At 72.1% G+C, this 57016-nt stretch carries 51 protein-coding genes (1 of these 51 only partly in view); 25 read left to right on the forward strand and 26 right to left on the reverse strand.

The window, feature by feature from the left end; genetic code table 11:
• The 3 genes from ACGFR7_RS02625 to ACGFR7_RS02635 all read right to left on the reverse strand — a co-directional run.
• A protein-coding gene (locus ACGFR7_RS02625; protein ID WP_393312141.1) for a non-ribosomal peptide synthetase crosses the window boundary here: on the reverse strand, window positions 1-780 show its 5' portion. The gene continues 516 nt to the left of window position 1, outside the view; only the first 780 of its 1296 coding nucleotides appear in the window; the start codon lies at window positions 778-780; its stop codon lies beyond the left edge, outside the window.
• Between the two features lie 107 nt (window positions 781-887).
• Window positions 888-2195, reverse strand: coding sequence for an MFS transporter (locus ACGFR7_RS02630; RefSeq protein WP_393312143.1), 1308 nt, complete (start codon window positions 2193-2195; stop codon window positions 888-890).
• Between the two features lie 353 nt (window positions 2196-2548).
• Complete coding sequence (locus ACGFR7_RS02635) at window positions 2549-3124, reverse strand: TetR/AcrR family transcriptional regulator (protein ID WP_393312145.1); 576 nt, start codon at window positions 3122-3124, stop codon at window positions 2549-2551.
• 92 nt (window positions 3125-3216) lie between these two features.
• On the opposite strand from ACGFR7_RS02635, the gene ACGFR7_RS02640 reads away from it, so the two are divergent.
• Window positions 3217-4356 (forward strand): agmatine deiminase family protein, encoded by a 1140-nt coding sequence (locus ACGFR7_RS02640; protein WP_393312147.1) that lies wholly within the window; start codon window positions 3217-3219, stop codon window positions 4354-4356.
• An 87-nt stretch (window positions 4357-4443) separates the two neighbouring features.
• Here the strand turns inward: ACGFR7_RS02640 and ACGFR7_RS02645 are convergent, their stop codons facing one another.
• From ACGFR7_RS02645 to ACGFR7_RS02665, 5 genes are read right to left on the reverse strand one after another with little or no spacing between them, the layout of a single operon-like run.
• On the reverse strand, window positions 4444-4944 hold the full coding sequence (locus ACGFR7_RS02645) for a nuclear transport factor 2 family protein (protein WP_393312149.1): 501 nt from the start codon (window positions 4942-4944) through the stop codon (window positions 4444-4446).
• The gene (locus tag ACGFR7_RS02650; RefSeq protein WP_393312151.1) at window positions 4928-5749 is read right to left on the reverse strand and encodes a class I SAM-dependent methyltransferase; all 822 of its coding nucleotides are present in this window, start codon (window positions 5747-5749) and stop codon (window positions 4928-4930) included. The genes ACGFR7_RS02645 and ACGFR7_RS02650 overlap by 17 nt, the downstream gene beginning before the upstream one ends.
• Before the next feature lie 22 nt (window positions 5750-5771).
• The gene (locus tag ACGFR7_RS02655; RefSeq protein WP_393312155.1) at window positions 5772-7043 is read right to left on the reverse strand and encodes an MFS transporter; all 1272 of its coding nucleotides are present in this window, start codon (window positions 7041-7043) and stop codon (window positions 5772-5774) included.
• 50 nt (window positions 7044-7093) lie between these two features.
• Window positions 7094-9106 (reverse strand): PEP/pyruvate-binding domain-containing protein, encoded by a 2013-nt coding sequence (locus tag ACGFR7_RS02660; RefSeq protein WP_393312157.1) that lies wholly within the window; start codon window positions 9104-9106, stop codon window positions 7094-7096.
• Complete coding sequence (locus tag ACGFR7_RS02665) at window positions 9103-10473, reverse strand: acetyl-CoA carboxylase biotin carboxylase subunit family protein (RefSeq protein ID WP_393312159.1); 1371 nt, start codon at window positions 10471-10473, stop codon at window positions 9103-9105. Before ACGFR7_RS02665 ends, ACGFR7_RS02660 begins: the two co-directional genes overlap by 4 nt.
• Window positions 10474-10809: 336 nt before the next feature.
• Here ACGFR7_RS02665 and ACGFR7_RS02670 point away from each other — a divergent pair, with 336 nt between their 5' ends.
• Together ACGFR7_RS02670 and ACGFR7_RS02675 are read left to right on the forward strand one after the other, a co-directional pair.
• Window positions 10810-12093, forward strand: a complete 1284-nt coding sequence (locus ACGFR7_RS02670; RefSeq protein ID WP_393312161.1) for a helix-turn-helix transcriptional regulator — start codon at window positions 10810-10812, stop codon at window positions 12091-12093.
• A 234-nt stretch (window positions 12094-12327) separates the two neighbouring features.
• Window positions 12328-12723: a hypothetical protein gene (locus ACGFR7_RS02675; RefSeq protein WP_393312642.1), complete on the forward strand. Its 396-nt coding sequence runs from the start codon at window positions 12328-12330 to the stop codon at window positions 12721-12723.
• A gap of 142 nt (window positions 12724-12865) precedes the next feature.
• Here ACGFR7_RS02675 and ACGFR7_RS02680 read toward each other — a convergent pair whose 3' ends face one another.
• The 4 genes from ACGFR7_RS02680 to ACGFR7_RS02695 all read right to left on the reverse strand — a co-directional run bounded on the left by ACGFR7_RS02680 (window position 12866) and on the right by ACGFR7_RS02695 (window position 16845).
• Window positions 12866-13231, reverse strand: coding sequence for a hypothetical protein (locus ACGFR7_RS02680; protein ID WP_393312163.1), 366 nt, complete (start codon window positions 13229-13231; stop codon window positions 12866-12868).
• A 162-nt stretch (window positions 13232-13393) separates the two neighbouring features.
• Window positions 13394-14269, reverse strand: a complete 876-nt coding sequence (locus ACGFR7_RS02685; RefSeq protein WP_393312165.1) for an HpcH/HpaI aldolase/citrate lyase family protein — start codon at window positions 14267-14269, stop codon at window positions 13394-13396.
• Between the two features lie 5 nt (window positions 14270-14274).
• The gene (locus ACGFR7_RS02690; protein WP_393312167.1) at window positions 14275-15336 is read right to left on the reverse strand and encodes an HpcH/HpaI aldolase/citrate lyase family protein; all 1062 of its coding nucleotides are present in this window, start codon (window positions 15334-15336) and stop codon (window positions 14275-14277) included.
• Between the two features lie 204 nt (window positions 15337-15540).
• On the reverse strand, window positions 15541-16845 hold the full coding sequence (locus ACGFR7_RS02695) for a glycosyl hydrolase family 28-related protein (protein ID WP_393312169.1): 1305 nt from the start codon (window positions 16843-16845) through the stop codon (window positions 15541-15543).
• 40 nt (window positions 16846-16885) lie between these two features.
• Here ACGFR7_RS02695 and ACGFR7_RS02700 point away from each other — a divergent pair, with 40 nt between their 5' ends.
• Window positions 16886-17617, forward strand: coding sequence for a CDP-alcohol phosphatidyltransferase family protein (locus ACGFR7_RS02700; RefSeq protein WP_393312171.1), 732 nt, complete (start codon window positions 16886-16888; stop codon window positions 17615-17617).
• A gap of 66 nt (window positions 17618-17683) precedes the next feature.
• On the opposite strand, the gene ACGFR7_RS02705 is transcribed toward ACGFR7_RS02700, so the two are convergent.
• The 5 genes from ACGFR7_RS02705 to ACGFR7_RS02725 all read right to left on the reverse strand — a co-directional run bounded on the left by ACGFR7_RS02705 (window position 17684) and on the right by ACGFR7_RS02725 (window position 24511).
• The gene (locus tag ACGFR7_RS02705; protein WP_393312173.1) at window positions 17684-18112 is read right to left on the reverse strand and encodes an adenylyltransferase/cytidyltransferase family protein; all 429 of its coding nucleotides are present in this window, start codon (window positions 18110-18112) and stop codon (window positions 17684-17686) included.
• Between the two features lie 22 nt (window positions 18113-18134).
• Window positions 18135-19643, reverse strand: a complete 1509-nt coding sequence (locus ACGFR7_RS02710; RefSeq protein WP_393312175.1) for a fibronectin type III domain-containing protein — start codon at window positions 19641-19643, stop codon at window positions 18135-18137.
• Window positions 19644-19761: 118 nt separating this feature from the next.
• Window positions 19762-21330: an oligosaccharide flippase family protein gene (locus ACGFR7_RS02715; protein WP_393312177.1), complete on the reverse strand. Its 1569-nt coding sequence runs from the start codon at window positions 21328-21330 to the stop codon at window positions 19762-19764.
• The gene (locus tag ACGFR7_RS02720; protein ID WP_393312179.1) at window positions 21327-23009 is read right to left on the reverse strand and encodes a lipopolysaccharide biosynthesis protein; all 1683 of its coding nucleotides are present in this window, start codon (window positions 23007-23009) and stop codon (window positions 21327-21329) included. The genes ACGFR7_RS02715 and ACGFR7_RS02720 overlap by 4 nt, the downstream gene beginning before the upstream one ends.
• A complete protein-coding gene (locus tag ACGFR7_RS02725; RefSeq protein WP_393312181.1) occupies window positions 23006-24511 on the reverse strand; it encodes a hypothetical protein in 1506 nt (501 codons plus the stop codon). Before ACGFR7_RS02725 ends, ACGFR7_RS02720 begins: the two co-directional genes overlap by 4 nt.
• Window positions 24512-24697: 186 nt before the next feature.
• Between ACGFR7_RS02725 and ACGFR7_RS02730 the strand changes: the two genes are divergently transcribed.
• Window positions 24698-25906 carry a glycosyltransferase gene (locus ACGFR7_RS02730; protein WP_393312644.1) on the forward strand — a complete coding sequence of 403 codons (1209 nt, stop codon included), beginning with the start codon at window positions 24698-24700 and terminating at the stop codon, window positions 25904-25906.
• Between the two features lie 41 nt (window positions 25907-25947).
• Here ACGFR7_RS02730 and ACGFR7_RS02735 read toward each other — a convergent pair whose 3' ends face one another.
• Genes ACGFR7_RS02735 through gmd form a run of 3 tightly spaced genes read right to left on the reverse strand, consistent with a single transcriptional unit; the run spans window position 25948 to window position 28645 of the window.
• Window positions 25948-27072, reverse strand: a complete 1125-nt coding sequence (locus ACGFR7_RS02735; RefSeq protein ID WP_393312183.1) for a glycosyltransferase — start codon at window positions 27070-27072, stop codon at window positions 25948-25950.
• On the reverse strand, window positions 27069-27635 hold the full coding sequence (locus ACGFR7_RS02740) for a putative colanic acid biosynthesis acetyltransferase (RefSeq protein WP_393312185.1): 567 nt from the start codon (window positions 27633-27635) through the stop codon (window positions 27069-27071). Before ACGFR7_RS02740 ends, ACGFR7_RS02735 begins: the two co-directional genes overlap by 4 nt.
• A complete protein-coding gene (gene gmd / locus ACGFR7_RS02745) occupies window positions 27632-28645 on the reverse strand; it encodes a GDP-mannose 4,6-dehydratase (RefSeq protein ID WP_392374677.1) in 1014 nt (337 codons plus the stop codon). The genes ACGFR7_RS02740 and gmd overlap by 4 nt, the downstream gene beginning before the upstream one ends.
• A gap of 176 nt (window positions 28646-28821) precedes the next feature.
• Between gmd and ACGFR7_RS02750 the strand changes: the two genes are divergently transcribed.
• Complete coding sequence (locus tag ACGFR7_RS02750) at window positions 28822-29766, forward strand: GDP-L-fucose synthase family protein (RefSeq protein WP_393312187.1); 945 nt, start codon at window positions 28822-28824, stop codon at window positions 29764-29766.
• Between the two features lie 76 nt (window positions 29767-29842).
• On the opposite strand, the gene ACGFR7_RS02755 is transcribed toward ACGFR7_RS02750, so the two are convergent.
• Together ACGFR7_RS02755 and ACGFR7_RS02760 are read right to left on the reverse strand one after the other, a co-directional pair.
• Entirely contained in the window at window positions 29843-31240 is a 1398-nt protein-coding gene (locus ACGFR7_RS02755; protein WP_393312189.1) for a sugar transferase, read from the reverse strand.
• Window positions 31241-31740: 500 nt separating this feature from the next.
• Complete coding sequence (locus ACGFR7_RS02760) at window positions 31741-31935, reverse strand: hypothetical protein (RefSeq protein ID WP_393312191.1); 195 nt, start codon at window positions 31933-31935, stop codon at window positions 31741-31743.
• Between the two features lie 183 nt (window positions 31936-32118).
• On the opposite strand from ACGFR7_RS02760, the gene ACGFR7_RS02765 reads away from it, so the two are divergent.
• The 3 genes from ACGFR7_RS02765 to ACGFR7_RS02775 all read left to right on the forward strand — a co-directional run bounded on the left by ACGFR7_RS02765 (window position 32119) and on the right by ACGFR7_RS02775 (window position 34071).
• Entirely contained in the window at window positions 32119-32796 is a 678-nt protein-coding gene (locus tag ACGFR7_RS02765) for an AIM24 family protein (RefSeq protein ID WP_393312193.1), read from the forward strand.
• A gap of 52 nt (window positions 32797-32848) precedes the next feature.
• A complete protein-coding gene (locus ACGFR7_RS02770) occupies window positions 32849-33577 on the forward strand; it encodes a ribonuclease H (protein WP_393312195.1) in 729 nt (242 codons plus the stop codon).
• An 89-nt stretch (window positions 33578-33666) separates the two neighbouring features.
• A complete protein-coding gene (locus tag ACGFR7_RS02775) occupies window positions 33667-34071 on the forward strand; it encodes a RidA family protein (RefSeq protein ID WP_393312197.1) in 405 nt (134 codons plus the stop codon).
• A gap of 57 nt (window positions 34072-34128) precedes the next feature.
• Here ACGFR7_RS02775 and ACGFR7_RS02780 read toward each other — a convergent pair whose 3' ends face one another.
• Window positions 34129-36438, reverse strand: a complete 2310-nt coding sequence (locus ACGFR7_RS02780; RefSeq protein WP_393312199.1) for an FUSC family protein — start codon at window positions 36436-36438, stop codon at window positions 34129-34131.
• A 452-nt stretch (window positions 36439-36890) separates the two neighbouring features.
• On the opposite strand from ACGFR7_RS02780, the gene ACGFR7_RS02785 reads away from it, so the two are divergent.
• Complete coding sequence (locus ACGFR7_RS02785; protein WP_393312201.1) at window positions 36891-37430, forward strand: DUF4232 domain-containing protein; 540 nt, start codon at window positions 36891-36893, stop codon at window positions 37428-37430.
• A gap of 63 nt (window positions 37431-37493) precedes the next feature.
• Here ACGFR7_RS02785 and ACGFR7_RS02790 read toward each other — a convergent pair whose 3' ends face one another.
• Window positions 37494-38450 carry an NAD-dependent epimerase/dehydratase family protein gene (locus tag ACGFR7_RS02790; RefSeq protein WP_393312203.1) on the reverse strand — a complete coding sequence of 319 codons (957 nt, stop codon included), beginning with the start codon at window positions 38448-38450 and terminating at the stop codon, window positions 37494-37496.
• 467 nt (window positions 38451-38917) lie between these two features.
• On the opposite strand from ACGFR7_RS02790, the gene ACGFR7_RS02795 reads away from it, so the two are divergent.
• The 7 genes from ACGFR7_RS02795 (at window position 38918) to ACGFR7_RS02825 (ending at window position 46907) form a co-directional block, all read left to right on the forward strand.
• A complete protein-coding gene (locus ACGFR7_RS02795) occupies window positions 38918-39733 on the forward strand; it encodes a thioesterase II family protein (RefSeq protein ID WP_393312205.1) in 816 nt (271 codons plus the stop codon).
• Window positions 39730-41343 (forward strand): MFS transporter, encoded by a 1614-nt coding sequence (locus tag ACGFR7_RS02800; RefSeq protein ID WP_393312207.1) that lies wholly within the window; start codon window positions 39730-39732, stop codon window positions 41341-41343. Before ACGFR7_RS02795 ends, ACGFR7_RS02800 begins: the two co-directional genes overlap by 4 nt.
• Window positions 41344-41629: 286 nt before the next feature.
• The gene (locus ACGFR7_RS02805) at window positions 41630-41893 is read left to right on the forward strand and encodes an acyl carrier protein (protein ID WP_393312209.1); all 264 of its coding nucleotides are present in this window, start codon (window positions 41630-41632) and stop codon (window positions 41891-41893) included.
• Window positions 41893-43125, forward strand: a complete 1233-nt coding sequence (locus ACGFR7_RS02810) for a beta-ketoacyl-[acyl-carrier-protein] synthase family protein (protein WP_393312211.1) — start codon at window positions 41893-41895, stop codon at window positions 43123-43125. The genes ACGFR7_RS02805 and ACGFR7_RS02810 overlap by 1 nt, the downstream gene beginning before the upstream one ends.
• Before the next feature lie 250 nt (window positions 43126-43375).
• Window positions 43376-44911 (forward strand): phytoene desaturase family protein, encoded by a 1536-nt coding sequence (gene crtI, locus ACGFR7_RS02815; RefSeq protein ID WP_393312213.1) that lies wholly within the window; start codon window positions 43376-43378, stop codon window positions 44909-44911.
• On the forward strand, window positions 44908-45897 hold the full coding sequence (locus ACGFR7_RS02820) for a phytoene/squalene synthase family protein (protein WP_393312215.1): 990 nt from the start codon (window positions 44908-44910) through the stop codon (window positions 45895-45897). Before crtI ends, ACGFR7_RS02820 begins: the two co-directional genes overlap by 4 nt.
• Entirely contained in the window at window positions 45894-46907 is a 1014-nt protein-coding gene (locus tag ACGFR7_RS02825; RefSeq protein ID WP_393312217.1) for a DUF5914 domain-containing protein, read from the forward strand. Before ACGFR7_RS02820 ends, ACGFR7_RS02825 begins: the two co-directional genes overlap by 4 nt.
• Window positions 46908-46962: 55 nt before the next feature.
• Here the strand turns inward: ACGFR7_RS02825 and ACGFR7_RS02830 are convergent, their stop codons facing one another.
• A complete protein-coding gene (locus tag ACGFR7_RS02830; protein WP_393312646.1) occupies window positions 46963-48519 on the reverse strand; it encodes an FAD-dependent oxidoreductase in 1557 nt (518 codons plus the stop codon).
• 102 nt (window positions 48520-48621) lie between these two features.
• A complete protein-coding gene (locus tag ACGFR7_RS02835) occupies window positions 48622-49812 on the reverse strand; it encodes a lycopene cyclase family protein (RefSeq protein ID WP_393312219.1) in 1191 nt (396 codons plus the stop codon).
• A 313-nt stretch (window positions 49813-50125) separates the two neighbouring features.
• Here ACGFR7_RS02835 and sigK point away from each other — a divergent pair, with 313 nt between their 5' ends.
• The 8 genes from sigK (at window position 50126) to tgmB (ending at window position 56893) form a co-directional block, all read left to right on the forward strand.
• Complete coding sequence (sigK, locus tag ACGFR7_RS02840; RefSeq protein ID WP_393312221.1) at window positions 50126-50713, forward strand: ECF RNA polymerase sigma factor SigK; 588 nt, start codon at window positions 50126-50128, stop codon at window positions 50711-50713.
• Window positions 50710-51456, forward strand: coding sequence for an anti-sigma factor domain-containing protein (locus ACGFR7_RS02845; RefSeq protein WP_393312223.1), 747 nt, complete (start codon window positions 50710-50712; stop codon window positions 51454-51456). The genes sigK and ACGFR7_RS02845 overlap by 4 nt, the downstream gene beginning before the upstream one ends.
• A 260-nt stretch (window positions 51457-51716) precedes the next feature.
• Window positions 51717-52982 carry an NAD(P)/FAD-dependent oxidoreductase gene (locus ACGFR7_RS02850; protein ID WP_393312225.1) on the forward strand — a complete coding sequence of 422 codons (1266 nt, stop codon included), beginning with the start codon at window positions 51717-51719 and terminating at the stop codon, window positions 52980-52982.
• Window positions 52979-53752, forward strand: a complete 774-nt coding sequence (locus ACGFR7_RS02855) for a DUF1365 domain-containing protein (protein WP_393312227.1) — start codon at window positions 52979-52981, stop codon at window positions 53750-53752. The genes ACGFR7_RS02850 and ACGFR7_RS02855 overlap by 4 nt, the downstream gene beginning before the upstream one ends.
• Window positions 53749-54522 (forward strand): class I SAM-dependent methyltransferase, encoded by a 774-nt coding sequence (locus ACGFR7_RS02860; RefSeq protein ID WP_393312229.1) that lies wholly within the window; start codon window positions 53749-53751, stop codon window positions 54520-54522. Before ACGFR7_RS02855 ends, ACGFR7_RS02860 begins: the two co-directional genes overlap by 4 nt.
• The gene (locus ACGFR7_RS02865; protein WP_393312231.1) at window positions 54519-55343 is read left to right on the forward strand and encodes an alpha/beta fold hydrolase; all 825 of its coding nucleotides are present in this window, start codon (window positions 54519-54521) and stop codon (window positions 55341-55343) included. Before ACGFR7_RS02860 ends, ACGFR7_RS02865 begins: the two co-directional genes overlap by 4 nt.
• 422 nt (window positions 55344-55765) lie before the next feature.
• On the forward strand, window positions 55766-55957 hold the full coding sequence (tgmA, locus tag ACGFR7_RS02870; RefSeq protein WP_030079154.1) for a putative ATP-grasp-modified RiPP: 192 nt from the start codon (window positions 55766-55768) through the stop codon (window positions 55955-55957).
• 6 nt (window positions 55958-55963) lie between these two features.
• On the forward strand, window positions 55964-56893 hold the full coding sequence (gene tgmB, locus ACGFR7_RS02875) for an ATP-grasp ribosomal peptide maturase (protein ID WP_393312234.1): 930 nt from the start codon (window positions 55964-55966) through the stop codon (window positions 56891-56893).
• The last annotated feature ends 123 nt before the right edge of the window (window positions 56894-57016 follow it).

Below are 57016 nucleotides of genomic sequence, written 5' to 3' on the forward strand. Positions count from 1 at the left end.
CAGTTCGGGGAAGGGCACCCCGGCCGGCGGCGCGGGAATCCGCAGCGCGGCCGCACCGCTCGGCGCCGTCCCGGCGGAGAGGGGCCGGTGCCCTGGCACGGGGGCCTGTTCGCGCACCGCGCGCAGCCGTTCGCCCCAGTACGCCATCGCCGCCGGTGCGCCCGCGCGCTCCTCCGCGTCGAGCTGGAGCAGCACGGCGTCCCGGTAGGCGGCCAGCTCGGCCGCGACCTCCGAGGGGGAGGGCCGCTCGGCGCCGGCGTCTTCGTCGTAGGCCGCGCCGAGTTCTCCGACGATCCGGGCCAGCGACTGGCCGTCGCACGCGGCGTGGTCCAGGACCACGGCGAGCACGTCTTCCGCGCCCTGCGGCCCGTCCTGCGCCAGGAACAGCCGCAGCGGCGGACCCTGTGGGGTCCAGCTGCCCAGGGCGCGGCGCAGCACGGTGGCCGCATCCTCGCCGGGCGCGCAGTCCAGACGGGTCACGGGTACCTGCGGCTCTTCCGGGCGCAGCGCGGGGGTGCCGCGCAGCACGGTGAGGCGGGAGCGCAGTACGGGATGCAGGGCGGCGAGCCGGTTCGCGGCCGCCGTGAGGCGTACGGGATCCACCGTGCCGCGCGGAAAGGCGAAGAACATCGGCACGAGATCCGGCCGCCCGGCGGGGTCCATGGCACGCACCAGTGCGAAGCGACGCTGGGCGCCCGTGACGGGCAGCAGGACCGGGGCCCTGTCGCCGGAGTCGAGCCGCCGGTAGCGGGCCAGGTACTGGCTCGTGATGCTGAGCACGTGATCCTCTCTGACATGACTGAGCTGCATCGCCCGAGGCGATGCGGGTGGGAAGGCCGTGCGCGGGGGCAGGCAGCAGGGATGCGGCCGGAGGCGGTGGCGGGCCGTCAACCGAGGGAGGCGGGTTCGGCCGCGCCGGACGCGGCGGCCTCCGGGTCCTCGGCAGGCCCCGTGGCCGGCAGGTCACGCATCCGCCGCAGCGGGGAGAGCAGCAGCGGCAGCGGTACGGCCAGGAATCCCGCCGCACACCACATCAGCGCCGCCCGGGCCCCGAAGGCATCGGCCAGTGCACCGCCGGCCAGGGCACCGAGCGGAAGGGTGCCCCACATCAGGAACCGCAGGGTGGCGTTCATCCGGCCGAGCAGCCGGGGCGGGCACAGGGCCTGGCGGAAGCTCACCTGCGCGACGTTGTAGACCACGGCGCCGAAGAAGACCACGCCGGAGCCGAGGGCGAACAGCGCTGCCCCTGCGCCGCGTCCGGAAAGCGGCCACAGCAGCGCGAACGGGCCGGTGACCAGCGAGGACAGCCAGATGAGCCGGGCCTGGCCGAGCCGTGCGGCGAGCCGGCCCGCGCACAGCGCGCCGGCCAGTCCGCCCAGGGCCGAGGCGGCAAGGACAAGGCCCACCACTCCGGGCGCAAGGCCCAGCACCCGGACCAGGAAGACGGACTGGGTGGCCATCAGTACCGCGGCGAAGAAGTTGCCCAGCCCGGTCGTCACGGCGATCACCCGCAGCAGGCGGTGCCCGCACACAAAGCGCAGCCCCTCACCGATGTCCCGGCGCAGCGAGGCGTCCGGCCGGCGTTCGGGAAGGCTCTCGGGCCGCTTGATGCGCCACAGGAACAGCGCGGAGAGCGTATAGCCGGCCGCGTCGGTGACGATGGCCAGGGCGGCGCCCAGCAACTGGACGAGACCGCCGCCGATGCCGGGCCCCGCGACCTGCGCCGAGGAACGGATCGTCTCCAGCGCCCCGTTGCCCGAGACCAGCTGGTCCTTGGGCAGCAGCTCGGGCAGGAAGCTCTGGTGGGCGACGTCGAAGAAGACCGTCGCCACGCCGGTCACCAGGGCGACGACGTACAGCTGTGCCATCGTCAGCACACCGGTGACGGCGGCCAGCGGGATGCTCGCCATCGCCAGGGCCCGCACCACATCGGCGCGGATCATCAGCGGCAGCTTGCGCATCCGGTCGACCCAGGCCCCGGCCGGCAGCCCGACCAGCAGGAACGCGGCGGTCTCCGCTGCGGTGAGCAAGCCCACCTGGAAGGCGGGGGCGTCGAGTTCGAGCACCGCGACGAGCGGCAGGGCGACCAGGGTGACCTGGGCGCCGAGTTGTCCGGCCGCGGCACCGGCGAGCAGAAGACGGAAGTCGCGCAGGCGCAGCGGGCCGCTGGCCGCGGGTCGGGGTATGACGGGCATGTGGTGACCATCGCCGACCAGTCGATCAAGGGTCAAAACCCGATGCACACTTTCGGTCGGGTTTCTTCACCATTTCCGCACCAGAACCGAAAATCTTTCGCCAGATTCCGGCAGCCACCGCATGAACGCCATATGTTGACACTCCTTGTGAGGAGGGGATTCCGGGGAGGCGGCGAGAGGGAACGGGGCGGTCGTGCACAGAGGGTCACGTACCGGAATCCGACCGAAAACAGTCGTTGATGTCCTCTTATTGACCGAAGAAATCAGTTCCTCCGGTATGGCGTCGCTCCACGGCAAAGGGCCGGCCCCGCGGCCGTGGCAGCCGCGGGGCCGGTCGGGCCGGTGGAGTCCCCTCAGGCGGGCCGGAGTTCCGCCTCGACGGCGCCACGGATCAGCTCGTGCGCCCGCCCGAGCGAGGTGGTACCGCTCAGCCAGCGCTCGCTCACGCCCTCGACCAGGGCGGTGAGCCGTTCGGCCGCCGCGTGCGGATCCGTGCGGGCGAGCGCCGGATCGGCGGTCTGGGCCCGGAGTATCAGACCGGCGAGGTCGTCGTTCCACTCGCGGGTCGCGGTGGCCAGCAGCTCCCGCAGGTCGGGGTCGAAGACGGCGGTGGCGCGCAGCTCGCCCCACGCCGCGCTGTTCTCCCTGACATGGGGGACGTCCTGCAGTTCCCGCAGCAGGATCTCGGTGAGCTGGGTACGGGGATCGTCGGAGACGTCGAGGGCGGCGTCGGTGTAGCGGACCGCACGCTGGTTGATGAACTCCAGGGTGCGGCGCAGCAGTCCGGTGCGGTCCTTGAAGTGGTAATAGATCAGCGCGGTCGAGACGCCGGCCTCCGCGGACACCTCCTCGACGCGCAGCCCGCGGACGCCGCGCCGGGCGATCAGCCGGGCGGCGGCTTCGAGGATCTGGGTGGGCCTGTCCGGCATCGCATGCTCCCGCGGTCCGAGGAATCAAGGTGGCTCGGCTCCGATCATGCCCTACCATCGTCCTGACCGAAATTTCAGTCAGGGGGCTGAGCATGGACATATCCCGACGTCAGACGCTGCAAGCGGCGATTGTCGCCGCCGTGGGCGGGGCCTTGGGCGCCTGCGGTACCCAGGACGCCGGCAGGCCGGCGCCGCGCGGTGAGCGGGTTGTCCCCGCCGGCGCGAAGCCGGCCGGCGGACGGCGGCTGCCCGACGAGGCCCATCCGCACGAGTCGACCTACATGGCCTGGCCCACCCGCCGGATCTGGGGGCCGGACGTCACCGGCGTACGCGACGACATCGCCGGCATCGCCCGGACGATCGCCGAGTTCGAGCCGGTACACCTCCTCGCCAACGAGCGGGAGGCACAGGCGGCCCGGCGGGCATGCGGGTCCGGGGTGGAGGTCGTCCCGGTCCCGGTGGACGACCTGTGGATGCGGGACAGCGGACCGGTCTTCGTCCTCGGGCCCGACGGCATCGCCGGCGTCGACCTCAACTTCAACGGCTGGGGCAACAAGCAGCCCCACGGCCGCGACAGCCGGGTCGCCCGCGCGGTCCTGGACGACGAGCGGATCACCAGGATCGAGGCACCGATCACCGCCGAGGGCGGGGCCGTGGAGGGCGACGGGCACGGGACCCTGCTGGTCGCCGAGAGCTCGCTGGTCAACGACAACCGCAACCCCGGCAAGTCCCGCAAGGACATCGAGCGGGCGCTGGGGGACCTGTTCGGCGCCACCACGGTGATCTGGGTGAAGGGAGTCAAGGGCAAGGACATCACGGACTATCACATCGATGCGCTGGCCCGCTTCTCCGAACCGGGCGTCGTGGTCCTGAGCACCCCGGCACCCGACGCTCCCCGGAACGACTTCACCGGCGCCTACGAACAGGCCCGCACTGTCCTGGAGCACGCCGTCGACGCCCGGGGTAAGCGGCTCGAAGTCGTCGAGCTGTTCGAGCCGGCCGACATCGGGCGACGGGGGAAGGGCTTCCTGGCCTGCTATGCGAACTACTACGTGGCCAACGGAGCGGTCATCATGCCCCGCTTCGGCGACCGGAAGGCCGACGGTGATGCCACGGCCACCCTGAGGGACCTCTACCCGGGGCGGAAGGTGGTGCCCGTGCCCGTCGACAACCTCGGTGAGGGCGGCGGCGGCATCCACTGTGCCACCCAGCAACTCCCCGAGGCCGGCTGAACCTCCCTGCCCGGGAGGGCCGTCGAAGCGGCTGAGGTGGTGCCGGCCGTGGCCGCCCGGGGCCGGGTCCCCGGGCCGGTGGCGGGCTCAGCCGCGGCGCTGTTCGCCGGCCGGCTGATTGAACGGGTCGCCGGCCGGCTGATTGAACGGGCCGTCCGTCAGCGTCCCGTGCTGATCCGCCACGACCGGCAGCCGCGCCATCGTCTCCGCCGGGAGGAGGCCGGTCCGGCCGAGCACCGCGGCCCGGAGCGGGATCTCGACGCGCCGTCCGGTCGGCGGCACACCGGGCAGGATCCAGGGCACCTCGACGTCGTGAGTGAACGAGACCAGCATTTCGTCGACGAGCCGCGTCCCGCCCGTGGTGCGGGTCAGCGGCTCGATGGCGAAATCCGCTGCGGCGTGACCCACGAACCAGCGGCGGTAGAAGTGCCGCACGGACGCCCTGCCGCGGGCGCCCCTCGCCGTGGGCACGTGCACCACCTCCGGCTCGTCCGGCATGGTGGCCATCGTCGTGTCGAGGTCGAGACTGCTGAACTCGCTGGTGGTGTGCAGCTCCCAGACACGCTCCTGGTCAGAAGTGCTCGTCACAGGCGGTCTCCTCGGTCCTCCACCCCCAGGCGGTGAGCATCCCGGGCGAGAGGCCGGCGGACCGGGGCGAGGACAGCTCGTGCACCGCCCGCTCGATCTGCGCCTCGTCCACCCGCCCCGTCGCCAGCATGGCGCCCCGCGTCCGGCCCCACGTATCGGCCCAGAAGCGGCTGATCGCGCTGTCCGGCACCAACGGGGGAACGTGGATCTCGGCGGCCACGTTCAACAGCCCCTCCTCGTGCAGGAGCTGCGGGTAGTCCGGCACCCAGGAGATGTCCGTGCCGATGGTCTCCCGCAGTGCCTGCCACATCGCCCGCATGACCGTGGTGTATCCGGTGGCCGGCGCGATGGCGCTCGTCAGGTCCACGGCGTCGCTGAGCACCAGCACACCGTCGGGCGCGACCAGCGAGACCAGCTTGGCGATCATGCGGCGCCACGAGCGCAGATGCATCAGGACGAACCGCGCGTGCACCAGCCGGAACCGGCCGGGATCGAAGTCCGGGGCGGTGATGTCGGCGTCCAGCGTCGTCAGGCCCGGTGTCCCGTCGGCGCTGAGGAACCGGGTGTCACGGTCCACCGCGAGGACCGTGGTGACACCGGCCGACTCCAGCAGCCACCGCGCGAGGGTGCCGGTCCCCGCGCCCACGTCCAGGCAGTTCCAGCCGGGACCGGCTCCCAGCGCCGTCAGCCGGGCGGCGCTCACCTCGTCGTAGGCGAGCGCCCCCAGGTCGATGCGACCGGCCTCGCCGGTCTCCTCCGGGCGGAACATACCTTCGCCGTAGCGCCCGGCATCCGTACCCTGCACGTCCCCAGTATGACGGTGCGGCTCAGGGGTTTCCTGCTGTGGTGACCAGCTCTGGAACCGGCTCCGCCGCCGGCTGCTTCCGCGGCCTTCCCGGGCCGCGCCGCAGCACCAGCTGCAGGACCAGCATCACCACGCCGGTCACCAGCGCGCTGTGCCACAGCAGCGCGTCCAGCCGGCCCGCGGAGAGATAGGCGCCGGCGGCCACGGCCGCCAGTGCGCACACGGCCCGGTCCACGATGCTCTCGACGGACAGCAGGGTGGCCCGTGGCGCACCCGCCGGAATCGCGTCATTGACCAGCTTGCGCTGGAGCGGATACGCGAATCCGGTGACCGCGGCGAACACGCACAGCAGGACGACCACGGTCCAGGGCCCGCCGAGGGTGCTGCCCGCCAGCGCGGCCGCCATCGCGAGGCTGAGCACCGAGACCCACGCCACCGGTGACAGCCGCGAGCCGAGCCACTGCGGACGGGCCGAGGCCACCGCCTCCGCGACGGTCATGGCGGCCAGCACACCGCCGTGCGATCCCTCCGGGATGCCGTGATCCAACAGCACCGGCTGGAAGAGGTTCACCTGGCAGATCCGCGAGAGCGTGAAGACCGCCACGCCCTGCACCATCAGCAGCGCGAGCCAGGGCGTGGCCCACACACAGCGCAGCGCCGTGGTGGCCTCGCGCAGAAACGCGAGCCCGCCGCGCGAGGACTTCTCGGCCCGGTTCCGGCCGGCGGGCGCCGCCTGCCGCGGCAGCACCACGGCGCAGACGAGCGAGCCCGCCGCACTCGCGGCGCTCAGCACATAGGGCGTGGGGTGCGCGAGGGCCATCAACGGACCGACCAGCGGCCAGCACAGCACCTTCGCCGCCAGCCCCAGCGCCCGCGCCTGCCCCTCGGCCTTCAGGTAGTGCTCTCCCGCGCCCTCGGCCGCCAGGCCGTCGTAGAGATAGGCGCTGGCGGCGCCGGAGGTCAGCGAGCGCCCCGCGGCGATGGCCAGGAAGTGCACCAGGAAGCCGGTGTAGCTGGGGGCCAGGACCGGGGCCAGGTTCGCCGCGGTCATCACGACGGCCCCGGCCCGCAGACAGTTGCGGGCACCGATCCGGTCGGCCACGATCCCGGTCGGGATCTCGAAGAGGCAGAACGCGATGTAGTAGATGCTCTGGATGCCGAAGATCTGCCCGTCGGAGAGCCCCGCCTCGCGCTGGTAGGCGTAGAAGACGGGCATCCACCACAACAGGTTGAACAGCAGCTGGAAGCCGTTGTTGAGCCGGATGATCCGGCGGGCCCGGGGTGTCAGGGACACCCCGGCGGCCCGGGGACCACGGGCTGTGCGCAGGCCGGCGAACGGGCGGATCACAGCGCGTAGGGGCGGATCTGGACCAGGCGGAAGTCCCCCTGATCGGTCATCAGCCACTCGATGTCGAGCGGATGGTCCACATCACCGTCGCTGAAGTGCGACTGGAGCAGCCGCCCGGTCAGGGCCAGCCGGGCCAGCTTGTCGCGGGTGCCGACGGGCAGGTCCTTGCCGGACGAGCCGAGCGCGACGGTGCGGCCACCGCCCTCGACCGTGTTGTACAGGTACTGCAGCGGCAGCGTCGTTCCGTCGACGACCGTCTCGGGCGAACCGGGGGAGCAGTTGAGGTAGACATTGCGGAAGTCCTCGCGCCGGGTCGGGTTGCAGGTCACCAGCACACCGCCGAGCTCGGCCGGCACATACCGCTGGATGATCACGCCCATGTAGGTGTCGTCGAGGGAGATGCCCGCCTGGTGGCGCAGCCGGACGCCGCGCGGCGACAGCAGGGAGGCCCACACCTGGCGTACCGCATCGAGGAGTTCGTCCGCGCCGTGGACGGTGCTGACCGAGTCGTAGACCCCGGCCGCGGAGAACCCGGGCAGGTCCTCGGCGTTGGACGAAGAGCGCACCACGAGACGGCCCCCGGCGTTCGGACCACCGGGCAGCGCCTGGGTGATCTGTCGCGTCACCTCGTCGGGCATGGGGGTGTTGCGGATGAGCTGCTGCAGATGCAGACAGAGCGAGTCCAGGACGTCGACGGCGTCGAGTTCGAGGGCCATCTTCAGCTTGCCCAGGCCCTGTTGCACGGCCGGGGAGGAGGTCAGGAAGCGGTGCTGCAGGGCGAAGGGAAGGGCGATGCCCTCGGGCGCCGCGACGTGACCTGCCACGAAGTCGGCGGCCAGGTCGCGCAGTTCGGCGGGTGTCGCGTCCGGGGCGCCCAGACGGGCCGCGAGGTGGCCGTAGAGGTCGGCGCGGGGCGGCCTCGGCTGCCCGTAGAACGTGGTGAGGTCGGCGGAGCGGCTGTCGAGGACGTGATGGAGCTCCCCGAGGCCGGCCGCCTTGGTGCCGTACCGGTCCTGGTCGGCGCGGCGCAGCCGGTGCAGGAACAGCGCGGGCACGTCCTCCAGCAGGGGCGGTTCCATACGGATCCGCTGCTGGTGCCAGGCCGGGGCCTCCAGCGCCGGGGCATGGCCCAGCGGGGCGAGGGTGATCTCGTCGTCCTGCACCCGGTAGCGGATCCATGCGCCGTCCAGGTCGTCCGCCTCGACGAGGCGGTCCAGGTCGCGGACGATCGCGTTGGGGATGCCCCATCCCGAGGCGAGGACGTTGGTGTGCGAGAGCGGTGTGCCGGGCGCGGTGTTGAGGAAGCCCGCCACCCGCGGTACATCGTCCGGCAGCGACGCCATGGCCACGATGTCGGACCAGCCGAGCCCGCCGGCCGCGGCCGCGTACTCCTCCTGGGTCCGGAAGTAGCGCAGCCGTCCGACGGCCTCGCCGGGGTTGAGCGGGGTACGGGTGCGGTTGCCGAAGAGCTCATGGCCCAGGATCCGGGGCACATGGACATCGCTGATCGCGGCGAGTTCGTGCTCCTGCCCGTGGTTCGCGGGCTTGAGCAGCAGGGGCAGCCGGCCGTCGACCCGGTGGCGGACGAACGTGTAGAACTCCTCCAGCAGCGAGCCGTTCATGGTGTCGGCCTCGGTCGTCTCCAGGACGAGGAAGGGCCGCTCCCGGCCCTCGGAATCCTCGTCGGTGTGCAGCGAGAGCACACCCAGCAGGAAGCGGCGCTCGGGATCCATGTAGACCGAGGCGTTGAACGCGTCCAGGCAGGAGTCCAGATCGGCCAGCTCCATGCCGAGCACACGGGTGGCGATGTAGTTGACGTGGAACGGGTGGGCCGCGGTGTCGAGCAGGTGCCAGGTGTTCTCGATGCGGTCCACCACGACCTTGAGGTAGGGGTGGCCGGCCAGGACGCCGGAGAGGGTGCGGAAGAGCGGCAGGGACAGGTTCTCTCCGACGACGGTGCGGTCGGTGACCGGGCCCGGCGCGCCGGAGGGCAGGACGGTGGTGGTCATGCCTGCGCCTCCGTGGTGCCGTGGGGGAGGACCTTGGGGAGGGCGTCCACCAGGGTCCGGAAGTCGCGGATCACGGTCTCCGGGTCGGCGGCGGACAGCAGGCACAGCGCCGCCATGGTGTTGGCGCCCGCGGCCGGGTCGTACACCGGCACCAGCGTCCCGTCCGGGAGCGAGTTCTCGGCCACCACGGACAGCCGGCTGCCCGCGCTGACGGGCACCGCCTCGCGCACGGTCGGGAAGTCCCAGACGCGCCGGTCCGGCCAGGCCTCCCCCTCGCCGTCGACGGCCAGGACGACCAGCGATCCGGCCGCGCCGTCCGCCTCCTGCGGGGTGCGGGCCCCCTCGGGCCAGGAGACCGGACGCCCCAGCAGGTGGTCGGTGAGCATGCCGATCAGGTCCAGGCCGAAGACCTCCTCGATCTGCGGCACGGTCATCGCCCCGCCGAACCGGGCGGCGGTCTCGATCACCCACATCCGCCCGTCGGCACCGAGCTTGATCTCGGTATGCGTACCGCAGTTGCGCAGCCCCAGCGCGTCGACGGCATCGTGCGCGAGGGCCACGATGCGCCGCTGGGCGTCGTGCGGCAGCGCGGCGGGGGTGATCCCGGCCCGCTCGGTGAACGGCTCCACCGTCGGCATCCGCCCGCTCAGGCACACCGGGCGGAAGTCGCCGTCCACGACGACGCCTTCGACGCTGACGTAGTCGCCCCAGCCCTCCTGGTCGAACCACTCGGACGCGGTGCCCTGCACGATCTCCTCCACGAGGAAGTCCGCCCCGGCACCGGCCACATGGAGCTCGGCGTAACCCAGTTGCGCGGATTCGGCCATCACCTCCCGGGCCCGCTCCCAGGCCGCCGGTACCTCATCGGCGCGGCGGATGGTCCGGTGGGCGGTGGAACCGGCGCTCCAGGCGGCCTTGAGCAGCAGGGGGAAACGGAGCGCGGCGGCCGCGTCGTGCAGATCCTGCTCGGTGGCGACGGGGCGGAACCGGGGCTGGGATATGCCCTGGTCCTGCCAGGTGCGCCGCATCATCCGCTTGTCGCGGGCGAGGGCGCAGGAGCTGCCCGCACCGGCGAGGCCGAGCTTCTCGCAGGCCTCCGCGACCGCGACGACCGCGTACTCGGAGAAGGTGACGACGGCGTCCGCCCCGACCGCCTGGGCCCGGGAGACGATCAGGGACACGAGGTCTTGCCGTTCGGGTTCGGAAGGGCTCAGCACCGAAGCGCACAACCGGTCAGCGGACGCGGCCACGGTGGGCGGGAGCGCGCTGAGTGCCAGCAGGTGCACTGCCGACCGTGCGGCGACCCGTGACAGGGCGTACCCCAAGGGCGGACCACCCTTGGCATACACGAACAGCACCTTGCTCACTGGAATCCGACTCCTCTTCACATACGGGTAGGGGCCTTCGAAACGGCCGGGGACGCCCGACTCTCACATCCGGACGCCGTGCTTCAAGCGAAGCAGCCATGCGGCACACGGTTCCCCGCATCGGGCCGCAACCGCTCAGGCAAATGCCAGAGTTGTGGATACCGTTGATCAGCGGTGAAGGTTCCGTGATGCCGTATGGCGTGCGCAGCGGCCTGGAGGTGCGCGGACGCCGCCAGATCGGCCGAGAACCGGGCATGCCGCACAGCGCCGGGGGATACGCATGGCCATGGCGCGCCGTCCGAAACCGTTGAACTTTTCACCACAAAGGGGCCCGTCGTGGACGAGACCAGTTTGAAGTCGCTGCTCGAACACCTTCCGGTGTCCTGGTGGGAGGCCGATCGTGAGCTGCGCGTGATCGACAGTGGCGGTGGTGCCTTCGACGACACGGTGACGGCCCAGCGGTTCCTCGACACCGTGCGAAGAGAGCTCCCCGAGCCCGCGGCGGCACTCGAATCCAGCCATTGGCAGGCCCAGTTCGACGGTCGTGTCTTCGATGTGAACTGGCCCCTCGGCGTGCCCCGGCAGGGCCGCTCCCGTGGCCTGGCGGTGGAGGTCGCCGCGCGGGCCCCCGGCGTTCGCCGCTACGACGCCTTCGCGGACCTGGCCCCCGCCGCGGCCTTCATCCGGAACGCGGACGGCCGCTACCTCTGGGCCAACCACGCCTATGCCCATCTGTACGGGACCACACCGGATCGCGTCATCGGCGCGTCCATCGCGGACATCGACGGCCCAGCCGACTCCCCGCAGGTCCTCGCCCTGGACCGGGAAGTACTCGCGCGCGGCAAGCCCGTACGGCACACCCTCACCTACCACCGCTCCGACGGCACCAGCGGGCAGGCGGCCGGCCATCGCTTCCCCGTCAGGGAAGGGGGCCAGACCTGCGTCGCGGGCATCTACATCGACATCAGCGATTACACCCGCGCCCTGCGTCAGCGCCGGGAGGCCGAGGAGAACCTGCACGCGCTGCGCGACCACAGCGGACTGGCCTGCGCCCTGATCTCCGCGGGCGGGCGGATCCAGCAGGCGAGCGCCGCGGCCGCCGAACTGCTGCAGACCCGGCTGTCGGACCTCGTCGGCCGCCGTGCGCACACCGTGCTGGCGCCCGCCCCGGAATTAGGAGCCCTGCGGCGCAGCTGGCACGATCTGATAGCCCGCCGCAGCCGGCGGATCCAGACCTCCGCGGTGTTCCAGGACGCCCGCGGCCGGCAGCGCCGCGCCCGGCTGCATCTGACGACGGTCGCCCGGAGCGCGGACCGTGCCACGAGTGTCTGGGCGGTCGTCACTCATCAGGGACTCGCCCATGAAGCACATCCGCAGCTGACGGCAAGTCAGGTACGCATCCTGTCCCTGCTGGCCGCCGGCCGCAGCAACGCGGAGATCGCCACCTCGCTGCACCTCTCCAGGCAGACCGTCGACTACCATCTCAGCCGCCTGCGCGACCTCCTGGACGCCCCGACCCGGCCCGCCCTCGTCGCCCGCGCCTATGTCCTGGGCATCCTCGATCCCCAGACATGGCCGCCCCGCTCGGCCACGGCCTGCCATCCGCACAGCACCACCTGAAGGGGCACGGCCGGCCACGCCGCCGCTCGGCGGACCGGGCACCGGACGGCACGCCGGGGCCGCCGGCCCCCCTCCACGGGGCAGGCGGACGGCGAAGGGTTGGGCCACCCGGCTGATTGTGGCCGACGGGCGTTTCACTCCCCGCGGGTTGAACGGGGCTGCGGGACGGCAACGGCAGCACGATATGTCTGGCAGCAGAAGGACGAAGCGGCGAGGAGCGACGTGAGAAGAATGATGCGGGCGGGAAGCGTGGTCGGGGCGTGCGGGCTGGTAATGATCGGTGCCGGAGTCGCCCAGGCGGTGAGCATCCCGGACTCCCTGCTCTCGGCGGTGGCGGACGCCGACGTCGGCACCGTGACCGGCATGGTCGAAGGGGTGGTCTGCAACAACCGCCTCGGCCAGGTCCATTACAAGTCGCCGGTGATCGCGTCACCTCATGCCTGCATCAACGGGCCGGTGCACAGCGGGAACAGCCTCAACAGCGGCAACTTCATCAACCACGGAAACCCGAACAACAGCGGCAACCTCTCCAACACCAACGGAACCACCAACGGCGCCAACTCCGTCACGGGTGCCTCCTCGGGGAGCTCCAACAACGTGCAGCGGATCCTCGGACTCCTGGTCCACTGATCCGGACACGGCACTGACGGCTCCGGCACGACCCGGGGCGTCACACGAGCGCCCGGCGGACATCCGCCGGGCGATCGTCGTTTCCGCTTCCGGTACCCCGGCCGGCCCCCGCAGTCCCGGGGCCGGCGGAATCAGTGTGCCGTCACAGCTTCTGGGTGCCGTAGGAGCCGATGGCCTGCTGGTTGTTGCTGGACTTCTTCGCAGCCCCGGTGGTGCCGCCGCTGTCGTCGTTGGTGTTTCCCTGGGAGGTCTTCGGGCTGCCGCTGTTGCTGTTGGAGCCGGAAACATGGACGTTCTGCGAACGCCCGGGATTTCCGCTGAGCACCGGCCCGTTGATACAGAGCCTGGACCGGTGCCCGCAGTTGAACCTGGCGTCGAAGCGGGCGACGGTGTCGCTGTTCGAGACCCCGTCGCCGCTGGATCCGGCCCACGCCAGGGTGGGCGCGATTCCGCCTGCTGCCAGGAGCAGGCCACAAGCTCCTGCCATCACGAAATTGACACGTGCCATGTTCTTCACAGTGTGCTCCTGCACCTCATTGATGGTCCCCGGATGTTGGTATCCCGGATGCCCGCATCCACCTAGCAGGAGCAACGGCCCGCCTCACATGTTCACCCTGTCCGATTATGGGATTCACCGATACGGCCCTGCGTGGCCCTGGACGGCCCGGGCCTACCCGCGCCCGTCGAGCGCTTCGGCGAGGGCGAGGATCCGGCGGGCATCCTCGACGTGCAGGTTCTCGATCAGCCGCCCGTCGACGGTGACGACCCCGCGTCCCTCGCGGGTGGCCTCGTCGAACGCGTCGATGATCTTCCGGGAGCGGGCGACCTGCTCCGCCGACGGGGCAAACACCCGGTTGCACGGTTCGACCTGCGACGGATGGATGAGCGTCTTCCCGTCGAAACCGAACTGCCGCCCCTGGACGCACTCCGCCTCGAACCCCTCGGGGTTCTTCACGTCGTTGTAGACGCCGTCCAGGATCACCTTGCCGCTCTCGCGGGCCGCGAGCAGCGCCAGCGACAGCCCGGTCAGCAGCGGCGCCCGGCCGGGGACGTGCTCGGCGTGCAGCTCCTTGGCCAGGTCGTTGGTGCCCATCACCAGCACGGTCAGCCGCTCGCCGGCCGCGGCCACCGCACGGGCGTCCAGCATCGCGCGCGGCGTCTCGACCATGGCCCACAGGGCGGTATGGTCCGGAGCGCCGGCGGCCTCCAGCGCACGCTCGACCTCCCGCACGGTCTCGGCGGACTCCACCTTGGGCACCACCACCGCGTCCGGACCGGCCTCGGCGGCGGCCCGGAGGTCGTCAGCGTGCCAGGCGGTGCCCGGTGCGTTGACCCGGATCGTCACCTCGCGGTAGCCGTACTCGCCGGAGGCCGCGGCGGCCGCGACCCGCATCCGGGCGTCGGCCTTGGCGTCGGGAGCGACGGCGTCCTCCAGATCCAGGATGAGGGCGTCGGCGGGCAGGGACTTGGCCTTCTCCAGCGCGCGTTCATTGGCACCGGGCATGTAGAGCACGGAGCGGCGCGGCCGCAGGATCGCGTCGGACACGGGACTTACTCCTTTTCGGCCGCGGCGTAGGCGTCGCGCAGCTCGGGGTCACGGGCGGCGAGTGCGTCGGCGAGTTCGGCGACCACCTGGCACTGCTTGTAGGTGGCGTCGTCCTGCATCTTGCCGTCGATCATCACCGCGCCGGTGCCGTCCCCCATCGCCTCGATGACCCGGCGGGCCCAGGCGACATCGGCGGGAGCGGGCGAGAAGACCTTCTTGGCGATGCCGATCTGCACCGGGTGCAGGCTCCACGCGCCGACGCAGCCGAGCAGGAAGGCGTTGCGGAACTGGTCCTCGCAGGCGGTGGTGTCCTTGATGTCACCGAACGGGCCGTAGTACGGCAGGATGCCGTGCGCCGCACAGGCGTCGACCATCCGCGCGAGGGTGTAGTGCCACAGGTCCTGCTGGAAGGTGGCCCGGGGCGCGGCGCCGTCCGCGCCGTGCGGGTCCTCGCGCACGAGGTATCCGGGATGGCCGCCGCCTACCCGGGTGGTCTTCATCCGGCGGCTGGCGGCCAGGTCGGCGGGGCCGAGCGAGATGCCCTGCATCCGCGGGCTGGCGCCGGCGATCTCCTCGACGTTGGCGACGCCGGTGGCGGTCTCCAGGATGGCGTGCACCAGGATCGGCCGCCGTACCTGCGCCTTCGCCTCCAGCTGGGCCAGCAGCCGGTCGACGTAGTGGATGTCCTCGGCGCCCTCGACCTTGGGCACCATGATCACGTCCAGCTTGTCGCCGATCTCGGTGACCAGCGTCAGCAGATCGTCCAGCGCCCAGGGCGAATCCAGGCTATTGATCCGGGTCCACAGCTGGGTGTCGCCGAACTCCGTGTCCTTGGCGATCTTCACCAGGCCGGACCTGGCCGCTTCCTTGCGGTCGGCGGCTACCGCGTCCTCCAGGTTGCCGAGCAGGACGTCCACGGTGGGCGCGATGGACGGCACCTTCGCGGCCATCTTCTCGTTGCCCGGATCGAAGAAATGGATCATCCGGGACGGCCGGAACGGTACCTCGCGTACCGGAGTCGGCGCCCCGACGGCCAGCGGGCGGAAGAAGTCCTTCGGAGAGCGCATGCAGTCTCCCTGGTCGGCTCGGAGGGCGGGCCGCCGCCGGGTGCCCGGCGGCGCCATGGGGCCCTCACTCTAGGCCCGTGCCGAGGGAATGCTACTGACCAGTACGTGTGCCGTTGATCACCGTCGGCAGCGGGGCGCCTGCCACGTGGGCCCGGCGCCACGCCCGCCGCCCGACACCGCCGCCCGCCTCCGCCGCCGGCCCGCTCAGGACCCCAGGCAGTCGACGAACGACACCCGGTCGCCCGCACCCTTGATGAAGTCCTGCTGGGAGTGATTGCGCAAGCGGCACATGTCGTACCGGGCCCGGGCGCCGGACCCGCCGCTCTCCGCCTCGTAGGCGTGCCGCCCGGACAGCTGGCACGAGTCGTAGCGCACGAGCGGGCCCTGCGCGCCGATGCGGTAGCGGTGCGGACTGCTGTCCTGGGCAAAGGACTTGAACGCCTGCGCGGTGTCGTCGCAGTCGTTGAAGTGCACCGTTCCGCTGTCCCAGGCGCAGTCGATCACGACGGTGTCCGGGTCGCGCACCTCGAAGCGGATGTCCTCTGCGTGGAAGCGTTGTACGGAGTCGTGGTGCGGGCCGCGCGGGAAACGGAAGAAGGTGCTGGTGTGCCCGTAGTCGCCGGAGTCCTCGGGGCGGCGGCCGGTGACGATGTAGGAGCCGCCGCGGCAGGTGATGGAACCGCCGTAGGGGAACTCCAGGAAGTTGCCCCAGGCGTACTCGACCTTCATGTCGTTGAACCAGTAGTTGAGGAACTGGTCCTGCTGCGGGCGGCTCAGCGACTTCTGGGACAGCCCGGAGTACAGGAACGCCTTGCGGTAGGCGCCGCCCACCCGGCAGGCGTCCCAGCGCATCTCCGAGTTGGTGTTGCTGCCGTCGAGGGCGAGGCCGTAGGTCCACTCGCCGGTCCACTCGCACTCGGTGAAGCGGTAGTCCTGTGCCTGCCCGGTCGAGTAGGAGTAGAAGAACGAGGCGCCGGGGGTCGCGGCGGCGAAGCCGATCTGCTCGAACATCACATTCGCCCAGCTGTCCTCGTTGCGGCACAGATAGGCGTTCTCGTCCTGCCGCGGGGCGAAGAGCAGCTGGGTCATGCGCTTGCCGGCCCCGCGGAACCGTAAGCCGTTGGCCTTGAGCTTTCCGCCCCGGGCGTTGAGCAGGGCGCCGGGGGAGCGGATCAGGTAGGTCCCGGCGGGCACATCGATCACGGTCCGGCCTATGTGGTCCCACACCCGGCCCGCCGCGTACGCGTACGCGCGGGCGAACGCCCGGCTGTCGTCGGTGCGGCCGTCGCCCTTGGCGCCGAAATCCGCCACCACATCGATGACGTCCTTGCCCTTGGGCTTGTGACCGGTGACCGGCGGCACCTTGGCGTCGTCGGACGACTGCCGGGTGGCAGGGGGCGGCGAGGAGTCGTCACACCCGGTGAGGGCCGCCGCCAGCACGGCGGCCGATCCCGCCAGCACGGACCGGCGGGTGGCACCACCGGTTGACGGGGAGGTTCTGCCTGCCATGATGTTGCTCCTTCGGGGGTCCAGTCATCAGGTGGGGGACATGAGCCAGTTCGGATATGCGATCAGACAGCTGTCGGCCGCCCAGAAATCCTCGAAGGGAGTGTCCCTGTACTCGCGTTATGTGAACCGGCCGGCCGGCCGGGTGTTAGCTGCCGCGGGCTACACCCTGAAATTGACACCCAATCAAATCACCTTGATCAGTGCCGTGTTCACCTTTGCCGGCGTGGTCATGATTGCGACGCTGCGGCCCTCTCCCGCCGTGGCGGCCGGCATTTTCGCGGCCCTGGTCATCGGCTTCGCCCTCGACTCCGCCGACGGACAGCTCGCCCGGCTGACCCGGACCGGCAGCGCCGCGGGGGAGTGGCTGGACCATGTGGTCGACTGCGCGAAGATGCTGGCGCTCCACATGGCCGTACTGGTCTCGTTCTACCGCTACTTCGGATTCTCCGACCCTCGCTGTCTGCTCCTTCCCGTCGTCTTCCAGTTCGCCGCGGTGGTGGTCTTCTTCGGCGGCATCCTCACCGAACAACTCCGGCGCGCCGAACGGCAGAAGAACGGCGCGGGCGGGCCGGCACCCGCGGCACCGGCCTCCATGCTGCGCTCGGTCGCACTGCTTCCCGTCGACTACGGAGTCTTCTGCGCGATATTCCTGCTGTTCGGCAGCCGGGACCTGTTCACGGCGCTGTACTGCTGCCTGCTCGTCGCCCATGTGCTCTTCATGGTGGCGTTCCTGGTCAAGTGGTACCGGGAATTGTCCGCCCCCGGCCACTGACGGGCCCGGGACGGACAACGCACCCGGGCACGCAGCCCGGGTGCGGCGGGGGTCAATGCGGCGGGTTCACGCCGGATGCGCGAGCCCGTCGAGCACCTTGCGCAACAAGGAACTCGAGGTGTGCACGGTGTAGGGGAAATAGATCACATCGACCCCGACCGTCGCGAAATCCCGCTCGAGCTTTTCGCCCTTGGGCGTCCCCCGCCAGTCGTCGCCCTTGAAGAGAACGTCGAACCGCACCTGCTGCCAGGTCTCCAATTTGTCGGGCACCGTCTCGACGAACGCCGCGTCCACGAACCGGACACTGCGCACGATCTCCAGCCGCTCGGTGAGCGGAATAACCGGTGCCTTTCCCTTGGCCTGCGTCGCCATTTCGTCCGACACCACACCGGCCACCAGATAGTCGCACTGGCTCCTGGCATGCCGGAGAATGTTCAGGTGCCCGACGTGGAAAAGGTCGTAGACCCCGGGTGCGTAACCTACTCGGTGCGTCATTTACCCCCCACTTGCCCTGCGGTCAGTTCCTGGCGGTCACATAGACCGGGCCATTGCGTCCCGAGACATTGGTGCCGTCGGTGACCTCGATCGAGTAACGGTGCTGGGACCCGGGCTCCACGGTGTCCGTGAAGCTCATATTGGGCCGGTTCCAGTAGCGCGAGTCCTGGTTGAGCGAGGTCAGGTACTCGCCGTCACGGTAGATCTTGTAGGTCAGGACGCCGTCGTCCCGGTCCCAGGATGCCTTCCAGTTCAGCGTGATCCTGCCGCGCGAGCCGCTGGAACCGCTGAGCAGCGGCACCTGCGGCGCCCCGGTGTCCGGCGCCGCAGTGAACCGGGTCAGGCCCTGCTGCGGTGCGTCGTTGACGGTGGTGAACTCGCCCCCCGCCCACAGGACCCCGTCCGCCATGGTCAGTGCCCGCGGGCCGATCTGCTCGCCGATCCCGTCGTTGGTGTCCGGGAACCACGGCAGGATCGTCTTGTCGGAGATCGACTGCGCCAGGAAGTGCTGGCGGTTGTTGATGTCCGTGAAGCCGCCCGGGGTGTCGGAGCAGTCGTGCGCGTGCGACCCGCTGTAGAGCACGCCCTTGTAGGGCAGCACCGTCTGGGTGGCGCCCAGGCAGGTGTCCTTCCACAGCTGCGAGCCGTCGGACAGCCGTCCCGCCGCCCGGCCGTCGAAGACCCCGCCGCCGGTGCCCTCGGCGCCCAGGTAGAAGTTGGTGCCGTCGTTGACGAGCGCCTTGACTGCCGACCGGTTGGGGATCCAGCCGGTGAAGGAGTTGACGACCTTGCCGGTGGTCGCGTCCAGTCCGGCCAGCGCGTGCACGCCGAACAGGCTCCCGTTCACCGAGGTGAACCGGCCGCCGATGATGACCTTGTTGAGCTTGGGGGCGACCGTGAGGGCGTTGACCGCCGGGGTGGGGTCGTTGCCGACCGAGGAACCCCGGATCGTCGCCTTGAACGGCAGCAGGGTGCTGTCGGGCCGCAGGGCGGCCACCCGCTCGCGGGTCTGCCCCTGGACGGTGCCGAAGCCGCCGCCGAGGTAGACGGCGTCGTCGGTGACGTCGATGGCCCGTACGGTCGAGCTGACCGTGGGCTTCCAGTCCGCCCCGATCGTGCAGTCGGCGGTGTTGAGGGCGGCTGTGTTGGACCGCCCCACCGGGCCGGCCTTTCCGAACGAGCCCCCGATATAGATCATCGAGCCGTCGGGCGAGGCCTTCATGGCCCGGATCGTGCCCGTGCCGCCGGTGAACGCCGGCGCACACGGCAGCGGCTGACCGGTCTTGGCGTCGAAGGCCGCGAAGTTCGTACGGGCGACTTCACCGGTGCCCGGGGCCGCGCCCGGCGGCCGGATGTGGCTGAATGTGCCTCCTACGTACACGATGCCCTTGGCGTAGGCCATGGCCCACACGATGCCGTCGGTCTGCCAGGTGCTCAGCGGATCGGCGGTCAGCGTGGATTCACCGGTGGCCTGAGCGGGACCGGCGGTCAGTGCCGTGGACGCGGTACCCAGTACCGCGGCCGCGAGCACGAGATGGATGGTTCTGCTTCTTTGGCGCACAGGTCCCCCCTGGAAGCATGGCGCGATGGGAATTGTCGGGAGAGGAAGCGGGAACGAGACGATTTCTGTTCGGAAATGAGCCCGGTGTTCACCGCAAGTTATCCGAACCACGCTTGCGTAGCGCCCCGAAGAACTCCCCTACCCCCAGCGGCAAACGATAGCGCCAGATGGCGGCCCCGAAAGCCCCAATCGACAAAACAATTCCCAAGAACGCACCAGGAACGCTGTCACCGAGAAATGTCCGCATGGCGAACACGGGGAGCGCCACCGCCACCACGCCGACCAGCGCGGCACCCGCATAGCCGCGGTCGGCGGTGCGAAAGCCCAGCCGGTAGCGGGCCAGTAGCGCCGAGGCACCGTTGTCCACCACGATCGCCAGGGCCCAGGAGACCGCCGCGCCCAGCACCCCGTACCGCGGAACCAGCCATACGGCGCTGCCCAGTTGGACCACGAACGCGGCGCCGGCGACAGCCAGATTCCAGACACTCCGGCCGGCCATCAGGATGACCGTCTGCGCGTTGCCCACGCCGACGTTCACCAGACAGGCGGCCGCCAGTACCACCAGGCCGGGCGCCCCATCCAAGAAGCCGGGCCCGAAGAGCGACAGCACGGTCCGTGGGTAGGCGGCGAGGACCAGGAACACGGGCCAGGAGAAGAGCGCGATCCAGCGCGTCGACAGCCGGTGCAGATGGCGGGCGCCCGGGGCGTCGCCGCCCGCGAGCAGCCGGCTGATCTGGGGAGCCACCGCCAGCCGGATCGCCAGTTGGAGCAGTGTCCCCGCGGTGACCAGACGCCCGATCGCGGTGTAGACGCCGGCCTCGGCGGCGGTGCCCAGGACCGACAGCAGGATCACCCCGGTCCACACCGCGGTGATGTCGAACACCGAGGAGATGGCCCGCGGACCGGCGAAGGCCCAGAACTCCCGTGCCTGCGGCGGCGGCCGGCCGGTACCCGGATGCGTACGGCAGGACCTGCGCAGCGAGACGCAGGCGGCCACCAGACCCAGCACCCCCGGCACCAGCCAGGCCGCCGAGAGCGCGCCCACACTCGGCGCGAGGAGGACCAGCGGCACCGCGAGGAGGACTCGCAGCGCCGGTTTGCCGATCTGCTCGACGCCCACGAAGGGCACCACCGAGCCGTACCCCCGGGTGGCCCCGAGCAGCACCAACGCCACCGTCGTCACCGGCAGGAACACCGCGAACAGATGGATCAGCGAGGCGGCCTGCCCCGGTTCCAGATCGGGCAGCAGCAGGCCGGCGAGCCCCGGGGAGAACAGCAGCGCCGCCGCCCCCGCGGTGCTCGCCAGCAGCGTCGGCAGCACCGAGATGCGCAGCAGCGCCGATACCCCGCCCCCGCCGCTGAGTTCGAGGTCCCGGGAGACGAAGCGGACCAGGGCGGTATCGGCCCCCAGCTTGAGCGTGTTGCTCAGGATGGTGAAGGCCGCGACGCCGGTGAAGACCGCGCCGGCCCCGCGGGCCCCGAGCCCATGGGTGACCACGGCGACGAGGACGAACCCGAACAGCGCGTTCGCCGCCGAGCCCGCCAGGCCGAAGAGGCTGCCGCGGGCGGTCGTGGCGACCCCGCGCCCGCCGCCCGCGGCCGGTCCGGGGGCCGTCGGCGCGGGCCGGCCACAGTCCGCCGGGCGGATGGCCGTCACCTGCGCAGCGAGGTGGTGTCGGCGTCCAGGGGCCCTCTGCCCGCCGGCGCCGGGCCGGCGGCGGGCGGCGGCGGGCCGGGCTGCTGCGGAGGCGGTGCCACCACGGCGGCGCGGCCACGGCTCCGGCCGCGCTTGCGGTGGGTGGGCCCGCCGTCCGTCAGCCGGCGCAGCGACGGCCCGTGGCTGCCCTTGTCCAGGACGGCGCCCAGGATGTGTCCGCCGGCCGTGGTGATCAGCTCCCACACCCGGTCCAGGTCGTCCCGGCGGACCTCGTTCATGTCGCACACCACCACGACGCCCGCCGCCTGCTTGGCGACGGCCAGCCCGTCCGCATGCGACAGCAGCGGCCCCGTGATGACCACGACGTTCTCGTTCGGTCCCGACGGCGTGTTGAGCAGCCGGGCGAACTGCGGAGAGGACAGCGTGCGCGCCGGGTTGGGGACCTCCCGGCCGGGCAGCAGATCGAACCGCCCGTCGACGCCCGCGTCCACGGCGAGCCGTTCGCCGTCCGCCCAGCTGCCCGGCACCGGCCGGCCGTGGCCGGGGTGCACCGGCAGCTGCTGGGCGAGCCGTGGGGTGCGCAGATCGGCCTCGACCAGCAGGATGTCGTTGCCGATCTCGGCGAACGCACCGGCCAGGTTGACCGCGACCGACACGGCGTCCGCGTTCTCCCGGGGGGCGACGATCAGCAGACTGCCCCGCCCGGCGAACCGCTGGTCGTGCACCAGCCGGAAGGCGATGGTGCGGTAGGCCTCCGCGCGGTTGCCGCGGCCGTTCCGGCCGACCTCCAGCAGCTCCGTTCCCCCCTGCCGGCGCGGCAGGATGCCGAGCACCGGCGCCCGCAGGTTGTCCTGCACATCCGCCACCGACCTGACCCGCGGTTCCAGCACCGAGCGGACCCAGGCCGCCAGGATGCCCAGCACCAGCCCGATCACGGCGCCGGCCAGCAGCAGCACGATGAGACCGGGACTGGACGGGAAGGCGGGCGGGTCGCCCTTGCGGACGATGTCGCCCGGCGTGGTGTCGAGGGACTTCAGGCTGGAGATCCGGCCCTGCAGATCCGCTATCTCCGACACCAGGTTGCTGCGCTCGGACTCGTCGGTGGCCCGCCCCGACCCGCTCGCCCCCGCGATCCGCCGGTCCAGCACCTTGCGCTGCTCCTGAAGGGGCTTCAGCTCCTCGCCGAGCTTGCTGACGGTCTTGTCGATCCGCTGGGTCGCGGCATCCTGCCGGTAGTCGAGGTACGCATGCACAAAGGCGTTGACGAGCGCGGACGCGCGGTCCGCGGAGTCCGCGCTGTACTCGAACATCAGGGTCTGGGTCTCGGGCGGATTGCTCACCCGCAGATCGCGCTGGAGCTTGGCCGGGTCGGCGTCCAGCTTGAGGGCCTTGGCCGCCCCGGCCGCGACCGACGCGCTCTGGGCGATCTGCCGTTCGGTGCCCATGCTGATCTGCTTGTCCACCGAGACACCGCCGGCCTCGAAGGGAGCCGTACTGATCGCATGCACCACCACCTCACCCGTCGCCGTGTACGTCGAGCCGCCCAGCAAGGACACGGCGGCGCCGCCGAGCATGCCCAGCACCAGCCCGAGTACCAGCAAGGCGCGATAGCGGAGGAGCTGGCGCAGCTGGTCGCGGATCTGGTCCGGCTCCTCCGCGGGCTCGTCGAAGACGCTCACGTACGTGCTCCTCCTGTGGGTTGAGGTGAGGTGACGCGGTCCGCCGGGGATACCGGGGCGCTCGCGGACTCCTGCGGGGCCGGCGGCAGGATCCGCCGCCCCGCCTTACGGGTGATCAGCAGGGGGATGCACACCAGCAGCGCCAGCGGGCCCACGATGGCCATCAGACTGCCGCGCAGCAACACCAGCTGGTAGAAGCCGAAGGCGGGCACCAGCAGCGCCGCGAGGGTGCCCCCGCGGCGCCGCAGCCGGTGCCGGAGGATGTCGATGCGCCGCCCCACCGCGCCGACCAGGCCGAAGACCGCGATGACCGACGGGAAGCCGGCCCACATATAGGTCTCGACCCACAGCGGCGCGGACAGATTGGTGAAGGTGTAGCCCGCGTGCCGGGCGAGCAGGATGCCCGCGTCGTCGGGCTTGCCGGACCATACGGCACGCGGCACGAAGAACAGCGGCGGCCCCAGCGCCGCCGTCGGGGTGAAGCCATGGGTACGGACGTAGTCCACACCCGTCTCGATCTGCTGGAACGCGTCATAGTCGCCGTTGGAGGTGAACTGCTCGGCGAGCGAGACCACATGGACCTCTTCCCGCTTGTCGTAGCGGAAGTAGTCGCTGTACGGGAAGACCACCAGCACCACGGCCGCCACGGCCGCCGCACCGAAGCGGAAGGCGCGCGGCCCCCGCAGCCAGGACGCGCTGAAGACCAGCGCCAGCAGAACCGTTCCGGCCCAGAAACGCGGCTGGCTGATGGGGTTGTTGACCACGACGTTCACCGCGATCAGCAGCGGCAGCAGCAGCCACCGCAATCCGCGCAGGGTCCGGTCGCCCTCCGAGAACCGCGGTACGTGCACCAGCGCCACCAGCGCCCAGAACGCCGGTACCGAAAGGGCCCAGGCCGCCATCGCCCGGTCCGCGGAACCGGCAGGTTCCGCCGCTGCCGCCGCCTCGTTGGCCGCCTGCCGGCTCAGGAAGAAGGCCGACAGTCCGCCCTGTCCGGGGATCAGCACGACGGCCAGCAGCAGTGCCAGGCCGCACAACAGCAGCACCCGCACCGGCGACAGCCGGCGGGCCAGGAGCGGTTCGAGGACCGCGGAGGAGCGCGCCGACCGCCAGGACGCCAGCGCCGAGCCCGCGCTGTAGGCCACAAGTCCCGTCTCCACCACGGCCGTTGTCGTGAACGCGGTGTTCGCGTCGACCATGAATCCCCGCGGATACGCATCCGTCGCGAGCATGGCCAGCGGCGCAAGTCCCAGCCAGACATACGCGAAGAGCCAGAAGCCGAAGGCGATCACCCGGGCCCGGACGTCCGTCAGTACCCGGGCCAGCGCCCCACCGGTGTGCAGCACCACCACGCACTGCACGGCGAGCGCGGCACCGAGTCGGGCGTCCAGCGACTGCAGGATCAGCACCGGCAGCAGCACCACCAGCAGCAGCGCCCAGCAGCACAGTGCGGCGAGGCCGCGCACCGGCGCCGTGGCGCCGGACTCTTTCCCCTGCCCCATCGGCTCACCTCCCCCCAACTCCCCACCAGCGATCACAATCTAAGGGACATCGGGAGAACAAGGTCGCCTTCGGGACACAATCGCAACCCAATTCACAGCCCGCGGGCCCCGGCGGGCTCCTACGATGACCGCACATCCTGAGGGGGGCCAGTCTTGGAAGACTCGTTTGCGGGCCGGTGTGTGCTGGTGGTCTCGACCAACTACGCACCCGAACACACCGGCATAGGGCCGTACTCGACGCAGATAGCCGAGCACCTGGCCGCATCCGGCGCCGACACCCATGTCCTCGCGGGCATGCCGCACTACCCGGCCTGGCGGGTGGCGGAGGGGTATCGCGGCCGGTGGCGGATACGGGAGCGCCGCGGCGGGGTCACGGTGCACCGCCGGCGCCACACCGTGCCGCCGCGTCAGACCGCCCTGCGCCGCGCGCTCTTCGAGGCCGGCATCCTGGCGCACGGCGCCGTGGCACCACCGCGTATCCGCCCCGACGTGGTGCTCACCCAGATGCCCAGTCTGGCCGGGGGAGTGCTGGGCGGGCGCCTCGCGCGACAGGCGGGGGTGCCGCACGTCGTGGTCGTCCAGGACCTGATGGGGGCCGCCGCCGAACAGAGCGGCATCCAGGGCGGTGGCCGGGCCGCCGCCCTGGCCGCAGCGGTGGAGGCCAGGGTCCTGCGGGGGGCGGCCGTCGTCGGGGTGGTGCACGAATCGTTCGTGGACCGGGTCACGGCGATGGGCGTGCCGCGCGACCGGGTGCAGGTGGTGCCCAACTGGACCCATGTGGAGGGCCCCAGCGGCGACCGGGAACGGACCCGGGAGCGGCTGGGCTGGTCCGCGAAGGAGACCGTGCTGCTGCACGCCGGCAACATGGGCCTCAAGCAGGGACTGGAGGTACTGGTCGAGGCCGCGCGGCTCGCCGACCAGGAGGCCGCGCCGGTACGGATCGTGCTGATGGGCGACGGCAACCAGCGCGCACACCTGCAACGGCTCGCCGCGGGCGTCTCCTCGCTGTCCTTCCTGCCGCCCGCCGACACCGCGGAGTTCCCCGAGGTGCTTGCCGCCGCCGACGTCCTCGCGGTGACGCAGAAGGCCTCCGTGCTGGACATGAGCCTGCCGTCCAAGCTCACCTCGTACTTCATGACGGGCCGGCCGGTGATCGCGTCGGTGGCCGCCGAAGGGGGGACCGCCCAGGAAGTGCTGCGCGCGGGTGCCGGGTCGGTGATCGCCCCGGAGGACCCGAAGGCGCTGCTCGCGGAGGTCCGGGCACTCGCCGACGACCCGGAGCGGGCGGCCCGGCTGGGAGCCCGGGGCCCGCAGTACGTCGAGGAGCGGCTGAGCAGCCGGGCCGGTCTGGAGCGGATCATGGCGCTCCTGCGGAGTGCGAAGGCCGGGCGGTAGCCGCGGGCGGCGGGGGCGGTGTCCGTCCCCGCCGCCCCGGATCACCGGGCGCCGGACCGGGCGAGCGAGCCGTACAGCTCCTCCAGCCGGTCGGCCACGGCCGCCAGCGAGAACTCCGTCTCGACGGCCTCCCGGCCCGCGCGGGTGACGCGCTCGCGCATCGGTTGGTCCTCCAGGAGTTGCAGCACCGCGTCCGCCAGCTGTTCCGGCGAACCGTCGGTCACCACAGCGGCCTCGCGCCGCTGGAGGGCCGGGGCGATACCGCAGCTGTCCGTGCAGACCACCGGCGTGCCCACCGCCAAGGACTCCAGCACGCTCATCGGGAACGGTTCGTCGACGCTGGGCAGGACGTACACGGTGGCCCGCGCGGTCCGGCGTACGGCGGCGTCGTGATCGAGGGCCCCGCCGTACGTCACCACCTCGCCGAGCCCTTCCCCGGCGATCAGCCGACGGACCTCCGCGAGCCGCCCCTCGTCCGAACCGTGCAGGGTGAAGGACACCTCGGGCCGCTTGCGGTGTACCAGCGCGGCCATCCGCACGAAGGCCTCGGGTCGTTTGCGGCTCTGCAGGCGGGCGAGGAACAGCACGTCGGCCGCGCTCCGGTCCGCGTCGCCGTCCCGGACACGGACTCCGTTGGGGAGCCTGACCAGGCGCGGGCCGCGCGGCCCCAGCACCTGCCGCAGTCCGGCCTCTTCCTCGTCGGTGAGCACCAGTGCCGCCACCGCCCGGCGCAGCAGCGGGACATACACCCGGTCGAAGAGCCGGGCCACCGCCGAGCGGCGCGGCTGGACCATGCCGTGTGTCTGCACCACGAAGGGGCGGCGGCGCACCACGGCCACCGCGAGCGCGGCCAGCGAGACCAGATCGCGCCCGGCATGCAGATGCAGCGCCTCCGCCCGGCCGGCACTCCGCCAGAGCAGCGGCAGCAGACCGGGGTGGAACAGGCCGAGGAACCCCTGCCCCGGTACCAGGGTGCGGGCCGGCCGGGCGCGGAGCGGCACTCCGTCCACGGACCGCGGGGGCGCGCCCCGCCCCCGCCACAGCGAGACCAGCTCCACCCCGTGGCCGCGCGAGGCCAGCTCTTCCAGCTGCCCGGTGGCCACGCTCACCGGGCCGCCGTACGCCCCGTCGTCGCTGACCAGGGTCACGACATGGGTGATCCTCATACCGCACCCCCGGTGGTGTGCACGACCCCCGGAGGCACATCGCGATGGGCCACCACGCCGGCGCCGACCACCGCACCCGCCCCGACGGTGACGCCGCGCAGCACCATGGCGCGGGCGGCCACCCAGGAGCCCTCCGCCAGATGGATCGGCGCGTTGTCGAACTCGAAGGTGGGCGAGCGCCGTTGATGGCTTCCGGTGCACAGCACGGCGCCCTGGGACACGCAGACGTCACGGGCGATGCTGATCGGCTCCAGGTTGATCAGCCAGGAGTCCTCGCCGATCCAGACGTCGTCGCCGACCGTCAGCTTCCACGGCCACTGCACCCGCACCCGGTGCCGGATCAGCACCCGTTCGCCTATGCGGGCGCCGAAGGCCCTCAGCAGCGGGGGCCGCAGCCGCGGCGGGCACCACCACTTCATGAACACCAAGTTCAGCACGGCGAACCAGGCCGCCTGCGTCAGCAGCCCCCGGCCCTTGTCGTAACCGGCGCCGGTGAAACCGCGCAGCCGGCGGTCGGTGGCGGCGGAGGCGGTGGCGGAAGTGGAGGTGGACGTAGAGGTCATCGGTCCACCCGCACCCGGTGGCCGGAGAGCTCGTCCGCCAGCTGCCGTACATCCGACTCGACCATGATCCGGGCGAGTTCGTCGAACTGCACCTTCGCCGACCAGTCCAGCAGGCTCTTGGCCTTGGACGCGTCGCCGATGAGCGCATCCACTTCGGAGGGTCGCTCGTACTTCGGGTCGAAGCGCACATAGCGCTCCCAGTCCAGCTCCACGGTGGCGAAGGCGGCCTGGAGGAAGTCGCGTACGGTCGCGGCCACACCGGTCGCCACCACGTAGTCGTCGGGCTCGTCCCGCTGGAGCATCAGCCACATGGCCTCCACGTACTCCGGGGCGTAGCCCCAGTCGCGGACGGCGTCGAGGTTGCCCAGGTAGAGGTGTTCCTGCAGTCCTGCCTGTATGCGGGCCACCGCGCGGGTTATCTTGCGGGTGACGAAGGTTTCGCCCCGCCGCGGGCTCTCGTGGTTGAAGAGAATGCCGTTCACTCCGAACAGCCCGTATGCCTCGCGGTAGTTGACCGTGGACCAGTACGCCATCACCTTGGCGCAGCCGTACGGGCTGCGCGGGTGGAAGGGCGTCGCCTCGTTCTGCGGCGGCGGGGTGGCGCCGAACATCTCCGAGGACGAGGCCTGGTAGAGCCGGGTTTGCACCCCGCTGGCGCGGATGGCCTCCAGCAGCCGTACGGCGCCCAGCCCGGTCACATCGCCGGTGTACAGCGGAGCGTCGAAGGAGACCCGGACATGGGACTGGGCCCCGAGGTTGTAGACCTCGTCGGGCTGCACATCGCGCAGCAGGTTCACCAGGGCGACCCCGTCCGAGAGGTCGCAGTGGTGCAGCAGCAGTCTGCGGTCCGGGGTGTGCGGGTCCTGGTAGATGTGGTCGATGCGCTCGGTGTTGAAGCTCGACGAGCGTCTCATCAGCCCGTGCACCTCGTAGCCCTTACCGAGCAGCAATTCGGCGAGATAGGAACCGTCCTGTCCGGTGATTCCTGTGATGACCGCGGTTTTCGGCATGGCTTCCCCCCACGAGAAGTGATGTACATCGGGATCGGTCGATCAATTCCCACGCGCCGGCGGACCGCGGGGCGTGGACGCTACCCGCTCCGTGGCCGGTGGTCGAGAGCGGAGCGCGGCAGATATTTCCTGAAATGGCCGGTGGGCGTATCGGGAGGACTGACACAATCCGCCCTATGGATGACTTGCTGCCCACACCCGCCCGCGTCTTTGTCGCGGGCCACCGAGGCCTGGTGGGATCCGCCGTGGCCCGGCGGATGACCGCCCAGGGCTATGACGTGGTGACCCGTACGCACGCGGAGCTCGACCTGCGAGACGCCGATGCCACCGCGGAGTTTCTGCGCGCGGCCCGGCCCGATGCCGTCGTCCTGGCGGCCGCCAAAGTCGGCGGAATCATGGCCAACAGCACCTACCCCGTGCAGTTCCTGGAGGACAACCTGCGCATCCAGCTCAGTGTCATCGCCGGTGCGCACCAGGCCGGGGTCCGCCGCCTGCTGTTCCTCGGATCGAGCTGCATCTACCCCAAGCACGCCGCGCAACCGATCACCGAAGACGCCCTGCTGAGCGGTCCGTTGGAGCCCACCAACGAGGCATACGCGATAGCCAAGATCGCCGGACTGGTCCAGATCCGGTCCTACCGCCGGCAGTACGGAGCCTCCTACATCTCCGCCATGCCGACGAACCTCTACGGGCCCGGCGACAACTTCGACCTGGAGACCTCGCACGTCCTGCCCGCGCTCATCCGCCGCTTCCACGAGGCGAAGGAGAAGGGGCAGGCGGAACTCACCCTCTGGGGCACCGGCACCCCACTGCGCGAGTTCCTGCACGTCGACGACCTGGCCGCGGCCTGCGAAGTGCTGCTGCGCCGCTATGACGGCGACGACACCGTCAACGTCGGCTGCGGCGAGGACCTGACCATCGCCGACCTCGCGTCCTGTGTCGCCTCGGCGGTGGGCTACGAGGGGCGGATCGCCTTCGACCCGTCCCGTCCCGACGGCACCCCGCGCAAGCTGCTCGACATCAGCAGGATGCGTGCGCTGGGCTGGTCGCCCACCATCCCGCTGGCGGAGGGCATCGCCCGGACCTACCGGGCGTGGCAGGAGGAGGCGGCCCGGGTGTGAGCGGGCCCGTCCCGTGGTGTGCGTCCGGCGCCCGCCCCTCGGCGAGGCGCCGGACGCACACCGGAGCCCTGTGTCCCTAGTAGGCACCGCGCCCGTCCACCACGGCGCGCACGGTCCGGACCAGCACACCGATGTCCCTGCCGTACGACCAGTTGTCCACATAGCTCAGATCCAGGGCGACGGTCTCGTCCCAGGAGAGATCGGACCGCCCGCTGACCTGCCACAGACCGGTCAGCCCCGGTTTGACGGATAACCGGCGGAGCTCGGTCCCGTCGTACCGCTCGACCTCCTCGGGAAGCGGCGGCCGCGGCCCGACCAAGGACATATGACCGGCCAGGACGTTGAACAGCTGGGGCAGTTCATCCAGCGAGAAGCGCCGCAGCACACGGCCCACCCGGGTCACCCGGGGGTCCCGCCGGATCTTGAACATCGCCCCGTCGTTCTCGTTCGCCGGCTCCAGCGCGCCCCGCATCCGGTCGGCGGCGACCACCATCGTGCGGAACTTCCACATCCGGAACGGCATCAGATCCCGGCCGATCCGGATCTGCCAGTAGAACACCGGGCCTGCGGTGGTGAGCCTTATGGCCGCGGCCACGGCGGCGAAGACGGGGGAGAGCAGCACGAGCAGCAGCAGGGCCCCCAACCGGTCGGTGACCTGCTTCAGTATCACCGGAAGCCCCCGCTGGCCCGCCGGGTCGATGTGCATCACCGTCAGGCCCGCCGCCTTGGCGAGCCGGACCCGGTGCTGTGACACATCGATGAGGCCCGGAAGTATGGCCAGATTCCGACCCCCGTCGTGCAGCGCCCAGGCCAGTCGACGCACCCGCGCGGCGGAGAGCTGACGCCCCGGCGCCACGAAGACGAGATCGGCATCGAGCTGCGCGGCGCACCTGAGGACTGTCTCGCCGTCCGGCGCCGCCTCGGGTGCGTCCCCGTCGCAGGCGAGCCGGGCGGGGACGGGCAGCGCCGAGTCAGTGGCTTCCTCTCCCACGAGACAGCTGCCGACGACGACATATTCGTGGTCGGTACGGTGCGCCAGCTCCGCGAGCACCACATCGACGGCGCCCGCCTCCCCGACCACCAGGACGCGTCGCAGTGCCTGCGCGCGGCGGCGCATGGCCAGCAGATACCCGTGGACGAGTCTGCGCCGGACCACGCTGAGCCCCAGGCAGGGCAGCAGCGCGAGCACACAGACCCCGAGGTCGACCTCGATCCGCACCCCGACACAGATGACGGCCAGCACGCCCAGCATGGTCAGCCAGTCCCGCACGACCGGCAGCACCGCGTTGCCGTTGCTCAGTTCCTCTCTGGTGTAACGATTCTTCGTCATGCCGACCGCCAGCCACGACAGACCGGCGAGCACCGCCGTGAGCCACGGCTGTGGCTGTCGCGTCACGGCACAGAGCACACCGACCGGCACCAGGGCGCCCAAGGCGTCCACGGTCCACGCCAGCCGCACCAGCCGGCGTTCCATCGGTCTGTGCCTACCTGCCTCGCTGCGCTGCGGCGCACGATCCACCTTGGCTGTTCCGGCAGGTGATTCGATCACCCGTGACCCGGCAGCTTCGAACAACCCCATGGCCCCCCACTTGGTCGTCCCCTCATTCCGGCGCGGCTGGAGCCCCCCGGCCACACAACCGCTCCGTGTCGGACGTGACGCTAGAGCACGGTGCGCCCGCCTGCTGTGGTTTACCTATTTTGAGTGTTCTTGTGTCTGATTGTTTACAAGCCAACGGTCGCGTGATCCGATTTCAGCCGTTGTTCCGGGGTCCGGACCAGGCGGGTAGGTAGCCCCGGCAGGCGGCCACCAGCCGCCCTTGCCTGTCAGCAGCTGCTCGGCACCGCTCGCGTGCGGCCGCCGGACGTGCCGGTGTGCGTCGCTCGCACCCCGCTTACGACACCCGTGCCCGGATACCCGAACTCGGCGGCTCTCACGCCCAGTTGTGGCTGCTACGCAACGTGTCGGAGAACGGCCTACCGCCCGACGGCCACGGCATGGCCATCCCGGACTCCAGCAAGCCATGCGCCGCCTTGGCCGAGCTGTACGGAGAGGGTGAAGGGGCCGGTTGTGTCTTCGGTGCCCTGGTAGAGCCACAGGACTCCGGAGGTGTCGCGGGCGGCGATGTCGGGCCGCTTGTCGCCGGTGAGGTCGCCCCTGCCGGCTGCCATCGGTACGTGGCAGAGCGCGACGAAGACAGGCGCAACCCTCGATGTATCGAAGGGGAGCGCAGCGGCGAGGAGCCGGCTCATCGGTTCGCCCGTGCGTTGAACCAGCGCGGACGACGGCCGGCCCGGGCATCCGTGAACCGGCAGGACCGGCCCACCGCACCCAAGGTCGTTAGCATGCAGGCCATGAACAGCGATCTTTTCTCTGCCGAGAACATGGCCACGCCTGCCACCGCGCCCGGAATGACTCAGCAGAACGCCAAATCGATCAAGTACGCCCTGGACGGCGAGTGTTATGCGCGACAGGGCTCGATGATCGCCTACCGCGGTGATCTGCAGTTCGAGAAGCAGGGGCAGGGCGTCGGCAAGTTCCTCAAGCGCGCGGTCACCGGCGAGGGGCTGGCACTGATGGCCGTACGGGGCCGCGGCGAGGTGTGGTTTGCGCACGAGGCCGCCAACTGCTTCGTCATCGACCTCGCCCCCGGTGACGGCATCACCGTCAACGGCCGCAACGTGCTGTGCTTCGACCCGTCCCTCTCCTACGAGATCAAGGTCGTCAAGGGCGCCGGGATGGTGGGCGGCGGGCTCTTCAACTCCGTCTTCAGCGGGCAGGGCAAACTGGCGGTGATGTGCGAGGGCAACCCCCTCGTCATACCCGTGTCCCCGCAGTCCCCGGTCTTCGCCGACACCGACGCCGTGGTCGGCTGGAGCAGCAGCCTGCAGACCACGCTGCACCGTTCGCAGAGCCTCGGCTCGATGCTCCGCGGCGGCTCCGGCGAGGCCGTCCAGCTCCGTCTCGACGGCGAGGGCTTCGTGATCGTACGGCCCAGTGAACTGCGCCCGGAGAAGGCGGCCGGCAACTGACCGGCACCGGGCAGCGGCGGAGGCGACTTCGCCGGGTGCGTCTCCGGCTGGCATGATCGCGCCCATGGCTGAACGCGTGATCGCCGCCTGTGACGGCGCGTCGAAAGGAAACCCCGGGCCCGCGGGCTGGGCGTGGGTCATCGCCGACGGTGAGGGAACCGTCGTGCGGTGGGAGGCCGGGCCGCTGGGCACCGCAACGAACAATGTCGCCGAACTCACGGCCCTGGAACGCCTGCTGGCAGCCACCGAGCCGGCCGTTCCCCTGGAGGTCCGGATGGACTCCCAGTACGCCATGAAGGCCGTCACCACCTGGCTGCCCGGCTGGAAACGCAAGGGCTGGAAGACCGCCGCGGGCAAGCCCGTCGCCAACCAGGAACTCGTGATGCGCATCGACGCGCTGCTCACGGACCGCTCAGTGGAGTTCCGGTATGTGCCGGCGCACCAAGTGGACGGCGATCCGCTCAACGACTTCGCCGACCGGGCCGCCAGTCAGGCGGCGATCGTCCAGGAGGCCGCCGGCAGCGAGCTCGGCTCCCCGCAGCCGCCGCCGGCCTCCCAGCCCGCCCGGCCCGCGGGCCCGCGCCGGGGCGGCTCCGGTGCGGCGGCGAAGACGGCGTCCTCGCCCCAGCGGCGAACAGGGAACGCGACGCGGACCCTCAACGCCAAGTTCCCCGGACGCTGCCGCTGCGGACGTCCCTACGCGGCAGGCGAGCCCATCACGAAGAACCCGGACGGCTGGGGCCACCCCGCGTGCCGCGCGGGCACCGGCAGCGCCGACTGAGGCTCGCCGGCCGGCGCCTCCCGGAGGTACCCGGCAGGGGCCGGACGTCCAGGGGCGGTCGCCCAGGGCAGCTCTGGCACCATGACGAGATGGATGATGTGCGTCAGACAGTCAGCTCAGGGTCGCCGCTGGAGCCGCAGATCGGCTTCTCGCGCGCGGTGCGGGCGGGAAACCACGTAGCCGTTGCAGGAACGGCTCCCATCGGGGAGGACGGCTCCACCGTCGGCCCTGGCGATGTCCATGTCCAGACAGCGCGGTGCCTGGACCTCGCCGAGCGGGCGTTGCAGGAGGCCGGGGCGTCGATCGGGGACGTGGTGCGGACACGCATCATGCTGACTGACGTGTCGCGGTGGAAGGATGCCGCACGGGCCCACGGCGAGCGTTTTGCCTCCGTCCGGCCTGCCTGCACATTCGTAGAGGTTTCCCGGTTCATCGATCCTGATTGGCTCGTCGAAGTGGAAGTCGACGCGGTGATCGGTCAGGCCCCGAGCTGAGAGGCCGGGTCCGCGCTGCAGCCCGGGCCCACCGACGCGAGGTCCCGGCACTCCCGGTCACTCACGAGCCGCTGCGGCATCGGCTGCGCCACCCGCCGCGTGTCCTGAGCCGGCCTTGCCGCCCTTGGGGCTCGCCACCGGTACGTCGAGCGGGCGGGCGATGCCCACCACTCCCTCGTCGAGGCGCTGGAGGTGGCGCAGCACGCGGAAGGTGACCGTGCCCGAACGCAGTGCCCCGGTACCGGCGGCATCCAGCATCGCCGCGATGCTGACGCCGGATTCCACCTCGCCCTCGGTGCTCTCCTCCAGCACGCGCGCGACGATGAGGTCGATGTTCTGCGCGATCCGGCGGCCGGCCCGCTCCAGGCGCGGGTCGGCCGCGATCGTCTTGCTGTACGGCACGAGTTCCGCCGTCGCCGCCAGGGAACGGGCGTGGTAGGCGGCGGTCTCCAGCAGCGCGACCAGGTACCGGGCGGTCCGCCGCCGCACGCGCAGCGGGGTGATCGGGTGGGTCAGGGGCTGGGTGGAGGCACGGAGGTCGTCCAGCGCCGTGTCCAGATCGCGGGCCTTGCCCAGCAGGTCGACGGCCGGCCCGCCGCTGAGCTGTTCCACCGCGGCGGAGACGACATCCCGCAGCCGGACCAGCACCGTGCCCAGCTGCTCGTCCGTACGGCGGTCCGTGTGTACCGGCAGCACCAGTACGGCGGCGATGATCCCGCAGGCGGCACCCAGCGCCGTTTCCTCGATGCGCAGCACCAGCACGGACAGGCTGTAGGTGTTGAGCAGGGTGTAGAGCAGCCCGAGCATCGCGGTGACGAAGAACGACATCAGCGCATACGACAGCGGTGCGGTGAAGTACATCCCGAAGATGCACAGGAGCACGAGGGCGAACGCGGGCCAGGTGTGGTCGCCGACCAGTCCGGCAAGCGCGACTCCGGCGACCACGCCGAGGACCGTGCCCACCAGCCGGCGGTAGCCCTTGACCAGGATCTCGCCCGTGGACGCCGTGTTGAGGAAGACGACCCAGCAGGTCAGCACCGCCCAGTACCAGCGCTGGCTGGACAGGAACTCACCGCCGATGATGGCCAGCGTCGAGCCCACCGCGACCTGGCACGCGGCACGGGTGGTCGGCCTCCGGAGCCCGGTGCGGTCCTCCTCCGCCTCCTCGGCCTCCTCGGCCCCGACGATCGCGAGGTCCTCGGCGTCGAACTCTTCACGTGAGCGGGTGGTGGCAGGGGAGTCGTCCGACTCGTCCTGCGGCCCGTCCAGCGCCAGCCGCAGACCCAGCACGGCCCGAGCGGTCTCACCGACCCCGCGGAAGACGTCCTGGACGACGGACGAGGCGCGCGGCAGGTTGTCCTCGTCGCGGTAGCCGAGCAGCCTGTTGCGCACATGGGCGAGCGCGGTGCCGCGGTCGTCGGGCGCACGCCGGGCGACCAGCAGGAGCAGCGAGTTCAGATCCCGGCGCAGGGTGACGGTCGCCGCGTCCTCGGCCGGGGTACGGGTCGCCGTGGCCGGCACGGGGGCGTGCGGCAGATGCATGGTCAGGGTGTCCGCCCGCTCGGCGCTGCGGGCGTTGAGTATCAGCATGCCCAGCCGTTCGGCGGCGATCTCGGCATCCGCGACGCGGCGCTGCACCAGTCCCGCCGCGGCGGGACTCCGTGTGCCCTCCTCCAGGAGGCCCTGGATCATCAAGGCCGCTTCGTGCAGCCGGGCGGTGTGCCGCCGCAGGTCGTCGAGGACCTTGTCCAGTTCTTCGGGGCCGGCGTCCAGCAGCTCCATCTGGGTGGCCAGCAGCTGGGCGAGCCGCGCGCGGAAGGCCTCGCGCAGCCGGCCCAGGGTGCGCTGGGGCGTCTCCGGGACGACGGCGAACCGTACGACCGCGCTGCACGCGAAGGCGATGCCCAGGGTCAGATACAGCTCGGGGAGGGCGGGGACGGTGGCGTGGACGAACAGCGAGACGAAGTAGACCTGAAAGCCGATCAGGCCGAGCGCGGTGCCGCGGTCGCCGAACCGCCGGGCGTAGACGGCGCCGAAGATCAGCAGGACGAAGAAGGTGTCCCCGGCGATGACCTGGGTGTGCAGCAGCGCCGCCAGTGACATGGCGGCCAGCGCGACGGGCAGGCCCAGCGCCAGCGTGATCGCCTGGCCGCGTACCTCCTTCTCCCTGATCGCGAAGGTGGCGACCATGGCCGCCATGGCACCCGCGACCATCAGGGTGACGCCGGTGCCGAGCAGGGCGAGGACGACGAGGGTGAGCACGATCGCCCCGACCGTCCGCAGCCCCGCCTTCAGCCGCAGCAGCCCTGGGTCGGATGCCGCGAAGCGGTCCCAGGTTCTCGTCCCAGCCGGCCGTATCGCTGCCATCACGGTGCCGTACGCTCCCACTTCTTGCCATGATCAGGGGTGCTCCAGCATCGCACGCCTGATCGGAAGCCCTTCATCCGCATCGTGTCCGGACACGTCTGCGTCACAGCCGTGGGGCACGTACGGGTCCTCGTACCCCGCGAGCCTCCGCCGGCCTCGCGTACTCCCTCGCCTCGCGTGCTTCCCCCGCCCCGCGAACTTCCCCCAGCCCGAGCACTCCTGCGCCTTCCCGGTGCCGCCCTCGGGTTTTCCGGGGTGTTAGCCAGGCGTTAGCGGATCACCAGTGGTGGCACCCAGGGTGGATCACGAACGAACCAGCATCCGCCGACCGGTCCCGTGGTCGGCTCTCCCGCGCGAGTCATCGCGGGGGCGGGGGAGGGCCGTGCGGGCCGGACGGCGGGTTGACACACCGAGGTTTCTCCGGGTCCCGGAGAAAAGGGAGTTGATGACTGATGACCATCCGTGGTCTGCGTACCGCCGCCACCGTCACCGCCGCTGTTGCGCTTGCCGTGGGAGCGGGCGCCGGCATGGCCTCCGCGGCCGGTACGACAGGATCCGGCGCGGCCGGCGCGTGCGGGCCGGGGACGCTGAAGGTCACGACCACCAGCGCGGGCTCGAGCCAGGCCGGAATGAATCACGAGGGCACCTACCTCAAGGTGACCAACACCGGCACGAGCGCGTGCGCGATAAGCGGATACCCGGGTCTGGCGCTGGAGGGTGCCGGTCACACGGCCCTGAAGACCACCCCGCACCACGGTGACACCTACTTCGCGAAGGACCCGGGTGCGCACGGGGTCACCCTGAAGCCGGGCAAGAGCGCCTTCGCCGACCTGGTCTGGACGCACGCCGGACCGTCCTCCGCGCAGGCCAAGTACCTGCAGGTGTCCCCGACGGGCAGCAACTCGCACAGCGTCGTGGCGTTCGACAAGGCCGTTGACGGCGGGGAGCTGTCCGTGACGGCCTGGTCGGCGACGCCGCCCAGCGCTTCCTGACCGCTTCAGGCAGCCCTGAGGCCCGACGCACGTGCGTCGGGCCTCAGGGCTGCCGCGGCCGGGTCAGCTCCGGGCGCCGGCCGGCAGCGCGCGGTACCAGTCGACGGTGGCGTCGAGGGTGGCACCCAGCGGCGTCGGGTGGACGCCGAAGGCGCGCGTGAAGGCCGCGGAGTCCATGATCTGCGGTTCGGTGTGCTGGTAGAACATCTCCGCGTACTCGTCCATGAACGCCGCGTCGAACGGCCCGAAGGGGCGAGGCTCGGGAAGGATCACGCGCCGCACCGGGCGGCCCACCCGCTCCTCGATCATCGAGTGGATCTCGCGGGTGGTCACGGCAGGCGTCGTGGGCAGATGCCAGACCCTGCCGTCGCCCTCCGGGTGCTCGCCGAGAGTGGCGAGGCTGGCCGCGACATCGCGGATGTCCGTGTAGCTGTGCGGCAGGTCGATATCGCCCATACCGAGGACTTCCCCTCCGGTCAGCGCGCCGGGGAAGACCGCTCCGCCGAGCGTGGAATTGAGCACGCCGGGGCCGACGAAGTCCGCCGACCGCCCGAGGACGACCCGGGCGCGGCCCGCTCGGTGGGCGTCGAGATAACGCTCGTCCAGCTCGGCCCGCATCCGCCCCTTGCGGCTGGTCGCCCGCCACGGAGTGTCCTCCGTCATCACCCCGCCGTGCGTCGGGCCGTACGGGTACAGCGTGTCCAGGACGACCAGGCGGGCGCCCGTGGTCTCGACGGCGGCCAGCACCGCGCGCTGGACCTGCGGCATCACCTCGATCTGGCGGTGATAGTCGACATTCACGCAGTGGTACACGACGGCGGCGCCCTCGACGGCGGCCAGCGCCCCCTCCGGCGTGCTCACATCGGCGGCGTACCGCTCGATGCCCTCGACGGCGCTGTCCGGTGCCGAGCGGCTGACCAGTCGTACGGCGTGACCGCGGCGGACGAGTTCGCCGGCGAGCGCGGTACCGGCGGGCCCGGCGCCCAGCACTGCATGGAGGGAGAGTTCTGCGGCAGACATGGCGATTCCTTCTCTACGAGCTGGTGGCCGGCGGATGAGGGGGATGGGGAGCTTCGCTCTCTCGCTTCTGTTAGAGACTGTAATGCTAGTGACTGGCCATCGCAATGGGGTGCTGGTAAATCTCGGCGGTCGCGGAGGTGCGTCCCCACCCGGCGGCCGGGCGGCACCGGACCAGTGCGCGGCGGAAGCCCGCGGCGGATGCCCGCAGCGGTATCGGTGGCTGCCGCCGTTGGTGTCAGAGGGGGGCGGCGCCGTGCGTGGTGTGTGGAGTGCGGAGGCGGGGGAGTGCAGGGTCGGCGTGGGCATCGGTCTTGTGCCCGGCCGGACGGCTCCCGGGTCGGTCGGCCGGTCGGCCGTGGGCGCCGGGACGGCCCCGGCGCCACGGCGGAACGCCGCCCCGTTCGGGGCGCTTTGCGCGGCAAGGGCGGAGCCCGGACCAGTGGAGCGCGAGGCGAAGGGCGTATGTCATGGGTGTCGGTTTCACGGAAGAGACGACGTCGGTGACGGTCGCGGCCTCGGCGGTGCCGCAGCGCGTGGTGCTCGACGCCCGGCCGCAGGCGGCGCTGCGTCTGTACGGTGTGCCGCCGGCCGGGGCCGGTCCGGACTGCTATCTGCGGTGGGTGCCGTTGCTGCCGTCGTGGATCGAGCCGTGTTCCGTGGCGCTGCCCGGCCGGGGAGCCCGCTCCGCCGAACCGTCGCTGACCGACCCCGCGTACCTCAGCGCCCGCCTGGCCGCGGTGCTGGACGACTGGGCCGACCCCCGCCCGTTCGCGGTCTTCGGACACAGCGCGGGCGCGCTGCTGGCCTACGAGGCGATCCGGCATCTGCGGCGCACCCACGGCCGCCTGCCCTCGCTACTGGCGGTGTCCTCGCTGTCGGCGCCGCATATCGATGCCTACAGCGCCGGGCTGCCGCCGCGCCTGACGGCCGGCCTGGAGGGCATCCGCGAACTCGTCGGCCCCATCCCCGAGCAACTGCTCGCCGACGCACGCCTGATGGCCGCGGCCTGCACCCCGCTGCTGGCCGACTGCCTGCTGCTCCTGCACTACCGGCACCGCCCCGAGCCGCCGCTCGACGTACCGCTGGCCCTCTACGGCGGCGAACAGGACCCCGTCACGCCCGTGCAGGAACTCCAGGACTGGAACGACCTGGTCACCACACCCGCGTGCCCCCGGCTCTTCCCCGGCGGGCACACCTACCCGCAGACGGGGACGAAGGCGTTGGTGGACCACCTCACCGGTGCGCTCGCCGCCGTCATCAACCACCCCGTGGCGACGACATGACGGCCGCTGCGCCGGCCGGGAGACCGGCCGGTCCCGCGCGGCGCCTGGGAGCGGCCGCCGTGGTGTGCCTCGGCCTGTTCATGCTCGGCCTGGACCTGACGGTCCTCAACGTCGCCGTCCCCGACCTGCAGGGCGACCTGGACACCTCCACCGCGCAGGTGCAGTGGATCGTGGACGGCTACGCCCTCGTGCTGGGCGGAACGGTGCTGGCCGTCGGAGCCTTCACCGATGCCTGGGGCCGGCGGCGTTCTTTCGTCTGCGGAGTGGCGGTCTGCGGGGGCGCCTCGCTCGGCGGCGCGCTGGCCGGCCAGCCGTGGCAGGTGATCGCCGCGCGCTGCTGCATGGGTGCCGGGGCGGCCTTGCTGATGCCGGCGACACTGGCGGTCCTGCACCAGCTGTTCCCCGAAGCGCGCCTGCGCAGCCGGGCGATCGCCGCATGGGCCGCGGTCGGCGGTATGGGCGGCCTGTGCGGTCCGGTCATCGGTGGCTGGCTGGTGGAGCACTCCTCCTGGCGCGCCGCCTTCTGGATCAATCTGCCGCCGGCCGCCGTCATCATCGTGCTGGCGCTTGCGCTGGTCCCCGAGTCCCGTGCGCGGCGGCGCGCCGGCTTCGATGTGCCCGGTGCCGCACTGTCGGCCGCGGGGTTGCTGGCCCTGGTGTGGTCCATCACCGAGAGTCCGCACCGCGGCTGGACCAGCCCGGCGGCGCTCACCGGATTCACCGTGGCCGCACTGCTGCTGGCCGCCTTCGTCGGCCGTCAACTGCGCACGCCCGCCCCCATGCTCCCGTTGTACCTGCTGCGGGTGCCAGGCATCGGAGTGGCCGCCGCGGCCCTCGCCCTGATGTCCTTCGCCATGTTCGGGGCGCTGTTCGTCCTGACCCTCTACCTCCAGGGGGTGCTCGGCTTCAGCCCCTGGCAGGCCGGTGTGCGGACGCTGCCGCTGCCGGCCGGACTCGCGCTCGGCGCGGTGTGCGCCGTGCCGGTGTGGGCACGGCTGGGCGGCAGGATCCCCGTCGTCGGCGGCCTGTTGCTGGTGACGGCCGGCTTCGCCGTCCTGGCGACCACCACGCCCGACTCCGGCTACCCGCACTGCGCGGCGTTCCAGCTGGTCGCGGGCGTCGGCGCCGGGCTGGTGGCGGCAGCGGCCACCGAATCGGTGATGGGCTCGGTCGCCACCGAACGGGCCGGGCTCGGTTCGGCCATCAACGACGCCACCCGCCAGGTCGGCTCCGCCCTCGGGGTGGCCGTCCAAGGCTCCCTGCTCGCGGCCGTCTTCACCTCCCGGCTCACCACCTCCCTCACCGATCTGCACGCCCCCGCACTCGTGGCGGAAGCGGCCGGGCACAGCATGCTGTCCGTCCCCGTACAGGCGATGCGCCTTCCCGGCCCGCTGCGCGCCGGTGTGCTGGCCGCCGCGCGCCAGGCCTTCACGGACGCGATGACGCTCACCGCCGTCGTCGCCGGTGCCGTCACGCTGGTCACCGCCGCGGCGGCCGCCCGCTGGCTCGGCCGGCCGGCCGGTGGGCACGACGCCCGCCTCCCCGGTGACGGCCGGACCGCAGCGCCGGCCGGGGCCGGGGCCGGGGGCGGGGCGCGCCCGGACCGATAGAGCGACAAGTCACTCGTTCAGAGGTGCCTTCAAGGCCGTGGCCCGAGCGCCGGGTCGGAGAAGGTAGGGGGCGCGAGACCGCCTCCGCACACCGGCCTCCGGTGTGTCTCCGCCGCCCGCCCGCCTGGAGCCGCGATGAACAGCCCCGTCCGCACCGGCACGTCCCGGGGCGCCCCGGGCTGCCGCTGAACGGACGCGCGGTGCCGGTCCGCACCGGCGTACGCGCCGGACGGCAGCGCGCCCGTGGCCTTCGCCGGCACCCCCTCACCCACCGAAGGAGTCACCCGTGTCCACCCGTACCGAGCTGATCACCAGCACCCTCACCGAAACCTTCGATCTCGACCCCGCCCAGGTCACCCCCGAGCGCACCTTCGAGGACCTGGGGCTGGACTCGCTCGCGCTGGTCGAGATGGGGCTGATGCTGCAGGAGCGCACCGGGATCTCGCTGGAGGACGTCCCCCTGCAGACGACCATCGAGGAGCTGGCGGCCCTCATGGACGCCCGGGACCCCGACACGGCTCTGACCGCGGCGCCGAACAGCGGGGCCTGATGCCCGGTCAGTGCCGGGACGCCGCCGTGACCGGCCTCGGAGTCATCAGCCCGGCCGGCATCGGCGCCCGGGCCACCTGGGACGGCCTGCTCACCGGCCGGTCCACCGCCGCCCGGGACCCGGAACTCGCGGGTCTGCCGGTGGACATCTCCTGCCGGGTGCCGGACTTCGACACCGCCGCCATGGTCGGCCGCAAGGCCGCCTGGCGGCTGGACCGCTTCGTCGCCATGGCCCTCCTGGCCGCCCGGCACGCCGTCGCCGACGCCGGTCTCGGCAGCCCGGCCGGCTGGGACCCCGCACGTGTCGGGGTGGTCATGGGGACGGGCACGGGCAGCATGGAACGCTATGCCGCCGAGTTCGCCAAGCTCGCGGCCGGCCGCCCGCTGGACATCTCGCCACTCGCCATCACCCGCAGCGTGCCCAACATGGCAGCCGCCGAGATCGCACTCGACCTGGCGGTCACCGGACCCAACTTCGCCGTCTCCACCGCCTGCGCCTCCGGCAGCAGCGCCCTGGGCATCGCCCGTGATCTGCTGCGTGCCGGGACCTGCGACATCGTCCTGGCCGGCGGGGCGGAATCCGCGTGCCACGCCATCCCCGCCGCCTGTTTCCACCGCATGGGAGCCCTCTCCCGGCGGAGCGAGGACCCCGCAGGCGCGTGCCGCCCCTTCGACGCCCGACGCGACGGCTTCGTCCTCTCCGAGGGCGCGGCCGTCCTGGTATTGGAGCGCCCGGCCCACGCGCAGGCCCGCGGTGCCCGCCCGCGCGCACAGCTGGCCGGCTACGGGGCGAGCTGCGACGCCTACCACTACGCCGCCCCCGAACCGGACGGCCGGGGAGCCGCGGCGGCCCTGACCGCAGCGCTGGCGGACGCCGGTGCGGCGCCCGGGGACATCGACCACATCAACGCGCACGGCACCGGCACCCGGCGCAACGACCTGGCCGAAGCAAGGGCGCTGCGCAGCGTCTTTCCCGAGCCCCCCGCCGTCACCTCCCTCAAGGGCGCGCTCGGACACGCCATCGGAGCGGCCGGCGCCATCGAAGCGGCCGTCACCGTCATGAGCCTGCAACGGGACACCATCCCTCCCACCGCCAACCACGAAGACACCGACCTCGACATCGACCTGGACATCGTGGCCAAGGTCCCCCGCACCACGGCCCAGTCCGCCGCCGCCAGCCTCTCCACGGGCTTCGGCGGCCAGAACGCCGCACTGGTCTTCCGGTCCGCCTGACGCGCACGAGGGGCGGACAACGGCCCAGGGAACGGCCCGCGGAACGGCCCGCGGAACGGCCCGCGGAACGGCCCACGATGCGCGCCGGGCCTCCCCCCCCCGACCCGACGAGAGGAACCACGATGCGCCCTTGTACCGGGGCACCGGCACATCCCGCGGCGCGCGGTGCCGAGTTGCCCGGGGCCGGCCCGCCGCCCCTCGGCCGTCCGCCGAGGAAGATGCCCGCGCACACGGCCGAAGGGTGCGGTGCGTGAGAACCGTCAAAGGCCCCACCGACCACGTCGTGGTGGTCGGTGCCGGGCTCTCCGGACTGTCCGCCACGCTGCATCTGCTCGGCGCCGGCCGGCGGGTGACGGTCGTCGAGCGGGAGGCGCTGCCCGGCGGCCGGGCCGGCCGGATCGAGAGCCACGGCTACCGCATCGACACCGGACCGACCGTGCTGACCATGCCCGACCTCATCGACGAGGCGTTCGCCGCGGTCGGCGAACGCCTCACCGACCGGATGGAACTGCGGGCCCTGCACCCGGCCTACCGCGCCCGGTTCGCCGACGGCAGCGAGCTGGACGTGCACACGGACCCGCAGGCCATGGAGGCGGAGGTCGAACGGTTCGCCGGCCCCGCGGCGGCCCACGGCTACCGGCGGCTGCGGCACTGGCTCCAGCAGCTGTACGCGGTCCAGCGGCAGCGCTTCATCGACGCCAACTTCGACTCACCGCTGCAACTGCTGCACCCGGACCTGGTCCGCCTCGCCGCGCTCGGCGGCTTCGGCCGGCTCGACGACCGTATCGGCCGCTTCCTGCCCGATCCGCGGCTGCGCCGGGTCTTCTCCTTCCAGGCGCTGTACGCCGGTGTGCCGCCGGCGCGCGCCCTGGCCGCCTACGCCGTCATCGCCTACATGGACACGGTCGCCGGGGTGTACTTCCCCCGCGGCGGGATGCACGCCCTGCCCCGGGCCATGGCGGACGCGGCCGCTGACGCCGGTGCCGCCTTCCGCTACGGCCACCCGGTCACGCGGCTGGAACGCAGCGGTGACCGGATCACTGCCGTGGTGACCGAGCACGAGCGCATCCCCTGCGACGCGGTGGTCCTCACCCCCGACCTCCCGGTCGTCCACCGGCTGCTCGGCCGCCGCCCCCGCCGCCCGCTCCGCCTCCGTCACGCGCCCTCCGCGGTGGTCCTGCACGCCGGCACCGACCGGACCTGGCCGCGGCTGGCGCACCACACGCTCTCCTTCGGCGCCGCGTGGGAGCAGACCTTCGACGAACTCACCCGCACCGGGCGGCTGATGAGCGACCCCTCGCTGCTCCTCACCCGCCCCACCGCCACCGACCCCGGGCTCGCCCCGCCAGGACGCCACTTGCACTACATCCTGGCGCCCTGCCCCAACACCGAGACCGGCCCGGGCGCCGGGGACTGGCACGACCTGGCCCCCGGGTACCGCGACAGCCTGCTCTCCGTGCTGGAGCGCCGGGGACTCACCGGCATCGGTGCCGCCACCGAGGTGCACCACCTGGTCACTCCCGCCGACTGGGCGGCGCAGGGGCTCGCCGCCGGAACGCCGTTCTCCGCCGCCCACACGCTGGCGCAGACCGGCCCCTTCCGCCCCCGCAACCTGGTACGCGGCACCGAGAACGCCGTGCTGGCGGGCTGCGGCACCACCCCGGGCGTCGGCGTGCCCACCGTCCTGATCTCCGGCAAGCTCGCCGCGGCCCGGATCACCGGCCCGCGGCCCGCCCGTTCTCCCGCAGGCACCCCCCACCCCACCCCGAGAGGCATCCCGGCATGACCGCTCGCGAGCTGGACGCCGCAGGCATCACCGACCCCCTCCTGCGCGACGCCTATGCCCACTGCCGCCGGCTCAACGCCCGGCACGGCAAGACCTACTTCCTCGCCACCCGGCTGCTGCCCGTGGAGCGGCGGCCGGCCGTCCACGCCCTGTACGGCTTCGCCCGGCGCGCCGACGACCTGGTCGACGACCCCGGACCCGGCCGCTCCACCGCCGACCGCGCACGAGCGCTCGATGCCCTTCAGCGCTGTCTGGAAGAGGGCCTGCGCGGGGGAGAGACCACGGAACCGGTGGTGCGGGCGCTGGCGCACACCGCGGCCGTGTACGGCATCGATCACCGGCACTTCACGGACTTCATGGCGTCGATGCGCAGCGATCTGACCGTGACGGACTACCCGACGTACGAGGACCTGCGGCGCTATGTGCACGGCTCGGCCGCGGTGATGGGGCTGGAGATGCTGCCGGTGCTCGGCACGGTCGTGCCGCAGGAGGAAGCCGCACCGCACGCCGCCGCCCTCGGCATCGCCTTCCAGCTCACCAACTTCCTGCGCGACGTCGGCGAAGACCTCGACCGGGGCCGGATCTACCTGCCCGCGGACCTGCTCGCGGCACACGGCGTCGACCGCGCACTGCTGCGGTGGAGCAGGGACACCGGCCACCGCGACCCGCGGATCACCGCGGCCATGGTGGCGGCCGCCGACCTCACCCACGGCGTCTACCGCGAGGCGGAGCCCGGCCTCGCCCTGCTCGACCCGGTCTCGCGCCCGTGTATCCGCACCGCGTTCGTCCTCTACCGCGCCATCCTCGATGCCGTGCGCGACGACGGGTACGCCGTGCTGCACCGCCGCTCGGTGGTCTCCCGCAGCCGCCGCGCGGCCACCGCGTGCAGCGGTCTGGCCCGGGTTGCCGCCGCCCGCTTCGCCGCCCGCCGCCCCGCCGCGCGACGTGCCGGGGCGCCGCACCGCCCGCAGGAGGAGACCTCATGACCCGACAGGCCCGCCGGCCTCCGCGGTTCCCGCTCCGGCTGCGGCCGAGGCCCGTGCCGTGGGAAGCGCAGCGTCCGACCTGGCGCGACGCACAACCCGCGCGCCTCGCCGACGCCGTCAAAGCCGCCCTCGCCCGCCCGTCCGGCAACTGGTTCGTCCTCGGCGCGGCCGGCGCCATCGGCGTCCACCGGGCCTTCGGCCGCACCGTCGCCGGTGTCGAGGTCGTCGCCTGGCGCGACGCGGCCGGCCGGCTGATGGCCGGGCCAGGGGCCTGTCCCCACCTCGGCGCGCCGCTGGACCGAAGCCCCGTGCACTGTGGCATCCTCCGCTGCCGTTGGCACGGACTCGCCCTGGACGGCGCCCCGTTCGCGGGCTGGGAGCCGTTCCCCGCGTACGACGACGGGCTGCTGGCCTGGGTACGTCTCGACGAGGCCGGCGGGGAGCAGCCGCTGCCCGAGCCGGTCCTGCCCGCCCGGCCGCGGACGGCGGGTGCCGTCACCGCCGTGCACACCGTCACCGGACGGTGCGATCCCGAGGATGTGATCGCCAACCGTCTCGACCCGTGGCACGGCGCCTGGTTCCACCCCTACTCCTTCGTCGACCTCACCGTGGCCGGCACCCCCTCGGACAGTGGCGGGGAGGGGGCGGACGGCATCGCCGTCGAGGTCTCCTTCAAGGTCGCCGGGCGCGCCGTGGTGCCGGTCACGGCCCTCTTCACCGCCCCGGAGCCGCGCACGGTGGTGATGCGGATCGTGGCCGGCGAGGGCCGGGGCTCCGTGGTGGAGACCCACGCCACTCCGCTGGGCCCGGACGACCGGGGGCGTCCGCGCACCGCGGTCACCGAGGCGGTCGTCGCCACCTCCCGGCGCCCCGGATTCGCCCTCGCGCACGCGGCCGCGCCCGCCCTGCGCCCGCTGCTGCGCACCGTTTCGCGACGGCTGTGGCGGGACGACCTGGCCTACGCCGAGCGTCGCTGGGAGCTGCGCAGCAGCGGACGCTTCCCGGGCTGATGCCGGCCGGCGGCCCCGGACCCCGCCATCCCGGCGGACCGGGAGCACACCCCCGTCACCGCTCCGCCCACCGCGCCGCCCACCGCAGCGCCGCGGAGCGCCCCCTGTCCGGCACGGTCCACAGCGTCTGGCCGCGCACACCCCAGCGCCCCAGCAGCGCATTGGCCGCGAGGAACCCGGTCGTCGCCGCGCGCTCCATCAGCGCCACCGGGAACGGGGTGCGCACCGCGTCGCCCGCGATCACCACCCGGGGGTCGGGCGTGTGCACGGTCGGCCGGTCACCGTAGCCGCCCACCGGGAACAGCGGGCAGTCCGCGCGCCACTCGTCGCGCCGGTCGACGGTCCGGACACCGCGGGTCTCCGGGTAGACGGCGTGCAACTGCTCCACCAGGTGCCGCTGTTCGGCGGCCCGGTCGGCCCCCGGGGCGACGGCATAGGCATGCAGTTCGAGCACCGAGCCGCCGGTGCGGGCCGACCAGCGGGCCGCCTCCCCCTCCCAGCGCTCCAGCACGCTGACGTTGTCCAGCGAGCCGTAGCCGCTGGTGCCCAGGAAACCGGGACGGTCGGCGCGCACCCGCCGCTCCAGCCACAGCCGTGACACCAGGAAGGGCGGCGCGGTCCGCAGCCGCCCGATCCGCGCCCGCCATGCGGCGTCCCCCAACCCGTCCGACGCGGCGACGAGTTGCCGCAGCCCGCCGGGGTCCGGCGCCAGCACCACCGCGTCGTACCGGCGCGCCTCGCCCCGCGCGATGACCCGCACCCCGCCGCCCGCCGCCGGCTCGACCCGGGTCACCGCCGTGTCCGTGCACAGCCGTACCCCGTGCCCCCTCAGATACCGGCCGAGGGGGTGCCACAACGCCTGGGGGAAGGGCTCGGCGGGCACGTCGAAGAGCAGCCCCTCACTGGAGCCGAGGAAGTAGATGTGGAACATCAGCACCAGTTCCGCGGCGGACAGTTCCCGTGGGTCCGCGAAGAAACTCCGGGAGAACACCTCGAAGGCGAGATGACGCGCGGCCTCGGGGAAGCGGATGCGGGAGAGGAAGTCCTGGGCGCTGATGCCGTCCAGCCGCTCGTAGACCTGCGGCACCCTTACGTCGAGCAGCGGCAGGGCCGCGCCCGGTCGCATCCGCGCCAGATCCCGCCAGGTGAAGGTGGGACTGAGCGCCACAAAACCCAGTGCGCTCCACGGCGGTGTCCGGGGCACCCGCGCAAAGCTGTCCCGCAGGCCCGCACGGTGGCGCAGCGGGTAGTCGGGCAGCCGTCTGAGCAGGTCCAGTCCCGGGTCGGCCCGGCGCAGCAGCCCCCGCAGGTTGTAGTACTGCGGGAAGAAGGCATGGAAGCCCCGGCTCATGGTCGCCGCCGAGCCGTCGGCTAGCCGCACCGGCCGGCCCGCCAGCCGGCCGCCCAGGTCCGCTTCGCGTTCGTACAGCGTCACCCGCACCCCCCGCTCGGCCAGTGCGGTCGCGGCGGCGAGCCCCGCGATCCCGCCGCCGACCACCGCCGCACCGGGCCCGTCGGGCGCGGCCCGCTCCCGTCCCGGAGGGCCCGGCACCCGTTGTGCCCGGCGGTCGCGTCCGTGCCGCGCGGCGCCGCCTCGCGCAGGTCCGCGGATCACGCTCCCTCCCGCAGGGCGCACCCCGTGGACGGTTCGGCCTCGTGCGGCAGTGTCATGGCAGGCTCTCCTCCGGTCGTCGGGGACGTGCGACGGGCCGGTTCACCGCACCGTGGCCCGACGGGACAGCAGCGGAAGTTCGGCGGCGGTGCGGAGCATGGGCAGCACCGGGGAGCGCAGGCCGATGGCGACGTCCTCCCACAGGCGGGAGCGGCCGTCGAGAAACCGCAGCAGCCGCTCCATCGGCACCGTGCGGAACAGCCCCGTGAAGAACTCGGCTCCGTCCACCCGGCCGCGGTCCAGTGCACGCAGCAGCACCGCGTCCATCGCCCGGTGCCAGGCCGTGTGCGCGGGCGGGGGGAGCGGAGCCCGGCCCGCCAGGAGGGCGGCCGCGATGTGCGCGGACTGGCGTTGCACGGCGGCGAAGGTGTATCCGGTCGAGGCACGGGTGGCGCCGCCCGCGGTGCCGATGCGGAACACCGAGCGGCCCGCCCGCCGTGGAAACCGGCCGTCGGTCATCGGGATCGCGCCCTGCTCGACGGCGGTCACCCGGAACCCGTCCAGCCGCAGGACCTGCGCGGTGTACCGGCGCAACGCCCGCTCGTAGGCGGCGGTGTGGAGGATCCGGCGGGAGAACTCGGTGTACTCCACCAGCGCGGTGTGCTCGCTCAGCGGCAGGACATACCCGAAGGACAGGCCATGAGCGGGCTGCGGGGTGCGGAAGTCCATCAGATCCGCGGTCGCGGGATCGAACGCCGGCCGCCCGGTGCGGACGAACCAGCCCCGGAAGTGCTGCTGGAGAGTGGTGCGGGCCGGCGGGAGCCGGACGCCGGGCCGGGAGTCGAAGACCCAGCGCGCCCGGTAGACCACCGGCCGCCCGGCCTCGTCGCGCCCCCGCACCTCCGCGCCACCGGCGGCGTCCCGTACGGACTCCACCGTCGCGGTGGCCCGGACGACGCCGCTCCGGCCGGCGAGGCGGGCGCCGACGAAGGCCTCGAAGTCGCGCGAGCGCAGCATCTTGTAGCGGAAGGGGGCAGGCCGTCCTTCCGTCGCCGCCCCGTCGGGACCGTGCACCCGAAGCCGTTCCCACGACGCGGTCAGTGCGGAGTCGAAGGCGCCGCCCGGCGCTTCCCAGTAGCACCAGGTCCGCTCCTGCGGGGTGCGCGGCCCGTGCGGGGCGTCGATGAGCAGCACCGTTGGCTGCCGGTTGCCCGCCGCCGGTGCGCACAGCCGGTAGGCGAGCGACAGCCCGGCCGCTCCCGCGCCGACGATGACGGCCTCCGCGTCCCGCACGCCCGGTCCTCCCTGTGCCTCGGTGCGTCCGACGGTGATCCTTCCGCAGCAAGGGGCCGGGAGGCGGTGTCCGACGCGCGGGCAACCGGTGGGCCGGTCGACGTCTCCGCCTCCTGGCCGCTTTGACTACCGGTCAGGAGTGGGAGCGGGAGCGGGCGCAGGTGCGCAGGACCGCACGGTGACGGGGCCGGTGCCGTGGCGGCCGGGCCCGCCCGCGGTGCCCGCCGCGGCGTAGGCCAGAATCCTTTCCGACCAATCCGGGTGCCGCCCGGCGCCGAATCACCGGTGACCCTGTCACCGTCCGGAGGTGTCCATGCCCGTCGCAGCCCGCGGCGACCGATCCTCAGTGCCCCATTTCGGTGCCCTGGAAGCACTGCTCGACCGCGTCTCCCGCGGTGACCAGCAAGCATTCGAGAGCCTTTACACCGCAGTTGCCGGTTCCGTGCTGGGTCTGGTGCGCCGGGTGGTACGGGATCCCGCCCAGTCCGAGGAGGTGGCACAGGAGGTGCTGATCGAGGTGTGGCGGTCCGCGGCCCGTTACGACGCGCGGCAGGGCAGCGCCATGGCCTGGATCATGACCTTGACCCACCGGCGCGCGGTGGACCGGGTGCGCTCGGCCCAGGCGGCGGCCGACCGCGACCACCGGGCCGGAGTGCACGCCTACACCGCGGCCTTCGACGAGGTCAGCGAACAGGTCGAACGGCGTCTGGAGCGTGAGCAGGTGCGCCGCTGCCTGGGGCAGCTCACCGAACTCCAACGGGAGTCGGTGACGCTCGCCTACTACCGCGGGTACACCTACCGGGAGACCGCCGACCTGCTGGGCACGGCGCTGGGCACGGTCAAGACACGGCTGCGCGACGGACTGATCCGGCTCCGCGACTGCCTGGGGGTGTCGGCATGAACACCGTGGATCTGCACACGCTCACCGGTGCCTACGCCCTGGGCGCGCTCTCCGGGCGGGAGGCGGAGGAGTTCGCCCGCCACCTCGCCCAGTGCGAGGCCTGCGCCCGGGAAGTGCGGGAGCTGCAGGAGACCGCGGCCCGGCTCGCCCTGGCGGTCGCCGAAGTGCCCCCGGCGGATCTCCGGATGCGGGTCATGGCGGCTCTGCCCGAGGTCCGGCAGCTTCCCCCCGTACAGCGCGAGGCCACGGTGGTCCCGCTGCGCCGGCGCGCGCGCCGCCGCCTGCCCTACCTGGCGGCCGCCGCCTGCCTGGCGGCCGCCGCGGTCGCCGGCGGACTGGCCGTCGACGCCCGCTACGACGCCGACCGGCAGCGGGACCGTACCGCCCGCGCCGAGGCGCAGGCGGCCGAGGTCAGCGCCTTGATGACCGCGCCGGACGCCACCTTCCACACCACGGCCTTCAAGGGCGGGGGAAGCGGAACCGTGGTGGCCTCCAAGCGGATGGGGCGGACCGCCTTCCTCTACCACGGCCTGCCGGCACTGCCGGATCAGCGGGTGTACGAACTCTGGTACAGCCGCAACGGCACGATGGTGCCCGCCGGGCTCGTCGAGCCCGGCCGTTCCTCGGGCACGATGCTGCTGACCGGCGGACCGCAGGGCGCGGACGGAGTCGGTCTCACGGCCGAACCCCCGGGCGGCTCCAGCAGTCCCACCAGTGCGCCGCTGGGGCTCCTGCGGGTATGAGCTGACGTTTCAACGACGGGTGACACCGGGGCCGGCCGCCCTATGGCCGGCTCCGGTGTCCGCCGCCGCGCCACGGCGTCCGCCCTGCCGACGCCTTCCCGGCGGGCGGCCCCGTCCTGTCCGCGCGCTCTGCACTCCAGCTCATCGCGGTGGCCCGGAACATCAAGACCAATCCACCCCGTCCCCGGCACCGAATCCCTCAGTGAGCGGGCCGCCGCACCCCGGACGCGGCCCCGCCCCGACATGAGGAGGCACCTGCTGTGGAGCGCCGACGGATCGCTGTGGTGGGCGGCGGGGTGGCGGGACTCACCGCCGCGTATGTGCTGCAGCAAGGCGGATGCGAGGTGTCGCTGTACGAGGCGGACGACCGTCTCGGAGGTCACGCCCACACCCATGACACGGCCTCCTCGGACGGCCGGGTGGTACGCGTCGACACCGGCTTCATCGTCCACAACGAACGCACCTACCCACTGCTGCTGCGGCTGTTCGGTGAACTCGGGGTGGCCACCCAGGACTCCGAGATGAGCATGTCCGTACGGTGCGAGGGCTGCGGCCTGGAGTACGCCGGCGCCCGTGGTCCCGCGGGGCTGTTCGCCCGGCCGCGCAGTGCCCTGCGCGGGCGCTATCTGCGGATGCTGACCGAGATCCGCGCCTTCCACCGCGCGGCGCGCACCACGCTCGCCGCGGAGCACGGCGACACGCTGACCCTCGGGAAATTCCTGAGCAACTGCGGCTTCTCGCGGTACTTCACCACCCACTTCGTCACTCCGCTGGTCTCCGCGGTGTGGTCCTGCGCCCCCACCACCGCCATGCGGTACCCGGCCGTCTACCTGTTCCGCTTTCTCGAACACCACGGGCTGCTGTCCGTCGGCGGTTCTCCGCAGTGGAAGACGGTGACCGGCGGCTCGGTGGAGTACGTCGGCCGGGTCGCCAAGCAGCTCACGGCGGTCCGCACCGGCACCCCGGTGCGGGCGGTGCACCGCGGCCACGGCCGGGCCGGGGTCGTGACCGAGGACGGCACCCGGTGCGCGTACGACGCGGTGGTGGTGGCCGTCCACCCCGACCAGGCCCTGCGGATGCTCGCCGACCCCACCGACGACGAACGGCGGGTCCTCGGCGCGTTCTCCTCTTCGCGCAACACCACCCTGCTGCACGGCGACACCTCACTGCTGCCTCGCACGCGCGCGGCCCGGGCCTCCTGGAACTACCTGATGGCCTCCTGCACCACTGCCGCGGACAAGGTGCAGGTCAGCTACCACATGAACCGTCTGCAGCGGCTGGACACCCCGGAGGACTACGTCGTCACCCTCAACGCCGGCGACCGGGTCGCCGCCGACCGGGTCCTGGCCCGGATGGTCTACGAACACCCCCTCTACACACCGGAGTCGGTCGCCGCCCAGCAGAGCCTGCCGCGGCTGAACACGGCGGTCACCGCCTTCGCGGGGGCCTACCACGGCTGGGGCTTCCACGAGGACGGCTGCCGCTCCGGGGTCCAGGCGGCCGCGGCCCTGGGGGTGCGCTGGTGACACCCCGAACGGCCGCCCCGGCCACCGCCCCCGCCACCGTCGTCCGCACGCCCGCGCTCTACGAGTGCGTGGTCTCCCACGCCCGCACCGCCCCGGTGCACCACTCCCTGCGCCACCGCACCTACCTCTGGCTGGTCGACCTCGACCGCCCGCCACGGCTCCCGCTCGCCCTGCGCCCGCTGGCCCGGTTCGACCCCCGGGATCATTTCGCCGGCACCGCGCCGTCCCTCCGGGCCGGTCTGGAACGGTTCCTGACGAGCCGTGGGGTGCGGCTGGACGGCGGGCGGGTGCTGATGCTCGCGCACGCCAGAGTGCTGGGTCATGTCTTCAATCCGCTGACCCTGTACTGGTGCCACGACCGGAGCGGTGCACAGGTCTGCGTCGTGGCCGAGGTGCACAACACCTACGGCGAGCGCCACTGCTACCTGCTGCACACCGATACGCAGGGCCGGGCGGACGTCACCAAGGACTTCTACGTCTCACCGTTCTTTCCGGTCGACGGCGCCTACCGGATGCGCCTGCCCGAGCCGGCCGGGCGGCTCGATCTGACCGTACAGCTGCGGCGTGGTGACACCAGGCCGTTCACCGCCACCGTGCGCGGCACCCGGCGGCCCGCGACCCCGGGGCACCTGTTGGCCACGGTGCTGCGCCACCCCTGGTCGACGGCCGCCGTCACGGCCGGTATCCGCCGCCACGGCATCGCCCTGTACCTGCGAGGTCTGCCCGTCCGGACCCGCCCCCGCCGCCGTATCCAGGAAGGTATGCAGTGAAGACTTCCGTCCCGTACCGCACCGAAGCCGGCACCGCCCTCGCCGCGGCCGCCGCACTCACCACGGCCCGGGAGCGGGTGGACGCGGCCAGGTGGCCGGATGTGGCGCGCGGCCCGCGCGGCTCGGCCGCCCGTACCGCCGTGACCCGGCTCCTCGTCCAACGGGCCCTGGCCTCCCTACCGTTGCGGGTCGCACTGGGCGACACACCCGTCACGGGCGCCGAGGGGCCCCTGCTGCGGGTACACGACCCGGACGCGTTCTTTTGCCGGATCGGTTCCGACGGGCTGATCGGCTTCGGCGAGTCCTACATGGCGGGGGAGTGGGACACCGACGAACTGGTCGGCGCGCTGACCGTCCTCGCCTCCCGCCTCACCTCGCTGGTGCCCCGCCCCCTGCAGCGGCTGCGCGGCGCCTGGGCGCACCGGCGGCCGAGCGCACAGCGCAACACACCGGAGGGCGCACGGGAGAACATCCACCGTCACTACGACCTGTCCAACGACCTGTTCGCGCTCTTCCTGGACCGGACCATGACGTACTCCTCAGCCCTCTTCCCCCGCCGCCCCGCCGCGTGGAGCGATCTGGCCGGTGCCCAGCACCGCAAGATCGACCGGCTGCTGGACCTGGCCGGTCTGATCCACGGCAGCGGTAAGCGTCTGCTGGAGAACCATCTGGCCGACCGCCCCGGATACGCTGCCTACACGGCCCGCACCAGCGGCTTCCTTCCACTGCCACCGCGTCGCCACCCCCACCCGGAGGACACCCGCCCATGACCACCGGCCCGACACGGCCCACGGACCCAGGCAACGGCGAGGGCAAGGGCAACGGCGATGACAGTGACATGGGCATGGGCAGCGACAACCACAACCACAACCACAACCACAACCACAACGACAGCGGCATCGGTGGCGGCACCGACGGCGGACGCCGGAGCCCGCACCGGCCGCTGCTCGTCCACCGCCACCCCGACCTGCCGCGGGCCGCGGTGCTGCTGATGCACGGCGGCCGGGCGGACGGCCGCACTCCGCCTCCGCGGCTCAACCTCCCCGCGCTGCGGATGCGGCCCTTCGGCTCCGCGATGTCCCGGGCACCGGGCGGGCGGAAACTGCTGCTCGCCTCCGTGCGCTACCGCTGCCGCGGCTGGAACGGCCCGCAGGCGGACGCCGCCCGGGACGCCCGCCGGGCGCTCGACGAGCTGACCGGGCTCGCCGCCGACGTGCCGGTCGTGCTCGTCGGCCACTCCATGGGCGGCAGGGCCGCACTGCACACCGGCGGGCATCCGGCGGTCCGCGGTGTCGTCGCGCTCGCCCCGTGGTGCCCGCCCGGGGAGCCCGTCTCCCATCTGCGCGACCGGACCGTCGTACTGCTGCACGACAATCACGACCGGATCACCGACGCCGAAGGCTCCCGGCTCTTCGCCGACCGCGCCCGGCAGTCGGGGGCCCGGGCCCACGCGGTCGCCATGCCGCGCGGCGGCCACACCATGCTCCGCGGCGCCCGCGAGTGGCACCGGCTGACTGTGAAGCTCGTCACTGCCATCCTGGCCGGCGGGCCGTTGCCGGTACCGGATGAAGAGAGGCCGCCGCCCGGATAGCGGCCCGAACCCCGCACACCAGCCCCGCACGGCACACCTCTTTGCACACGTCCCGTCCGTCGCCCACGCGGCGGGCACGGAGCGAGCGTGCACACGATCCGGCGTGCAGTTCCGCCCCGCCCTTGATCGCCGCGCCGGGCCGCTTCCGCGTGCTCAAGTCCCGTGCGGGGAAGTCTTCTTCAGGGTGGGCAATCGGTGTGCGCTCTTCCCTGAACGGGCCGTCAGGGCGTGCCTCGACGGCGGTACTTGGCACGTCCGACGAGTACGTGATCGTCGCATTTGAGTCAAGAGAATCGCCGAAAACGAGCAAATGAAGCAACTTACTGACCAGATTGTCGCGTCTTCCGTGCAGAGTCATCAAACGGGGCCTTCAAGTGTGCCCCGCGCCAAGGGCTCGGAAACCGGGCTTCGAAGGAGAAGGTATGCGACCGTTTGCGTTGAGCTACGCCCGTCCGGCGGTGAAATCGCCGACGACCACCCCCTACAGCTATGACGCCACGCGGCAACTCAACGTCCTCCCGGACGGACGCCCGGCCACCTGTAGCCGGGCGGTGCTGCTGGCCACCGGGACCACCGCCTCCACCGCCGGTTCCAAGACCCACTTCGACGACTGAGCGCCCATGACCGTCCTGGTCCTCACCTGCGAGGAAGACTTGACGGCGGATATCGTGGTGTCCACGCTGCAGGACCTCGGTGTCCCGCTCGTCCGCCTCGACCCCGCCGACCTGCCCGGAAGGGTCGCCCTGTCGGCGGAGTACGCCGGGGACGACTTCCACGGATATCTCAAGGCGGGCACACGCATGGTGAGCCTCAGCAGTCTGCGTTCGGTATGGGTCCGCCGTCCGGGCGCCCCCGGGGCGCGCGCCCCGGAACAGTCCGCCTGGATCACGGCGGAATCCGAGCAGGCGCTGTACGGCATGCTCTCCTGCACCCCGGCGCGCTGGATGAACCACCCCGTCGCGTCCATGCAGGCACGCAACAAGCCCTGGCAGCTCCAATTCGCCCATCGCAGCGGTTTCCTCGTACCCCCCACGTTGATCACCACTTTCCCGGCGGTCGCCCGGCAGTTCGCCGCCGCCCACCAGGACCTCGTGGTGAAGTCGGTCAGCGGAAAGCACCCCGGCGACCCGCCGCTCGTGCTGCCCACCACGCGCATCAGCCCGGACGCGGACTTCAGCGGGGTCGCGGCCGGTCCCACCCTGCTCCAGCAGCACATCCACAAGGAGGCCGATATCCGGCTGACCTGCGTCGGCGAGCAGTTGTTCGCCGCCCGCAAGAAAGCCGATCCCGACGAGGTGGACAGCCGTTTCAGCCAGCACGGCACCTGGGAGCCTGCCGAGGTGCCGGACTCCGTCCACCGGGCGGTGAGCACCTATATGTCCACCGCCCAACTTGCCTATGGTGCCTTTGACTTCGCCGAAGACCCGGACGGGACGTGGTGGTTCCTCGAATGCAACCAGGGCGGCCAGTTCGGCTTCGTCCAGCTGGAGACCGACCAGCCCATCGCCCAGGCCATCGCCGCCTGGCTGGCCGTGGAACCCCTTACCTGATTCCTCGGAAGCGGTCGGCCGTGGGCGCACGGTGCCGCGAGGGCGGGGGCGAGGCTGTGCCGTTGCTCTGGTCCCTCGCCCCGCGGCACCGGCGCACCGGCGTCCGAGTGCGGCGCGTCCCTG

Source organism: Streptomyces sp. NPDC048516 (genome assembly GCF_043199875.1).
Taxonomy (GTDB): Bacteria; Actinomycetota; Actinomycetes; order Streptomycetales; family Streptomycetaceae; genus Streptomyces.

Bases quoted from the DNA above. Each gene is read 5' to 3' on its own strand.
- ACGFR7_RS02705 (WP_393312173.1), bottom strand. From the start codon at position 18,112: ATGACGCACCGAGTAGGTTACGCACCCGGGGTCTACGACCTTTTCCAC.
- tgmA (WP_030079154.1), top strand. From the start codon at position 55,766: ATGCGACCGTTTGCGTTGAGCTACGCCCGTCCGGCGGTGAAATCGCCG.
- ACGFR7_RS02660 (WP_393312157.1), bottom strand. From the start codon at position 9,106: ATGACCACCACCGTCCTGCCCTCCGGCGCGCCGGGCCCGGTCACCGAC.
- ACGFR7_RS02755 (WP_393312189.1), bottom strand. From the start codon at position 31,240: ATGGAACGCCGGCTGGTGCGGCTGGCGTGGACCGTGGACGCCTTGGGC.
- ACGFR7_RS02810 (WP_393312211.1), top strand. From the start codon at position 41,893: ATGCCCGGTCAGTGCCGGGACGCCGCCGTGACCGGCCTCGGAGTCATC.
- ACGFR7_RS02780 (WP_393312199.1), bottom strand. From the start codon at position 36,438: ATGGCAGCGATACGGCCGGCTGGGACGAGAACCTGGGACCGCTTCGCG.
- ACGFR7_RS02775 (WP_393312197.1), top strand. From the start codon at position 33,667: ATGGATGATGTGCGTCAGACAGTCAGCTCAGGGTCGCCGCTGGAGCCG.
- ACGFR7_RS02725 (WP_393312181.1), bottom strand. From the start codon at position 24,511: ATGGGGCAGGGGAAAGAGTCCGGCGCCACGGCGCCGGTGCGCGGCCTC.
- ACGFR7_RS02800 (WP_393312207.1), top strand. From the start codon at position 39,730: ATGACGGCCGCTGCGCCGGCCGGGAGACCGGCCGGTCCCGCGCGGCGC.
- ACGFR7_RS02765 (WP_393312193.1), top strand. From the start codon at position 32,119: ATGAACAGCGATCTTTTCTCTGCCGAGAACATGGCCACGCCTGCCACC.
- ACGFR7_RS02735 (WP_393312183.1), bottom strand. From the start codon at position 27,072: ATGAGGATCACCCATGTCGTGACCCTGGTCAGCGACGACGGGGCGTAC.
- gmd (WP_392374677.1), bottom strand. From the start codon at position 28,645: ATGCCGAAAACCGCGGTCATCACAGGAATCACCGGACAGGACGGTTCC.
- sigK (WP_393312221.1), top strand. From the start codon at position 50,126: ATGCCCGTCGCAGCCCGCGGCGACCGATCCTCAGTGCCCCATTTCGGT.
- ACGFR7_RS02695 (WP_393312169.1), bottom strand. From the start codon at position 16,845: ATGGCAGGCAGAACCTCCCCGTCAACCGGTGGTGCCACCCGCCGGTCC.
- ACGFR7_RS02630 (WP_393312143.1), bottom strand. From the start codon at position 2,195: ATGCCCGTCATACCCCGACCCGCGGCCAGCGGCCCGCTGCGCCTGCGC.
- ACGFR7_RS02635 (WP_393312145.1), bottom strand. From the start codon at position 3,124: ATGCCGGACAGGCCCACCCAGATCCTCGAAGCCGCCGCCCGGCTGATC.
- ACGFR7_RS02845 (WP_393312223.1), top strand. From the start codon at position 50,710: ATGAACACCGTGGATCTGCACACGCTCACCGGTGCCTACGCCCTGGGC.
- ACGFR7_RS02825 (WP_393312217.1), top strand. From the start codon at position 45,894: ATGACCCGACAGGCCCGCCGGCCTCCGCGGTTCCCGCTCCGGCTGCGG.
- ACGFR7_RS02770 (WP_393312195.1), top strand. From the start codon at position 32,849: ATGATCGCGCCCATGGCTGAACGCGTGATCGCCGCCTGTGACGGCGCG.
- ACGFR7_RS02675 (WP_393312642.1), top strand. From the start codon at position 12,328: ATGCGGGCGGGAAGCGTGGTCGGGGCGTGCGGGCTGGTAATGATCGGT.
- ACGFR7_RS02760 (WP_393312191.1), bottom strand. From the start codon at position 31,935: ATGGCAGCCGGCAGGGGCGACCTCACCGGCGACAAGCGGCCCGACATC.
- ACGFR7_RS02680 (WP_393312163.1), bottom strand. From the start codon at position 13,231: ATGGCACGTGTCAATTTCGTGATGGCAGGAGCTTGTGGCCTGCTCCTG.
- ACGFR7_RS02795 (WP_393312205.1), top strand. From the start codon at position 38,918: ATGGGTGTCGGTTTCACGGAAGAGACGACGTCGGTGACGGTCGCGGCC.
- ACGFR7_RS02790 (WP_393312203.1), bottom strand. From the start codon at position 38,450: ATGTCTGCCGCAGAACTCTCCCTCCATGCAGTGCTGGGCGCCGGGCCC.
- ACGFR7_RS02820 (WP_393312215.1), top strand. From the start codon at position 44,908: ATGACCGCTCGCGAGCTGGACGCCGCAGGCATCACCGACCCCCTCCTG.
- ACGFR7_RS02700 (WP_393312171.1), top strand. From the start codon at position 16,886: ATGAGCCAGTTCGGATATGCGATCAGACAGCTGTCGGCCGCCCAGAAA.
- ACGFR7_RS02785 (WP_393312201.1), top strand. From the start codon at position 36,891: ATGACCATCCGTGGTCTGCGTACCGCCGCCACCGTCACCGCCGCTGTT.
- ACGFR7_RS02740 (WP_393312185.1), bottom strand. From the start codon at position 27,635: ATGACCTCTACGTCCACCTCCACTTCCGCCACCGCCTCCGCCGCCACC.
- ACGFR7_RS02640 (WP_393312147.1), top strand. From the start codon at position 3,217: ATGGACATATCCCGACGTCAGACGCTGCAAGCGGCGATTGTCGCCGCC.
- ACGFR7_RS02750 (WP_393312187.1), top strand. From the start codon at position 28,822: ATGGATGACTTGCTGCCCACACCCGCCCGCGTCTTTGTCGCGGGCCAC.
- tgmB (WP_393312234.1), top strand. From the start codon at position 55,964: ATGACCGTCCTGGTCCTCACCTGCGAGGAAGACTTGACGGCGGATATC.
- ACGFR7_RS02865 (WP_393312231.1), top strand. From the start codon at position 54,519: ATGACCACCGGCCCGACACGGCCCACGGACCCAGGCAACGGCGAGGGC.
- ACGFR7_RS02690 (WP_393312167.1), bottom strand. From the start codon at position 15,336: ATGCGCTCTCCGAAGGACTTCTTCCGCCCGCTGGCCGTCGGGGCGCCG.